The organism is Streptomyces sp. NPDC096136 (genome assembly GCF_044763325.1).
Taxonomy (GTDB): domain Bacteria; phylum Actinomycetota; class Actinomycetes; order Streptomycetales; family Streptomycetaceae; genus Streptomyces.
This window is the reverse complement of the sequence record NZ_JBIWFZ010000033.1, coordinates 1-55934: the sequence shown is the minus strand read 5'-3', so window position 1 is coordinate 55934 and position 55934 is coordinate 1. Positions and strand designations below refer to the sequence as shown.

Below are 55934 nucleotides of genomic sequence, written 5' to 3'. Positions count from 1 at the left end.
TCGGCTGGATCTCCTTGAGGGCCTCGATGTCCTTCTTGGCCATCTCGGTGATGGTCTCGTACGGCGTCTCGCCCTCGTTGATGCCGTACGACTGGACGCCGTAGAACGAGCGGCCGAGGCCGATCTCGCCGGCCAGGGAGCGCAGGTTCATCGGGTAGCCGCCCAGACCCGGCCAGCAGATCACGGGCCGGGCCTTGCCGGTCTCCGCGTGCAGGCGGACGAAGCGCGAGGACTCCTGGGCGACCTCGCGCTCCAGGCGGCGGGCCAGCTTCTCGATGGTCGGGGACTCCAGGACGCTCTGCAGCGGCAGGGAGACGCCCAGGCGCGCGTTGAGCTCGCGGACCAGGCCGACGGCGATCAGCGAGTTGCCGCCGGACTCGAAGAAGTCGTCCTGGACGGAGGCGTTCTCGCGGCGCAGGGCCTTCTCCCAGACGCCCGCGATCTCCTTCTCGGTCTCCGTGCGCGGGGCGACGAAGGGGCGCTCCACGAGCTCGGCGTTGACCTGGTCGGAGGCGTCGAGCGCCTTGACGTCGATCTTGCCGTTGGCGGACAGCGGCAGCCGCTCGAAGACCACGACCCGGTTGGGGATCATGTAGTCCGGCAGGAAGCTGACGAGGTCGTCGCGGATGAGCTCGGCCGGACCGCGCATGTGGACGCTGTCCTCGCGCATGCCCTCGTGCTCGACCTGCTCGTCGCTGATGCGGCCGCCGACGAAGAAGTACATCGGACCGCCGTCGACGCCGTTGGCGCCGAGGACGGCGTCCATGCGGCGGGACGCGGGCAGCGGGTTGCCGGTCTTGGAGCTGTAGCCGGAGGACATGAAGCCCAGGTTCAGCCCGTTCATCATCAGGTGCTGGAGCTTCTTGCCGAGGGTGATGTACTTCAGCCACTCCTCCTCGGCCCGGCTGTAGACGCTGATGCCGAAGCTGGCGGCCTGGTACACCGACTGGTTGATCGCGATGACGTGCTTCTTGAGGACGATGTCGTCCGAGAAGCGGGTCAGCCCGCCGTTCTCGTAGCGGTACTGGCCCTCGGGCAGACCGGCGATCTTGTTGCCGTGCGTCTGGACGTAGACCTCGGCGTGGTCCTCGCGCCGGCCCGCGTGCGGGACCAGCTCGAAGGTGCCCAGGTAGTAGTCCTCGTCGGCGACGTCGAGCAGGTCCTTGACCGCCGGCTCGTAGGCGCGGTCGTGGATGTCGAGGCCGTAGGCCGGCAGGATCTGCTCGAAGAGGCCGACCATGTGGCCGGTCTCGATCTCCAGGACCTCGACGATGTTGTTCTTGTAGACCGGCTCGATGCCGCTCTTCTTGCCGATGAAGTGGATCTGCGCCGTGGCCTTGCCGGTGGCCTCGCGCTCACTGATCAGCACGAGCTGGTGGCGGACCGGCTGGTAGTAGTAGTAGCCCGGCTTCAGACCGCCGACGCCCTCCAGCTCGAAGTACATCTGCGTCGCGTACAGCGCGCCCGGGGAGGCGTAGCCGTACTTCGGCAGGAGGCGCTCCTCGCTGATGTACTGGCCGAACCAGCGCAGGATCTGGCCGAGTTCGGCGGGGGCCAGGTCGGCCGCCTTGCGCGAGTAGCCCGCGGTGACCTCGGCGCCGAGCAGGCCCAGCAGGTCGGCCTGGGTGACGGGGCCGCCCTCGTAGAAGCGGTACGTCTTGCGGGCGAAGACCCGGGCGCGCTGCTCGGGGGTCGGCTCGGAGCCCTCGAGGTCGAAGGCCGGGCGGGCGGCCAGCTCGGCGTCGTCGCGCAGGCCCGGGTTGGACAGCTGCGCCTTGACCTGGAGCTTGCTCTTCTTCGACGCGTGGTGGGAGCCGTGGTTGCCCTGGTCCATCAGGGCGGCTTCCTTCTCGCTCAGCTCGATGCAGGCGATCAGGTTCTGGAAGCCGGTGCGGCCGTCGTTCTTGACGATGACGGCGGCGTTGCGGACCCAGTCGTGGTTCTCGATGGCCAGGGATATCTCGTCCAGCTCGACGCGGTAGCCGCGCAGCTTGACCTGGTTGTCGGCGCGTCCGGCGAACTGCACGGTGCCGTCGGTGTTCCACTGGCCGAGGTCGCCCGTCTTGTACAGGCGGACGGGCTCGGCGCCCTCCTCCAGCTCGATCTCCAGGAAGCGCTCGGCCGTCAGGTCGTCGCGGTGCAGGTAGCCGCGCGCCAGCTGGACGCCCCCGATGTACAGCTCGCCGATCTCCCCGACGCCGACCGGCTTCAGGGTCTCCTTGTCCAGGATGTGGTACGTGGTGCCGTGCACCGGGGAGCCGATGGAGATGGACTGCGGGCCCTCGTCCAGTTCGGCGGGGTCGACGGGGAACGACGACGAGTTGATGGTGGTCTCGGTCGGCCCGTAGACGTTGATCAGCGCCCGGCCGGGCATCTCCTGCGTGGTCTGGATGGCCAGCAGGCGGGAGAGGGCCTCGCCGCCGCTGAAGATCTGCTGGAGGGAGACGCACTCCGGGAACTTCTCGGTGTCGAGCAGGCCCTGGAGCAGGGTCGGGACGCACTGGAGGGTGGTCACGCCGTGCTTGACGATGGTCTCGATGAGGCCCTCGGGGTCGGCGTAGACGCCGGGGGCGCCCATGACGACGGTCGTGCCGTTGGCCGGGGAGAGGATCTCCCACTGCGCGGCGTCGAAGCTCATCGGGGTCTTCTGCAGGATGACCTTGCTGCGGTCGATCGCGTAGGTCTCGCGCAGCCAGCCGAGCTGGTTGACGATGCTGCGGTGCTCGATCATCACACCCTTCGGCTTGCCCGTGCTGCCGGAGGTGTAGATGACGTACGCGAGGGTGTCCGGGCGGGCGCCGCCGGCGGCGGGGGCCTCCTGGCCCTCGGGGCGGACGAAGGCCTCGGACTCGCGCAGGGTCACGATGGCGACGTCCTGCGGGGCGAGTTCGCGCAGGCGGGACACCAGGCGCTGCTGCGCCAGGATGATCTTCGCCTCGCTGTTCTCGATCATGTAGCGGAGCCGGTCCTCGGGGTACTCCGGGGAGAGCGGCAGGTAGGCGGCGCCGGCCTTGAGGATGCCCCAGGCGCCGACCATCAGGTCGATGGACGGCTCGACGAACAGGCCGACGCAGTCGTCCGCGGAGACGCCGAGGTGCCCCAGGTAGTCGGCCAGCGCCGAGCTTCTGGACCCCAGCTCGCGGAAGGTGAGCTTCTCATCCCGGTAGGCGACGGCGATCGCCTCGGGGTGTTCGGCCACCCGCTCCGCGAGCAGGCCGGGCAACGTGGTGGTCCCCTGCAGGGTGGGCTCGAGCACGCTGGTCTCCTGAAGAGTCATTTCCCGCTTCCTTACGTTCCGTTGTGGAGCACGGGCGCGGTCGGGCGCCCCCGCAACCGGGCTCCGGCGTGGTGGCGAGCCCGAGGTACGACGCTCGCCGCGAGCGTGGGGGGTGGTGTCCGCGCGGGGCGGGCACCGCTGGAAGCGGCGGGCGTCGGTGGCCGAGCTGCAGCTCGGCCGGGAAGTGCGTAGAACTGAGGGGCGCAAGGGCAATGCCTCACCACCCGGAAGGTCCGGAACGGCGCGGTGCGTGCGGCCGCCTCCCCCTACGGACGGACGGGCCCCCGTCAGGCCCGCCCGTCCGGGCGATCACCGGTTCTGCAGGAGCCGGGTTACTGATCCGTTCTCGAACACCGCGCGCGAGGCGCCCGCGATGAGCGGGGCGATGGACAGGACGGTGACCTTGTCCAGTCCGAGCGCCCCGGGCACCGGGAGGGTGTCCGTGAACACGAACTCGCTCACCTGCGAGTTCTTCAGGCGGTCCGCCGCGGGGCCGGAGAGGACCCCGTGCGTGGCCGCCACGATGACGTCCCGCGCCCCCTGGGCGAAGAGGGCGTCGGCGGCGGCACAGATCGTGCCGCCGGTGTCGATCATGTCGTCGACCAGGACGCAGACGCGGTCGCGGACCTCGCCTACCACCTCGTGGGCGGTGACCTGGTGGGCCACGTCCTTGTCGCGCCGCTTGTGGACGATGGCCAGCGGAGCGCCGAGGCGGTCGCACCAGCCGTCGGCCACGCGCACGCGGCCGGCGTCGGGCGAGACCACGGTCAGCGCTTCGCGGTCCACCTTGGAGCCGATGTAGTCCGCGAGGACCGGCATGGCGAACAGGTGGTCCACCGGCCCGTCGAAGAATCCCTGGATCTGGTCGGCGTGCAGGTCGATCGTCAGGATCCGGTCCGCACCGGCGGTCTTGAGCAGGTCCGCCACCAGGCGGGCCGAGATGGGTTCCCGGCCGCTGTGCTTGCGGTCCTGTCGCGCGTATCCGTAGAAGGGCAGGATCACCGTGACGCTGCGCGCCGAGGCCCGCTTCAGCGCGTCGATCATGATGAGCTGTTCCATGATCGACTTGTTGATGGGGGCGGTGTGGCTCTGGACGACGAAGCAGTCCGCGCCGCGCACGGAGGCGTGGTAGCGGATGTAGATCTCGCCGTTGGCGAAGTCGATCGCCTTCGTCTCGACCAGCTCCGTGCCCAGCTCCGCCGCGATGGCCTCGGCCAGCTCGGGGTGCGCGCGCCCCGAGAAGAGCAGCATCTTCCCGGAGTCGCTCACGCGGCGCTCTCGGCGAGCGTCGGGTAGTCCGTGTAGCCGGTGTGGTCGCCGCCGTAGAACTTGCTCTGGTCGGCGTCGGCCAGCGCGGCGCCGGTGCGGATGCGCTCCGGCAGGTCCGGGTTGGCGATGAAGGACGAGCCGAAGGCGACGGCGCAGGCGACGCCGGCTTCCAGCGCCTCGCCGGCGATCTCGCCGCTGACCGCGACGCCGTTCTCCGGGTGCGGGCACAGGACGATGGTGCCGGTCCACTGGGCGCGCAGCGCCTCGATGTGGTCGCGGTTGCCGCCCTCGAGGATGTGCAGGAAGGCGACGGGCGGCAGGGCCGCCACGAGCGCCTCGTAGAGGGCGCGCGTGTCGCCCTCGACGATGTCGTTGTACGGGTTGGACGGCGAGATGCGCACGCCGACGCGGTCGGCGCCGATGCGCTCGGAGACCGCCTCGATCACCTCGATCGCGAAGCGGATGCGGTTCTCGACCGAGCCGCCGTACTGGTCGGTGCGCTGGTTGGTGTTCTCCGCCAGGAACTGGTGGAGCAGGAAGCCGTTGCCCGCGTGGATCTCCACGCCGTCGAAGCCGGCCTCGATGGCGAGCTCGGCGGAGTCCGCGTGCTCCTTGACGACCTCGGCGATCTCCTCGACCGTCAGGGCGCGCGGCTGCGGGTAGTCGAGCGGGCCCTGGGGGCCGTAGGCCTGGCCGGCCGCGGCGATGGCGGACGGGGCGACCGACTGGTGGCCGCTCGGGTAGAGCGAGGGGTGGCCGATGCGGCCGCAGTGCATGAGCTGCGCGACGATCAGACCGCCCCGGGCGTGCACGGCCTCGGTGACCGGCTTCCAGGAAGCGGCCTGCTCCGCGGTGTGCAGACCCGGGCTGTTGCCGAAGCCCTGACCCGTCACGGAGGGCTGGGCGCCCTCGGTGATGATCAGGCCGGCGCCCGCGCGCTGACCGTAGTAGGTGGCCATCAGGTCGGTGGCGAGGCCGTCGGCGGTGGCCCGGTTGCGGGACATGGGCGCCATGACCACTCGGTTGCCCAGGGCCAGCTTCCCCAGAGTGACCGGCTCGAACAGCTTCTCGGACATGTGTGTCTCTCTCCAGACTGAGGTCAACGCGTGGTGCGGTGGTGGTTCGAAGGGGCGGGTCAGCGCCCGGCGCGCTCGGCGAGGTGCGCGGAGTGCGCGACGGCCAGCCGGCCGGCCGCCTCGGCGCAGGAGGCGAGGACGGCCATGTTGGCCTTGGCGCTGCGGCCGTCGGTGGCGGCGTCGACGGCGCGCATCAGGTACTTGGTGATGGCCTGGCCGGAGACCCCGTCGCGGGTGGCCTCGGCGACCGCGGCCCGGATGGCCGTGTCCACCTCGACGGAGTCGATGGCGTCCTCCTCCCGCACCGGGGTGGTGATCAGGAAGGAGCTGTTGTTGCCGAGCGCCCAGTGGGCCTCGATGGCGCGGGCGATGACCTGCTCGTCGTCCAGGCGGTGGGGCGCCTTGTGGCCGCTCGTACGGCAGTAGAACGCGGGGAAGTCGTCCGAGCGGTAGGCGACGACGGGGACGCACTGCGTCTCCAGGTACTCCAGGGTCAGCCCGAGGTCGAGGATCATCTTGGCGCCCGCACAGACCACCGCGACCTTGGAACGGGTGAACTGGATCAGGTCCGAGGAGACGTCCCAGGTCTCCTGGGCGCCGCGGTGCACGCCGCCGATGCCGGCGGAGGAGAAGAAGGGGATCCCCGCGAGCTCGGCGGCGACCACGGAGGAGGCCACCGTGGTGGCGCCCAGGCCGCCCTGCGCCAGGATGACGGGCAGGTCCCGGCTGGACACCTTGGGGATGTTCGGCAGGGAGGCGAAGCGCTCGATGTCGGCGTCCGACATGCCGACGCGGATCTCCCCGGCCTCGATGCAGATCGTCGCCGGGACGGCGCCGCCGGCCCGCACCGCGTCCTCCACCTTGCGGGCGGTGGCCGCGTTGTCCGGGTACGGCAGGCCGTGGGTGATGACGTTGCTCTCCAGGGCGACGACGGCCTTGCCCTCGTGGAGGGCCTCCCGGACTTCCTCGGTGTAGACGACGGGGATGCCGCTGCTTGCGCTCATCGGGTCTCTCTCAACTCTCGTTCCAGTAGCCGGGTCGCTTGACCAGCAGATCCGGGCGGGCCGCTATCTCTGAGAGGACCTGGTCGTCCCAGTCCTCCGGACTGACCGGCTCGACGGAGATCGAGACGGTGTCCTCGCCGGTGGCGAAGGTCTTCGTCACGGCGGCGGTGACCGCCTCGTCGATCGCCTGGAGCTGCTCGGCCGTGAAGTCCCTGGGGTAGTGCCTGATGTGGATGTGGGGCACGGCTTCGGTCCTCTCGCGAGTCGTTCGTGCAGGGGGGTTGGTGGCACACCGCGGACGGGGGAGGCCGCGGTGTGCCACCACCACTCCCCACCCGCCTCGGGGGTGGTGACGGGCGGGGAGTCTGTGGCGGGTGTCCTCGGCCTAGGCCTTGACGGACTCCCGCGAGGTCTCGAGGGCCGGCTCGGGTTCGGGCTTGGGCTTGCCCCTGCGCGGCTGGGCCAGGATCACGGACGCGACCACGGTCAGGGCTCCGACGATCTGGATCGGCGAGAGCGACTGGTCGAGGACGAAGTAGCCGAGCAGGGTGGCCGCCAGGGGCGAGGCGAAGCTCAGGAACGACACGGCCAGCGCGGGCAGCCGGGCCACGCCGCGGAACCAGATCGCGTAGGCGAACAGGGCCCCGATGATGCCGAGGTAGGCGAAGCCCCAGAGGTTCTCGGCCGTGATCTCGCTCGGCAGCCCCTCGCCGATCAGCGTGACCGGGAGCAGCACCAGCCCGCCGACGGTGAGCTGCCAGCCGGTGAAGGGCAGCAGGCCCACGCCTTCGGGGCGTCCCCAGCGCTTGGTCAGCACGATGCCGGAGGCCATGCTGAGCGCGCCCAGCAGACCGGCGATGACACCGGTGGCGTTGAGCCCGGCGTTCGGCTGGAGGACCAGCAGGGCCACACCGCCCGCGCCGAGGGCGCAGGAGATCAGGTGGATCGGCTTGATCTTGTCCTTCAGCAGGGCCGCGCCCAGCAGGAGCACGATCATCGGCTGGATCGACATCACCAGCGCCGCGACGCCGCCCGGCAGGTGGTAGGCGGCCACGAAGAGCAGGTAGAAGAAGGCGCCGATGTTCAGCACGCCGAGCACCAGCGCGCGCCACCACCAGATGCCCTTGGGCAGCGTCCGGCCGATGAGCACCAGGATCAGCCCGGCGGGCAGGGCACGGAGCAGGGAGGCCAGCAGCGGCCGGCCCTCCGGGAGCAGCTCCGTGGTGACCAGGTACGTGGACCCCCAGATCGCCGGCGCGAGTGCCGTCAGCGCGGAGTCGGCAACGGTACGGCTGCTCTTCATCAGGCGACTGCCGAGTCGGTCGTGCCGAAGTAGCGGTCGCCGAAGTCGCCGATGCCCGGGATCATGAACGCGTTCTCGTTGAGGCGCTGCTCGATCGAGGAGGTGACGATCTTGACGAGCGGGTACGCGGCGTGGACGGCCTCGATGCCCTCGGGCGAGGCGAGGAAGTTGACGAAGACGATGTTCTCCTCCTTCACGCCGGAGTCGAGGAGGACCTCGATGGCCGCCTTGGCGCTGCCGCCGGTGGCGAGCATCGGCTCCAGGAGGAGGACGTGCCGGTGGGCGATGTCCTCGGGGAAGTTCTTGTAGTACAGGTGCGGGAGCTTGGTGGTCTTGTCCCGCTGGATGAGCAGCTTGCCGACGGTGATGTCGGGGATGACCTGGCGCAGTTCGTCGAGCATCGAGTCACCGGCCCGGACCACGGGCACGGCGCACAGCTGGGGACCGAGTCTCAGTCCCTCGTACGTCTCTCCGACCGGCGTGATGGCCTCGTGCTGGTCGAACGGCAGCTGGTTGAGCGCCGATTCGAGCAGGAGGCGGATGATGCGCCGGGAGTAGAACACGAAGTCCGCGCGGGAGGCCCTGCGGTCACGGATGATCGTGTGCATGGCGCGGAGCTGGTTGGTCTGCGGCAGCGGGTGGACATTGTGGTGGCCGGTCGCCATGAGAAACCTGCTTCTCGTCGGTCGTGGAGACGTGCTGCGGCCGGGCCCGGGGCCCTGCGGGGCCCGGGAACCGCAACCGTGTGGTCGGGTGCCGGGATCAGCCGTTCGCGATCTCGGCGAAGGCCTTCCGCGACTCGGCCACGAACTTCGCGACCTTGGCGCGGTCCTTGCGGCCGTCGGGGCCCTCGAGGAGGCTGTGGGCGTCGACTGCGGCGGGCTTGACGAAGCGGATGGCGTCGGCGACGTTCTCCGGGCTCAGGCCGCCGGCCATCATCAGGGGCTTGGGGGAACGGCGCACGAGCTCGGCGCTGACGTTCCAGTCGTGGGTGAGGCCGGTGGCGCCCTTGGCACCGGTGGCCGGGTTGAAGGTGTCGGTGATGAACATGTCCACCACGTCGGCGACCTCGTCGACGAGCTGGAGGAGCTCCTCGGCGTTGTCCTCCTTGACGACCAGGCTCTTGAGCACGTAGAGGTCGGGGCGGTTGGCCTTGAGCTTGCGCAGCTGCTCCGGCTCGACGTCGCCGTGGAGCTGGACGGCCTTGACACCGAGCTGCGTGGTGAACGCGCTGATCTCGTCGGCGTCCGTCATGTAGCTGATGAGGACGCCCTCCTGGGGAGCCGTCAGCCCGGCGATGATCTCCGTGGCGGCCGCCTCGGAGATGTCGTCCTTGCCCGACGGGAGGCGGAGCGGGAAGCCGAACCAGTCGCAGCCTTCCTCGGCCAGCATCTTGGCCTCTTCGGCGTCGATGATCCCGGCGACCTGCACCAGGTCCTTCACGTCACTCATGTGTGTTCCTTTGCGGAATGATCTGATGAATCAAACAGGCTGATGAATCAAACAGACTTACGAGATGCCGAGTGGACGTGTCCCGGTATGACGGACTTCGTTACACGTCACGGGATGCTCACGAAAAGCGTCGTTGGTACCGATCTGTAGGTCAACGGGATCTATGTCAGATCCCGGTCAACCTTCTTCATTTCTCGGTCAGTTGTGGCCGAGACCCGCTCGACGCCCGGCTCCCGGGCGAGTAGGCACTCCTCCAGGAAGGCCATGACCCGCAGGTGGTAGCCCCGGGAGGCCCAGCCCAGACTGACGTTGTGTCCAGCATGCGGCTGGATGACCACCTCTGTGGAGGCCCCGCTCAGCGGACTCAGCAGTTCCTCCACGGCCGCGCGGTCACGCCTCCACCAGAGCTCCTGTTCGGCGAACGTGAAGCGAACGGGAGCCCTCACACCGGCCGCCACGGCGGGGTACGCCACCGGCCACGAGGGGGTCTCCCGGGCCTCCTCGGCGGGTACGGGCCGCACCAGGCCGGTGCAGGCCCGGAAGGCCTCCGGCGGGTAGAAGCGCAGCGCGCCCCAGTGCCGGCGCCACTGCCCGGGGAAGTCCGCCCCGGGCAGCTGCCCGGGCTCCACCGCGAAGTGGCGGCCGACTCCGCACAGGTCCACGCCGAGCGGCGCGAGCCGGCCGCGGGCGCCGGCGGCCGCGGACAGTGCGAGGCGGCCGCCGTTGGAGTGCGCCACGAGGAAGACGCCCGCGCCGAGCCCGTGGCCGTCGGCGTACCCGTCGAGGGCGCGGAGCAGGGCGGCCGTCTGCCCGGCGAGGTCCAGCCCCCGCGGCAGCGCGGCAGCCGAGGCCCCGTACCCGGGCCGGTCCAGGGCGAGCACGGCGAAGCCCAGGGAGGCGCCGAGCTCCAGCAGGGAGAACCCGGGCCGCACCCGGCTGTCGAAGTAGCCCGCGCTCATCCCCGCCCCGTGCAGGGCCACCACCAGGGCCCGGGGCACGGGGTCCGCGGGCAGGGCGAGCAGCCCCGACAGCGGGATCCCGTCCGCGTCGAGGACGACGGACCGCACCGGGGGCGCGGCGGGGGACGGGGTGGGGGCCATGGGGGTCCTCCGGGAACGGGTCGGCACCCCGCCGGGGTCCCCCGGCGGGGTCAGGCGGGCCGGGCCGGCCGGCCCGGCGGGTTCGGGGCGGGGCGCGCGGCCCGCCCCCGGGTGACGGCCAGCCCCCAGGCGGCCCTGCGGCGCAGGAGCGTCACCAGGGGCGGCGCCGGGTGCGGCCCGGCCCCGTGCGGGGGCTCCCGTACGGGGTCGCGTACGGGCTCCCGCAGGGTCTCGCGGGCGGGGACCCAGTAGCCGGCGATCTGCACGGCGTTCATCCGGCGCTCACAGCCGGACCCCGGCGAGCTCGGGCAGGCGGACGCCGGAGTCCCACACGACGCGGAACGAGACGTGGCTCAGCCGCCAGCCGTCCGGGGTGCGCACGGCGTGGGCCTCGGTGTGGCCGCCGACGTCGAAGTGGGCCGCGGGGCCCGCTCCGGCGTGGTGGACGTGGGTGGTCAGCTGCTGGGCCCGGACGACGGCCCGGTCCCCGTCGAGGGCGATGGAGTGGTTGGCGCTGACGTGGTGCGTGCGCGCCCACCGCTCCCGTGCCTCCCGCTGGAAGGCGGCGAAGGCCTCGACGCCCGTGCACACGCCGATCGGGAAGGCGAAGGTGGCGTCCTCGGTGAACAGCGTGGCGAACCGGGCCTCGCCCGGGCCGGTTCCGTCGAAGGTGTCCAGGGCGACGACGTAGCGGTCGAAGAGCTCGCGCAGATCGGCGCGGTCGTGCAGCACCCGTATCTGGTCGCGCAGGTCCGCGATGTCGTCGTAGGTCGATGGCATGGCCTCTCCTGTGGGCGGACTCACGGGGTTCGGCGGTCAGGAGTGTCCGCCCACGAACTCCTTGACCGAGGCGATGACGTAGTCGAGCATCTCGTCGGTCAGCGCCGGGTAGACGCCGACCCAGAAGGTCTGGTCGGTGACGATGTCGCTGTTGGCGAGGTCGCCGACGATCCGCTGGGGCTGCCCGATGTAGGCCGGGTGGCGGGTGAGGTTGCCCGCGAACAGCCGGCGCGTGCCGATCTTGCGGCCCTCCAGGAAGTCCACCAGGGCGGCCCGGCTGTACGGGGCGCCGGGGTCCACGGTGATCGCGAACCCGAACCAGCTCGGGTCGCTGCGCGGGGTGGCCTCGGGCAGGATCAGGTGCGGCACGCCGTCGAGCCCCTCGCGCAGCCGCCGCCAGTTGCGGCGGCGGGCTTCGCAGAACTCGTCGAGCTTGTCCAGCTGGGTCAGGCCGAGGGCCGCCTGGATGTCGGTGGCCTTCAGGTTGTACCCCACGTGGGAGAAGATGTACTTGTGGTCGTAGCCCTCGGGGAGGGTGCCCATCTGGTAGTCGAAGCGCTTGAGGCACTTGTTGGTCTCGCCCGGCTCGCACCAGCAGTCCCGGCCCCAGTCGCGCAGCGACTCCACGATCCGGGCGAGCGCCAGGTTCGAGGTGAGGACGCAGCCGCCCTCGCCCATGGTCAGGTGGTGGGCGGGGTAGAAGCTGACCGTCGTGATGTCGCCGAAGGTCCCCGTGAGCTGCCCGTCGTAGGTGGAGCCGACCGCGTCGCAGTTGTCCTCGATCAGGAACAGGCCGTGGTCCTCAGCCAGTCGGGCGATCTCGGCGACCTCGAAGGGGTTGCCCAGAGCATGCGCGATCATGATCGCCCGGGTCTTGGGCCCGATGGCCTGTGCCACCCGGTCGGCGGTGGTGTTGTAGGTGCCCAGCTCGACGTCGACGAAGACGGGCACCAGCCCGTTCTGGATGATCGGGTTGACGGTGGTCGGGAAGCCGGCGGCCACCGTGACGACCTCGTCGCCGGGCCGCAGCCGCCGGTCCTCCAGCAGGTGCGAGGTGAAGGCCGTCAGGGCCAGCAGGTTCGCCGAGGAGCCCGAGTTGACCAGGTGGGCCTTGCGCCTCTTGAGCGTGCGGGCGAAGCGGGACTCGAAGCGGCGCGAGCTGGGCCCGGCGGCGATCCGCATCTCCAGCGCGGCCTCGACCAGCGCGGTGCGGTCGCGCTCGTCGAGGACCGCGCCGGCGGGCCAGATCTCGGTGGTGCCGGGGACGAAAGGCCGATCGTCCTGCACGTCCTGATGGAACTTGGCGGTCTCGTCGAGGATGAGTCCTTTGTGGACGTTCATGACGGAGTGGGGTCCCTTCCCGGCCCTGACGGCCGATGGTGCGGTGGTACGAGGGGCGGCGCGGGGCGGTACTGCCCCGCGCCGGTCAGGCGGAGCGCGGCCCGGCGGGGTTGTCGCGCCAGGTGCGTGCGCCGTGGAAGGCCCGGGGCTGCCGCGGACAGCGCCAGCCCGCCAGGGTGGGCCCGCCGCCGGCCGTGCCGCCGTGCTGGCCCTCGTAGGCCGCGGCCCGGGCCAGTACGACGGCGGTGAGCGCCGCGAGTTCCTCGGCGTCGGGACGCCCCCGGACCACGTGGATGAGGCCGGCCTCCGGTTGCCTGTCCATGGACTGCTCCTCGTCTCGTGACGTCCCGCCGGCGGTCGCGGCGGCGGGTGTGACTGCCTGCCGGTCAGACCGCGGTGGCGCTCAGCTCGTCCACGGCCTCGGCCAGCCGCTCGGGCGTGTGCGTGCTGTGGACGCGGGCCCCCGGCAGGATGCGGCGGACCAGCCCGCCGAGCACCCGTCCGGGGCCCACCTCCACGAAGCGGTCGGTGCCCGAGGCGGCGAGCGTCTGCACCGCGCCGGTCCAGCGCACCGGGGTGGTGAGCTGGCCGCGCAGGGCGACGACGGCCTCGGCGGCCGTCGTCACCCAACCGCCGGTGACCCCGGAGACGATCGGCACGGCCGGGTCGCGGAACTCGGTCGCGATCAGCGTCTCGGTGAACTCCGCCTCGGCCTCGCCGAGCAGGCTGGAGTGGAACGGCCCCCCGGTGCGCAGCCACGCCACCCGCGCCCCGGCCGCCCGGGCCTCCTCGGTGACCCGGGCCACCGCCTCGGCCTGCCCGGACACCACGGTCTGCCGGGGCTCGTTGTCCCCGGCCACCTCCACGACCTGGCCCGTGGCCGCCCGGGTCTCGGCGCACAGGCGCGTCAGGTCCGGGCGGCTCAGGCCGATGACCGCGGCCGTGGCGCTGCCGACCCGGTCGCCGACGGTGGCCACCAGTTCGCTGCGCAGCCGGACGAGCCAGAGCGCCTCGGTCCACTCCAGGGCTCCCGCGGCCACCAGCGCCGCGTACTCGCCCAGGCTGTGCCCGGCCACCGCGTCCGGCTCCAGGCCCCGTCCGCGCAGCACCTCCAGCACGGCCATGCTGGTGAGGAAGGCGGCCGGCTGCGCCACCGTCGGGTCCTCCAGGTCCCGGGGGGACCCGTCGACGCACAGCCGCGACAGCGGGAACCCGAGGAGGTCGTCGGCGGTGCGGTAGTGGGTGTCGGCGAGGTCGGGCCGCAGGGCGAGCAGCTCCTTGCCCATGCCGGCGCATTCGGAGCCCTGGCCCGGGAAGAGGAAGGCGGTGCGGGTCATCCGGTCACGTCCTTACTTGCGGTTCAACTGGCGAGGACCGTGTCGTGCGGTCCGGGGGCGGCAGCGCCGCACACGGTGTTGCCTGCGGCCAGCCAGGTGTCGGGCACCCACCTGACGTTGACGACCTTGGGGGCCTGGCCCTTGACCGCGACGGCGGCGGCGTGGGTCGTGTCGGCCGGGACGCCGACCATGGTCCAGCCGTCGGGGTGGCGGTCCAGTTCGGTGCCCAGGTAGTCCTCGGCGGGCGAGCGGCTCAACCCTGTCCCAAGCCCCTTGAGAAACGCTTCCTTGCGCGTCCAGATCTGGCCGAAGAGGTGCCTGCGGGCGTCGCCGGAGCCGGCCCGGGCGATTTCGAGCTGCTCGTCGGGGTGCAGCGCCTTCGAGCAGATGTCGACCGTCTCGGCACCGGGAAGTTTCTCCACGTCAACGCCGAGCGGGACCGTTCCGACGCCGACCATGGCCACTCCCCCGCTGTGCGAGAGGGAGTAGTGCAGGGGCGGCGGCGGGGGCGACAGCGCCGGGCGGCCGTGCGCCTCGCCGCAGCCGGGGCAGGGCTCGCGCATGAAGCGGACGTCCTGGGGCAGGGTCGCGGTGTAACGTCCGAGCAGCCGGCGCACGGCGACGTGCGCGGCGGCGTAGAGCATGCCGTCCGAACGGCGGATGAAGGCGTCGGCGCGCTTGCGCTCGTCCGCGTCGAGTTCGCCGATCGCGAGGGCGTCGGCGTCGGCCCCGGTGGGGCGGCGGATCAGCCAGAGGTCGACCCGGTCGGCGGAGAGGGTGAAGTCGGGCCGGTCGAGACCCTGGTGGTTCACCACCGGACGGGCGGCCGGCAGCAGAGTGGTAGTCGTCATGCCGGCACCGCTGTCCCGTGCAGGTGGGCCTCGGGACCGAGCTGGCCGGCGAGGCAGTCGATGAGCTCCTGGGCGCTGTTGGCGAGCAGCAGGCGCTGGAGGTTCACGTCGACGCCGAGCGTGGCCTCCATCCGGTACTGGAGTTCGATGCCGGAGATGGAGCCGATGCCGAGGCAGCCCATGGGGCGGCCCGTGGTGTCGACGAGGTGCGGCTCGATGCCGAGGATCCGGCCGAGCTCCTCGCGCACGTACTGCTCCAGGATCCGGGTGCGCTCGCGCAGCCCGGCGGTGGCCAGTACGGCCATGTCGGGCCTGGTCATGTGGACCAGGCCTGTGTCTGTTTCGTATGTCTGTGACATGTGAAGTGTGGTCATGATGCTTTCCGGTTCGTAGGGGGCACCGCCGGAGGGGAGAGGGGTCGGCGGTTCTCAGGAAGGGTCGGTCGAAGGGTGTGCGAGGCCGGCGAGGGCGACGCCCGCGCCGGCCAGTCCGACGGCGGTGACCAGCCCGAGCGCCGCGCTCGGGCCGGAGGTCGTGTACAGCGCGGACGTCAGCGCGGGGGTGAGCGCCGCGCCGAGCTGCACGCAGGTCTGGTAGAGGCCCCCGGCCTCCGTCCGCGGGCCGGGGGGAAGGGATCCGGTCGCCTGGAGGTGCAGTGCGGTGAAGGCGAGCACGAAGGCGAGGCCGACGAGGGACATCGAGGGCAACAGTTCGACATACCGCACCCCGCCCGTACCGGAGTACGGGTAGAGCGCGTATCCGGCCGGTGCGGCGAGCGCCCCGGCGGCGACGGCCCGCGCGGGCCCCAACCGGGCGGCGATCCGCCCGGAGTGCAGGGCGGTCAGGGCGAGCGGCGCGGCGGCGGGCAGGAATCCGAGGGCGGTCTCCCAGGCGCTCCACCCGTCCCGCCGCAGGTCCATCGCCGCGACCAGCAGGAAGCTCACGTAGGAGCCGTTGAGCGCGGCCGCCCCGAGCGCGGAGCGCACCAGCGGCGCGTGCCGCAGCAGCGCGGTGTCCACGAGCGGCCGCGGGGAGGCCCGCTCGGCCCGCACGCAGACGAGGACCAGCACCGCCGCCGCGGCGGCGCCGCCCCACCGGCCGCTGGACGACGCGTCCACGAGCAACAGGGCCGCCCCGGTCGACGCGCCCCCCACCAGCACCGCGTACCGGCGCGGCCCCCAGTCGGGGACGGCGGGCTCCCGCGGGACCACCCGCAGCGCGACGGCGAACAGCCCCAGCGCGACGGGTGCCGGGAACGCCAGGGTCCACCGCCACCCGAGCCCGGTGAGCAGCCCGGACAGCAGCAGCCCCGAGCAGAACCCGGCGGCCCCGAACAGGGAGTACACGGACACGGCCCGCCGCCGCGCGTCCCCCTCGGGGACGGCGGCCACGATGATGGCGAGCCCGGTGGGGGCGGTCAGCGCGACACAGAAACCTTTCACCACACGGGTGGCGACCAGCAGTTCCACATCGTCGGCCAGTGCACCGCCCAGCGACGCGGCGGCGAAGACGAGCAGCGCGGCGAGGAAGACCCGCCGCCGCCCGAACCACTCCACCAGCCGGCCGCCGAGCAGCAGCGCCCCGCCGAACCCGGCGGCGAACCCGGTGACGAGCCACTGGACCCGGGTGACGGGAGCCCCCAGCCCGCCGCCGACGGCCGGCAGCGCCACCAGGGTCGCGGACACCTCCAGGGCGTCCACCAACATGTTCGCGGCCAGCACGGACACCAGAGCCCAACGGGCCCCGACCCGGGCGCCGGAGGCAATGCTCATTGAGGAGTACACGCTCGCATTCGGAAGAAGGGGCGGGCCGCCCGGGGAGGGATCCCCGGGCGGCCCGCCCGCCGTCGGCGTGGCGCGTGGGATACACACGCCGACGGAGTCAGGAGGGGCCCGGGGGCGTCAGCCGAGCAGGGTGCCGCCCGTGGCGTCCACGAACGACCCGGTGATCCACCGGGCCTCGTCGGTGGCGAGGAACGCCACCACGTCGGCGACGTCCTCCGGCTCCCCGACCCGGTTGAAGGCCGACAGCCCCGCCATCTGCTCCACCGCCTCGGGGATGTCGAACACCGGGTTCCCGTTGCGCGTGATCCCCGGCGCGACCGAGTTGATGGTGATCCGGCGCGGCCCGAGCGCCTTCGCGAAGTGCAGCGCGAGCTGTTCCAGCGCGCCCTTGCTCATGGCGTACGCGATCTCGTCCGGGTTGGCGAACCGGGTCAGCCCGGACGAGATGTTGATGATCCGCCCGCCGTCCGGCATGTTCCGCAGCGCCCGCTGGATCAGGAAGAACGGCGCCTTCGCGTTCACCGCGAAGATCCGGTCGAACTGCTCCGGCGTGACCTCGTCCGCGGCGACCCCGCCCATCACCCCGGCGTTGTTCACCAGGATGTGCAGGTCGGTGGAGCCGGTCCGCTCGCGCAGGTCCTCCTCCAGTGCGGTGAACAGGGTGTCCACGTCTCCGTCGACCCCCAGCTCGCTCCGCACCGCGAACGCCCGCCCGCCGTCCTTCTCTACGGCGGTGACGACGTCCCGCGCGGCCGCCTCGTCCCGGTGGTAGTGGACGGCGACGAGCGCGCCCTCCTGCGCGAGCCGGATCGCGGCCGCCCGCCCCATGCCGCGGCTCGAACCGGTGACCAGCGCGGTCCGGCCGGTGAGCCGCTCCGCGCCGACGCCCCGCCGGACGCCGGCGAGCGCCGCCGGCTCGGCGGTGACGCGGGCCGGCTCCGCCCCGGCCGGGAGGCTCCCGGTGCCGGCGGAGTCCCGCACGGCCGGGGCGGGCGCCGGCCGTTCGGCCCCGAACCACCGCGTGAGCGCCTCGTCGAGCGCCTCCGCCCGCGGTCCGTCGGCCCAGACCACGTACCCGTCGGGCCGTACGAGGACGGCGCCCTCGGGAACACCGGCCCCCGCGGCCCCGCCGGCCACCGACACCGCGGTCACGATCCGGACCCGGTCGCCCCAGGCCCCCGCCGCCTCGGCGAGCTCCGCCCGCCGCGCCTCCTCGCCCGGCGGCAGGAGCAGCAGCCCCCGCCCCGGCCGCAGCAGGCCCAGCGTCGTGGTGGTCCCCTCCGCGGTGGTGACCTCCCAGGCCGGCACGCGCGAGCCGGGCAGCCCGGGTGCGTCCCCGGGGGCGCCGACGTCGTGGCGTACGGACAGCCCGGAGATCAGGCCGGCCAGGTGCGTCCGTACGTTCTCACTGGCGCCGAGCTCCGCGAACACCTCCCGTACCGCGTCCACCTCGGGCCCTCCGAGCAGCAGCAGGGCCTGGGTGCGGACGTTGCTCTGTACGCCCTGCCCGACCGCGTGCCGTTCCTCGTGGTACGTGTCCAGGAGCGCGTCGGTACCGTGGCCGGCGATCCGGGCGCCCAGTTTCCAGCCGAGGTTGAAGGCGTCCTGGAGCCCGAGGTTGAGGGCCTGGCCGCCGATCGGCATCTGCTGGTGCGCCGCGTCCCCAGCGAGCAGCAGCGGGCCCCGCCGGTACCGGTCGGCCTGCCGCGAGGCGTCGCCGAACGAGTTCACCCACAGCGGGGTGCCGCCGCCGATGTCCTCGCCGGTGATGCGCTTCCAGGAGTCGGCGACCTCCTCGTAGGAGAGCCGTCCGGACCGGGGCCGCGCCCCGAACTCGTGCACCATCACCCGGGTGACGCCGTCGGGCCGCCGGGCGGCGATGACGAGTCCGCCGTCCTTGCGCTCGAAGCGGCGGTCGGGGATGTCGATGCCGGCGACGTCCGCGCGCAGCAGTTCGCGTTCGGCGTCGGTGCCGGGGAAGTCGAAGCCGCCGAGCCGGCGGACGGCGCTGTCCTCGCCGTCGCAGCCGACCACGTAGCGGGCCCGCAGGGACAGCCGGCCGCCCTCGGTGCGTACGTCGGCCACCACCCCGTCCGCGGTCACGGTCAGCCCGGTCAGCTCGTGGCCGCGCCGGATGTCCGCGCCCAGGTCGGCGGCCCGTTCCCCGAGGACTTCCTCCAGCCGGGTCTGGGCGACCTTCCACTGCCCCGGGTAGGGGCCGGGCAGGCCGAGGTCGAGGGGGATGCCCCCGAAGTGTCCGGCGTTGTCGTGCGGCACCTCGCCGATCGCGTCGAGGAGGCCGCGGCTGTCGAGGATCTCCATGGTGCGGGCGTGCAGGGTGGACGCCCGCGATTCGGAGGTCGGGGCGGTGAGGGTGTCGAGCACCACCACGTCCGTGCCCGCCAGCCGGAGTTCTCCGGCGAGCAGCAGTCCGACGGGGCCCGCGCCGACCACGATCACCTGGGTCTCGGTGAGGTCCTGATCGATGGCCATGGGCGTACTCCCTTTCGGTGGGCGGGGGTGGGGGCGGCGGGGTGGTGGCGGGGTCGGAGCCGCGGCCCCGACGTGGGGGCCGGGCTCCGACGGCTCGGCCGACCCGCGCGGCTCAGGCGTTGACGGTGACCTTGAGGCTCGCGTTGATGGCCTCGACGAGGGAGCGCGGGGTGCTGTGGTCGGCGAAGATGTCGTCGTCGAGCGTGATGTCGAACTCGCGCTCGATCCGGCTGGCGGTCTCCAGCAGCGCCAGCGACTCGTAGCCGAGCGACTCGAAGTCGGTGTCGAGGATGTCGCCGTCGAGGTCGACCTCCTCGTCGGCGCCGGCGCCCTCCAGGAGGATGCGCTTGAGGTCGTCGAAGGTGAATTCCTGCTTGGACACGTGGGGTCCCTTCATCGGTGTTCCGCACCGGTGTTTCCGGCTGCGGGAGTTCGGCGCGGGGCGGGCTGCGCCCGCCTCCGCCGGGGGAAGAGGGCGGGGGCGGGCGCGGACCGGGTCAGCGGGGCCGCTCAGTCGAGCGCGCGCAGCACCACCGCGGAGTTGAAGCCGCCGCGGCCGCGCGCGAGGACGAGCGCGGTGCGCACCGACGCCGTCCGCGGCCGCACGGCGACCAGGTCGATGTCGTACGCGGGGGAGGGCTCCACGTTGGTGGTCGGCGGGATCAGTCCCTCGCGCATGGCGAGGACCGCCGAGACCACGTCGACGGGCGCCGCTCCCGCGCCGATCCGCCCGGTCGTGGTCTTGGGCGCGGTGACCGGTACGCCGAGCGGGCCGAAGACCGCGGTGATGGCCTCGGCCTCCTCCCGGTCGAGCCGCGGCACGCCCGCCCCGTCGGCGAAGACCACGTCGACCTCGGCCGGGTGGCATCCGGCGTCGGCGAGGGCCGTCTCGACGGCCCGGCGCAGGCCGGGTTCGCGGCCGCTGCCGGGTCGCGGGTCGAGCGTGGCGCCGTAGCCGGCGAACTCGGCGTAGACGTTGCGCGCCCCGCGGGCGGCGGCGCTCTCCTCGTCCTCCAGGATGATCAGCGCGCCGCCCTCGCCCGGTACGTAGCCGGAGGCGGCCTCGTCGAAGGGCAGGTAGGCGCGTTCGGGCTCGTGGCTGGTGGACATGTGGCCGCCGGCGAGGTGCGCTGCCCAGCCGAGCGAGCAGACCGAGGCGTCGAAGCCCCCGGTGGCGATGAGCCGGCTGCCCTTGCGGAGCCGGCGCCGTGCCTGGGCGAGGGCGTCGAGTCCGCCGGCCTGGTCGCCGACGAGGACCCCGGTGGGCCCGCGCAGGTCGTTGCGGACCGCGATCTGGCCCGTGTTGACGGCGTAGAACCAGGCGAAGGACTGGTACGCGCTGACGTGCTTGGGACCCTGCCGCCAGAGCTTGCGCAGCTCGTTCTCGCCGAACTCGAAGCCCCCGGAGCCGGCCGCGGTGACCACGCCCATGTCGCAGGGGTGCAGGTCTCCGGGCGCCAGTCCCGCGTCCTCGAAGGCGCAGTCGGTGGCGACGAGGGCGAGCTGGGTGACCCGGTCGGTCTGCGGCACGAGCCGGCCCGGCAGGTGCTCCCCGGGCTCGAAGCCGTGGATCTCCCCGGCCAGGCGCGAGGGGTAGGAGGAGGCGTCGAAGCGGGTGACGGGCCCGATGGCGTTCTTGCCGATGCGGGTCGCCGCCCAGAAGTCCTCCACCCCGAGCCCGCTGGGGGCGGCCACCCCGATGCCGGTGACCAGGGTCCTGGCGCTCATGCGGTGCTCCTGTCGGGACGGGCCAGCACCATCGCGCTCTGGAACCCGCCGAATCCGCTGCCGACGGTGAGGACGGCGTCGGTGCGGTGCTCCCGCGCGACGAGCGGGACGTAGTCGAGGTCGCACTGGGGGTCGCGGGTGCGCAGGTTCGCGGTGGGCGGCACGACGTGGTGGCGCATCGCGAGGACCGACGCGGCGATCTCGATGGACCCGACGGAGCCCAGCGAGTGCCCGATCATCGACTTGACCGAGCTCACCGGGGTGCGGTGGGCGTAGGGTCCGAGCGCCAGCTTGTAGGCGGCCGTCTCGTGGGCGTCGTTCTGCCGGGTGCCGGATCCGTGCGCGTTGACGTAGTCGAGGTCGGACGGGTTCAGGTGCGCCTCGTCGAGCGCCACCGTGATGGCCTCGGCCAGTTCGCGGCCGTCGGGGCGCAGTCCCGTCATGTGGAAGGCGCTGGAGCGGGAGGCGTAGCCGGCGACCTCGGCGTAGACGGTCGCGCCGCGGCGGCGGGCGCTCTCCAGCTCCTCCAGGACGAAGACCGCCGCGCCCTCGCCGAGGACGAAGCCGCGGCGGGTGGCGTCGAAGGGCCGGGAGGCCCGCTGCGGGTCGTCGTTGAGGCTGGTCGTCGCCTTGATCGCGTCGAAGCACGCCAGGGTGAGGGGCGTGATCGGGGCGTCGGTGGCGCCGGTGACCATCACGTCGGCGCTGCCCTCGCGGATGAGGTCGACCGCGTGCGCGACCGAGTCGATCCCGGAGGTGCAGCCGGTGGAGACCACCGTGGCGGGACCCTCCGCGCCGACGGCCCAGGCCACTTCGGTCGCGAAGGAGCCGGGCACGAAGTGGTCGTACAGGTCGCCGGGGGCGCGCGTGTGGTCGACCGCCGCGAGCCGGCCGTGGTCGCTGGCCGCGCGGTAGGCCTTGTCGAGGCTGGATACGGCTCCCACGCCCGTGCCGATGCTGACCCCGGTGCGGTACGGGTCGAGCCCGGCCAGGTCGAGGCCGCTGTCGGCGACCGCCTCGCGCGCCGCGACCACGCCGAACTGGGCGGCCCGGTCCATGCGCCGGATCTCCTGCCCGGTCAGCCCGTGCAGCTCCGGCAGGAAGTCGGCCTCGGCCGCCACCCGGGAGCGGAAGGGGGAGGCGTCGAAGTGGGTGATCTCCCGCGTCGCCGTGCGCCCCGAGCTCAGCAGCTCCCAGAACTCCCGGACGCCGATGCCCCCCGGCGCCAGCACCCCGATCCCCGTGATGACTACCCGGCGGGCCACGATCGGTGCCCTCCCGTCGTCCGTGATTCCTCGGACATCACTCGGTCGCCGTCCAGTCGTAGAAGCGGGTGGCCATCGCGTCGGCCGGGGAGCGCCAGGTCTCCGGGTCGTACGGCTGGATGAAGGGCTGGAGGTCGTAGCTGATGCGCATGAACCGCGGGTCGTTGCGGGACTGCTCGATGCGCTCGCCGCCGTCGTCCTCGGCGAAGTCCTGGAGGTGGAAGTAGAGCCCGTTGTACGAGAACAGCCGCCGCCGGAGCGTGCCCATGCGCTCCGGCATGTCCGTGCGGTCGAACTCGGCGAAGATCTTGGCCACCTCGGCGCTCGAACGGACGTCCATCCGCGCCACGATCAGGTTGCTGTGCATTGTTTCTACTCTCTCCGGGGATCGGCGGGGTCAGCGGGTCAGCGGGAGGCCGGACCGTACAGGCGGATGAAGTCATCGACTCCGTCGGCGATGAGCGCGTCCTCCTCCAGGCGTCCGAGCGGCAGCGCGCCGTGGAAGGAGCGCTGGACGACGGACGAGGGGACCAGCAGGATGAAGCGCTCGGCCGCCTGGTCGGCGTCGGCGATGTCGAGCAGGCCCTGGGCGGCGACCTGGCGCAGGCGCCGGGCCAGTTCGCGGCGGGCCTGGCGGGGGCCGGTGGCCTGCCACTTGTCGACGGCCTCGGCGGGCAGGTGGGTGACCTCGGCGCTGATGTGCCGGACGATCGCGAAGTGCTCGCGGAAGGCCTCCAGCGGCGCCAGCCAGGCCCGGCCCAGTGCGATCAGGTCCTCGCGGAGGTCGCTGATCTCCGCGAGGTAGCTCTCGGCGACGGCCGCGAGGGAGGCGGCCACGGAGGCGGAGCTGTCCAGCAGCACGCCCAGCAGCAGCTGCTCGTGGTCGGGGAAGTGGCGGCCCACGGCAGCCGGCTCGACCCCGGCCTCGGCAGCGGTGGCGTCGGCGGTGCAGTGCCTCCAGCCCTCGCGGGCCAGGACGGTCCGGGCCGCCCGGACGATGTCGCGGCGCTCCCCGTCCGGGGCGGCGCCGAGGCCTCCGGGGACGCGCTCGATCGTTGCTTGCGGCGTTGCCATGTCGTGGTTCCTCCGGTTGACGTGCTCGTCGGGCCGTGGGATGCGTCGGCCTCAGGGGGTGCCGGTCGCGCGGGCCCCGGTCGTCACGGGGTCCCGAACCAGCGGTCGAGCGCCATCGGCAGGTCGTGGTGGCTGCCGGGCGCGGCCCATGCCACGTATCCGTCGGGCCGGATCAGCAGGGCGGTCGTGTCGTGCGCTCCGTCGGCCGCGCCGGCCCCGCGCGGCCGGGCGGTGACGGTGTCCACCCGTTCCGCCCAGGCGGCGGCGCGCCGGCGCAGCCGCGGGTTGTCCGCCAGGTCGAGGAGCACCCCGCGGGCGGGGCGCAGCAGTTCGGTGCTGGAGGTGGGGCCGTCGGGGCCGGTCAGCTCCAGGTGGGGCATGCGCCGGCCGAGCAGCGGGTGGGAGCCCTTGCCGACCTCGTAGGAGATCTCCAGGCCGGTGACCATGGCGGCGAGGTGGCGGGCCACGTCCTCGTACGCCATGAGCTCCCTGAGCGAGTCGCGCAGCGGCTGCACCTCGGCGCCGCTCAGGAACAGCAGCCCCTGGGCGCGGGTGTTCATCAGCAGCCGCCGGCCGACCGCGTGCCGCTCGGTGTGGTACGTGTCGAGCAGGCTCAGGGGGGCCCGCTCCTGCACCACGGCGGCGAGTTTCCAGCCGAGGTTGAAGGCGTCCTGGATGCCGGTGTTCATGCCCTGTCCGCCGGCGGGCAGGTGGATGTGGGCGGCGTCGCCGGCCAGCAGGACGCGGCCGCGCCGGTACTCGGTGACCTGCCGGGCGGCGTCGCCGAAGGCGCTGACCCAGACCGGTTCGGCGGCCGAGATGTCGTCCCCGGTGAGCCGCTGCCAGGCGGCGGCGACCTCGTCGAAGGAGGGGGCGCTCTCGCGCCGGCGCGGGGGCGTGCCGCGCTCGCAGACCACGATGCGGGTGGTTCCGCCGGGCAGCGGGCCGACCATGACCATGCCGCCGGGGAGGGTTTCGCCGATCATGCGGGGCTTCAGGTCGATGCCCCGGATGTCGGCGAGGAACATCTCCATGGTGGCCGGGGTGCCGGGGAAGTCGAAGCCGGCGGCCTTGCGCACGGTGCTGCGCCCGCCGTCGCAGCCCACCAGCCAAGAGGTGCGCAGGGTGCGGGTGCCGTCCGGGCCGCGGACCTCGACGTCGACGCCCTCGCCGTCGTCGTGGACGGAGAGGACCTCCCGGCCGCGCCGGATGTCGGCGCCCAGGCCGGCGGCCCACTCCTCCAGATGGGTCTCGGTGACCGACTGGGGCACGGTCTTCGCCGCCTGGCAGGCGTCGTCGAGCACGCCGAAGTCGAGGGGCAGCCCGCCGAAGTGGCCGAGCGTGCTGCGCTCGATGTCGCCGAAGCGGGCGAGGATGCCGCGCTGGTCGAAGGTCTCCAGCGTGCGCGTGGTGAAGCCGAGGCCGCGCGATTCGCCCGTACGCCGCTCCAGACGTTCCAGGACGACGACGGGGACTCCCGCCAGCCTCAGTTCGCCGGCGAGCATCAAGCCCGCGGGACCCGCACCGACGACGATCACAGGGGCGTCCATCACGTCTCCTTGAATTCGCCTCCGGAGACAGTGCACCGGATCTTGACTACAAGGTTCTTCGGACGCGAGCGGCCGTTCAATGGCGTTGGATTCAGGACTCGGTCAGGTTCCACAAGGGCCGGTCCGCTGCCTCGCGAACCGGCCAAGGGAATGTCAAAGCGCGGTCAGACGCCCGGATCCGGCTCTACCGGGTCGAGTGCGGACCGCTGCGGAAGATCGTGCGGGAGGAGACCGTTTCAGGTGCGTGCGGCCGCCCGGCGGTCGAAGCAGGTCCGTACGTCGGTCTCGTTGTAGTAGGTGCGGCCCGCGCGGTTGCGCCGGCGCCACTTCTGCTCGCTGGCCAGCCGGTAGACGGTGCCGGTCGGCGTGTTCCACAGGCGGGCGATGTCCGCGGCGGTGAGCCAGCGCTCGGTGGCCGCGGCCCGGGGTGCCGCGGACCGTCCGCCGGCCTCCAGGGAGAGGCTGAGCCGGCTCCACTGGTCGCTGGTCCAGCGGTGCGCCGGGTCGGCGTCGCACACGACCGCCCGGTCCGTGTCCCGGTCGCCGTCCCGGTCCGCGTCGCGGACGGAGTCCCGGTCGGTGTCGCGGACAGCGACGGTGAGGGAGCCGGCGCAGCCGGACTCGGGACAGGCGCCGAGGCGGATGCTGCGGGTCGGTTCGGGGAAGGCGGCGCGGCGTCCGGCCCGCACCAGGCGGGCGATCTCCTCGGTGGCCTCGGCGGCCGCGGGGTGGGCGGCGAGCCAGTCGCCGTTGCGCCGCAGGAAGGCGGTCAGCGCGGCGACGGTGCGCGGCGGGGAGGCGAAGCCCCGCTCCTGCGCGACGAGTCCGCTCCAGGATCCCAGCACGGAGACCATCCGGGCCCGCACGTCGGCCGCGGCCCCGTTGAACGGCAGGCCGGGCAGGTCGCCTCCGGTCGTCCGCTCGCGCAGGCTGCCGGGGGCCGCACCGGCGAGCATCCTGCCGCACTCCTCGTAGAGGTGCGTGAGTTCCGCCAGTCCGGCGTCGAGGCGCTCCCGGCAGGGCCTGCACAGCCGTCCGCCGTCGGCCGTGCGCCGGCGGGAGCGTCCGTCGGCGTCCGGGCGGCGGCAGCCCTCCCCCTGGCACAGCGCCGTCAATGCCATGGTCTGCCCCCTCGGCTCGGATCGGTGTGGACGGGTCCGGCCCTGGCCGGACCGGTGGTCGGCCGGCTCAGCCCTGGCCGAACCGGAAGCCGACGCCGCGGATCGTGATGATCCAGTTGGCGCCGATCTTGTTGCGCAGCGTGCTCACGTGCGTGTCGACGGTCCGGCGGGACCAGGAGTCGCCCCAGACCTGCTGCATCAGCATCTTGCGCGGGATGACCGTGTCGGGGTGCGAGGCAAGGAGGTAGAGCATGTCGAACTCCTTGCGGGTGGTCTCGACGGGCTCCCCGTGCAGGGTCACCTCCCGCGTGCCCGCGTCGATGCGCAGCGGTCCGCAGGTGATGGTGGCGGCGGCGGGCCGCGACGGTCTCGCCCGGCGCATGACGGCCTCCATCCGCGCCATCAGCTCGCGGAACCCGTAGGGCTTGACCAGGTAGTCGTCCGCGCCGGCCTGGAGGCCCAGGACCCGGTCCAGCTCGCTGCCCCGGGCGGTGACCGCGATGACGGGGATCTCGTGGGCCGCGCGGATGCCCCGGCAGACCTCCAGCCCGTCCAGGTCGGGGAGTTCCAGGTCGAGGAGGACGAGGTCGGCGTCGGCGTAGCCGCGCAGCGCCTCGCTCCCGGTGCCGACGATGTCGACCTCGTGCCCGTGCCGGCGCAGGCCGCGTGCCAGGGTCTCGGCCTCGGCCGTGCTGCTCTCCACGATGAGGATCCGCCACAGGGCCGACTGGGCCGGCGCGTGCGGTGGCACCCTCAGTCCCTCGGCCGGCAGGAACGCACCGTTCGCCCCCGCGGCGGTGGTGTGAGGTTCCAGTACAGCGAAGGTCCGCTGGTTCATCTGCCCCCCTCCCTCAAGCTCAGTTGAGCCAACGTCAACGAAGATACAAACCGCTTCGTCGGTTTGTCAAAGCCTGCAAATCGCGGCAAGGTTCGCGATAAGTGGATCAAATCAGGCCACAGCTGGGCGCGAATCGCCGTTGATCAGGCCATCAGGCGGGGTCGGCGCACGCTTCCAATACCAACGGGGCGGTTTAATAATAGAAGGAAACTGATACAGGAGCTATGCGTGATGAAACAAGAACGCGCCGTCCGAACCCGTCAAGCACTGCTCGAGTCAGCAGCCACGGTGTTCGGGCGGCGCGGATACGCAGAGGCGACGCTGAGCATGATCAGCGTGGGTGCCGGAGTGAGCCCGGGCGCGCTCCACTTCCACTTCGAGAACAAGGCGGCCGTCGCGGAGGCCGTGGAGACCGCCGGGGCCCGCGCCCTGCGCGCCGCCACCCGCGAGGTGTACACGCGGCGGACATCGGCCCTCCAGGCCCTGGCCGACAGCTCCCAGGCGCTCGCCGGGCTGCTCCTGTCCGACGTCGTGGCCCGGGCCGCCTTCCAGCTCAACCGGGAGCCGGCCTACCCGTCGTCCTTCGCCCTGCCCGGCGAATGGCACGAGTACGTGCACCGGCTGCTCCTCGAAGCGGCGGAGGAGGGCGCCCTGCTGCCCGGGCTCAACCACCGCAACGTGGCGACCACGGTGGTGGCGGCCACCCTCGGCTTCGAGGCCCTCGGCCGTGACGACCCCCAGTGGCTCGCCCCGCGCACGCTGGCCGGGTTCTGGCGGGTCGTCATGCCCTGTCTGGCCGCGCCCGCCACCCTGCGACGGCTGAACACGGCAGGACGGCGGAGCTGAGACGCCCGTGGCCCGTCGCCGCCCCTCCGGGGGCGACGGGCCACGGACCCGTACGGCGGCGCCCGGGCCGGAGCCGGGGCCACGCACGATCACACCGACCGCAGGGCCCTGACCGGCTCCCCCGCGTACTCCTGCGCCGCGTCCAGCACGGCCCGGCACTCCCTCCCCAGCAGCTCGCGCATGTACCGGCGCGCCCGCGCGGGATCGGCGTCCGCCCCCGGCACCCGCTCCGCCTTCCTCCCGTCCAGCAGCGCGTCGTGCCGGCACACCAGGGTCACCCCGGCCGGGTCCGGTTCGACGGACCACTCCCCGGAGTGCGCCGCGAGCAGCGGGTGCGGCCGGAGCCGCTTGAACACGATCCGCCCGGCCGCCGGGAAGCACACCCGCACCTCGTCCGTCGGGTACGGGGAGCCGTCCCCGTCCCGGTTCGCCAGCCGGGCGCGCCGCACCCCGGGCCGCAGCTCCACCGCCTCGGCCCCCGTGACGTGGGCCACCCGGCCGGGCCAGGACCCCGCCTCGTACAGGAACGTCTGGACGGGCTCGGCCGGCCCCTGGATCCGGACGGACTCCTCGAAGGACACCAGGCGCCCGTCGAGCCCCCGCCATCCCTCGGCGACGGCCCGCAGCCCGTCGGCCGCCGCCCGCCCCCGCGCCACCGCGGCGTCGAGGAACCGCTGCGCCCCGGGGACCTCCGCGACGGTGAGGTCCTGTTCGAGGACCAGCCGCGACCAGCCCGGGGCCAGCTGCTCCACGCGCCAGCTGCCGCTCGAAGCCGTCACGGGCCCTTCGGGCCGCTCCTCGCGGAAGTCGACGCGCCGCCGCCCGGCGTCCAGGGTCCGCCGCCACAGCGACGCCCGCGGCTCCCTGTCCGCCCCCGTCCAGTGCAGGTACCGCTCGGTGAGTCCGTCGAAGTCCAGCCGCTCCGTGTGGACGGTGTCCGCCAGGAACAGCGGCCACGGCGTGGTGTCGGCCACCAGGGTGTACAGGGTTCCCGCCGGCGCGGCCGCGTCGACCGCGTACGACAGCCGGTGCACTCGCTCCACTGACATCGGACACCTCTCTCAGCGCTTGGCACAGATCCTGTCGCGATCCGCCGGAGTCCGAGTGGACCGCCGCTGGTGCCTCAGACCGCGGCCCTGCTGCCCAGGACCCGGTTGACCAGTTCGAGGAAGCGCCGGGGAGTGTCGCCCCGTTCGAGGAGCTCCCCGTCGAGGAGGACGTCGAACTTGCGCTCGATGGAGCCGGTGGTCTGCAGGACGGAGAGCGAGTCGTACCCGAGCTCGTCCCAGTAGAGGTCCTGGACGTCCTCGGTCAGCTCGACGCACTCCTCCTCGCCTCCCCAGATCCGCAGGATGCGGGTCAGGTCGGTGAGTTCGAGCCGGTGCATGGTGTGCCTCTCTCCTGGTCGGCCGGCGTGGCGACGCATACCGCGTCGCCACGAGCCTGGCCGAGCGCTCTGGAGGGCCGCTCACGCCGGGCCCCAGCCGCGCTGGAGCCCCGCCACCACACCGTCGGGCCGTCCGGCCGCCCCCTGATATACCTAGGCGGCGTACAGATCGAAGGTCGAGCTGCGGCGCGGTCCCGCGACCACGTCCAGCGCGGGGTCCACCCGCAGCATCGCCTGGTGCAGGCGCTGGAGCTGCTGCGAGGGCTCCACCCCCAGTTCGCCGATCAGCCGGGCGCGCAGCCGGCGGTAGACGTCCAGGGCGGTCGCCTGCCGGCCCGAGCGGTAGAGGGCCACCATGGCCTGCGAGTGCAGGCCCTCGTGCTGCGGGTTGCGGGCCATCAGCTCGGTGAGCTCCGCGAGGAGTTCGGTGTGCCGGCCCAGCCGGAGGTCGACGTCGATGCGCCGCTCGGTGGTCACGAGCCGGCTCTCGGCGAGCCGCAGCACCTCGATCTCCAGGATCGGCCCGACCCGTACGTCGACCAGGGCGGGGCCCTGCCACAGGTCGAGCGCCTTGCGCAGCAGGTCCGCGGCGCGCTCGTCGTCGCCCTCGTCGAAGGCGTTCTGGCCTGCGGCCGCGAGGGCCTCGTAAGTGTGGACGTCCACGGACTCCTGCGGGATCTGGAGCAGGTAGCCCCCGTGCCGCGTCGCGAGCACGTCCTTGGCCGTACCCGGCGCGCCCGGCCCCATGGCCGTGCCGAGCCTGCGGCGCAGCTGGAGGATGTACGTCTGCAGGGTGGTGAGCGCGCTCTCGGGCAGCTTGGTGCCCCAGATCTCCTCCATGAGGGTCGGTACGGGCATCACCCGGCCCGGGTAGAGCGCGAGAAGCGCCAGGATCTGACGCGGCTTGCCCGCCGTAGGAACGATCGATGCCCCGTTGACCTCGGCACTCAACGGACCCAGAACCTGAATCTCCACGGTCTCCCCGTCTCCCCTCCACATTTCGTCGAGATACCCTCGGTTATCAGTATTCGACCCGATGACGGTAAGCCAGCCCAGGGCAACATCACCGGGCGCTCAAGCCGACGTCGAGCGGACCTCCGAAACGGGGGAACAGACGGCGGATTCCCAGCACAAGATTCCGACAGAAGGTCAAACCTCGTGCTCAGCCCGTGGATCTGGCTCTTCGTATCTGTTCCGATTCCCGGCTGTGCAAATTACTTCTCAGGTTTTCCGGCAGCTTCTGCAAAAGACCTGACAAAGATTTCTCATATCGGCCGCCGTTCTCCGCGCGCCCCCGCGGGTCAGCCGACCCGCGCCAGCCGCTTCCGCGCGCCCTCCGGGGATTCCGCCGGGCTCTCGGGGCTGCTCATCAGGATCGAACGCTGGAGGCTGCGCAGGGCGGCCGACGGCTCGATGCCGAGTTCGCGCACGAGGGTGGAGCGCAGCCGCTGGTAGACGCTGAGAGCCTCGCCGCGCCGGCCGGAGCGGTGCAGGGCGAGCATGAACTGCCCGTGCAGGTTCTCGTGGATGCGGTAGCGGCTGGCCAGCACGGTCAGCTCCGCGAGCAGCTCGCGGTGCCGGCCGAGGCGCAGGTCGGCCTCGATGCGCTGGTCGAGCGCGCACAGCCGGGTCTCCTCCAGCCGCCGCGTCTCCATGTCCAGCTGCACCCCGCCGTCGACGTCGGCGAAGGCCGGCCCCGACCAGAGGGCCAGCGCCTCGCGCAGCAGCCGCGCGGCCGTGGGGAAGTCCCCGGCGTCCATGGCCCGGTAGCCCATCCCGGCCAGCCGGTCGAATTCGCGGACGTCACTGGTGCCGCCGCCGCTGTTGAGCATGTAGCCGCCGGGCAGCGTGACGAGCACGTCCTTGGCGGTGCGCGACCCGTCGGTGCCCTCGAGCGCGTTGCCGATGAGCCCGCGCAGCTGGAGCACGTACGTCTGGAGCGTGGTCCGGGCACTGCGCGGCGGCTCGGTCCCCCACAGCTCCTCGATCAGCGCGGCCACGGGGACCACCTGGTCCGCGTGGAGCGCGAGCAGCGCCAGGACCTGGCGGGGCTTGGCGGCGGTGGGAGTGATCGAGACCCCGTTCTCCCGCACGGTCAGAGCGCCCAGTACATCGATGTCCACGCCGTACTCCCCTGCTTCGTCCTTGGATGAACCCTCGAAGTTCGCTGGAACGAGGAAAAAACAGCTACGCCGGTTTGTCAATACCAAACCGGCTGTACCGTTTTTTGCTTGTCGCAGTCCGTCCGGCCTCTCAGAAACGGCCTCTGACCTGCGGATCTAATGGTCTGGCGAGAGCAGACGGCCTGCCGGACCCGCCCCCAGGGGCAGAAGAACCCCGCCAGATCGCCCCTCAAATCGACGAGAATCGGCCGAGAATCGACCGAACAGTTGGCTGATTCTGGCTCCTCTGGCGGTTCACATCCCGCCAGAAGGCGCGCTTCGAGACCTCCCGGTCCCGGCAGTACGGAATTACGACCGCTCCACAAACCGCTTTCCCGGTTTGCTGAACTGCACCTTCGGTCGGCGGACGGCGGAACGGGAGCGGAGCACCGCTGGAGCACCGCTCGAAACGGAGGGGAGGAGACCGCCGCCGGGAGGGGGGCTCCCCCCGGCGTTCGGGGCTCGGACCAGCGGCCTCCGGACCCCCTTCCCGGCGCCGCCGGCCCTTCCCCCCGAGGTGGTCCGCCGGGCGCCCGTTGGCCGATTCCCCGGTGTCCACATGTCGGACCGCCCCGCGCGGGGAAACCGCCGCGCCGCGGCCACTTCACGTTGGCGAACCATCCGGAGGCCGTCCGCAGACCACCGGAGCCGAACCCGTCCACCCGACCCCGCTCCGGCTCCCGCCACCACCCCAGGCACTACCGAACGAGCTGAACTGCGCGAATCAGCACATGTCGCCGGTGTCCGGCGGCCCGGGGCCTCCCCTGCGACCCGTCCGCCGCACTGCGCGGGCCCTGGGGCCCCGGCCGGATCTCCCGGGTACGCAAAGGAAACCCGTCACCGCGCAACCACCCCCCACCCCCCTCACCCTGACCCCCCGCACCCGCCCCCCGGCTAAAGGATCGCTCTTGACGCGCTTGAGATCATTCTCGACGTGTGGCGAAGATTCACTGCCGGTCGACCGGCGGAGACCTGGGCAAATATGCGCCGACCAGTTGGCCGGAATCCGCTCTTCCATATATTTCCCGGACCTGCTCCCGGCTACCTCTGGAGAAAAAACCGGTTGGTATATATTTTTCTGAGCAGTCACACCTGTTACTGGTCAGCGCTGTCTAGGGGGAACAATGAGCGCGAGCACGTTTCACGTTGGGCGCACAGCGGTCTACGACCCGGCGGAGTCGGTCACGGCTCCGGAACAACGGAACGATTCCCACTTCCCGTCCTTCACCGGGGTTCCGAAGGAACTGGTGCACCGCACCTCCGCCGCACAGGTCCTGCTCACCGACTGGCAGCGGCTGGATGACGCCCGCTTCTCCGTGACCGCCCGGTGGCCCCTCTCGCACGCGTTCTTCACCCCCGTCGCCGACGGCTACTACGACCCGCTCATTTGCGCCGAAACGATCCGCCAGATCGCCTACCTCCTGGGGCACGCGGAGTTCGCCGTCCCGCTCGGCCACCAGTTCGTCCTGTGGGACCTCGGCGTCGACATCGTGAGACCCGAGCACCTGCGGGTCGGCCCGGCGCCGGCCGTCGTCGACCTCGAGATCACGTGCGTCGAGATCAAGCGCCGCGCGGGCCGGCTCTCCGGGCTCGGCTACGAGGCGGTCGTACGCCGCGACGGACACGTCGTCGCGACGGGCCGGGCCTCCGTCACCTGCACCAGCCCGGCCGTGTACCAGCGGATCCGGCCCGACCACGTCCTGAAGCCCGACCACCGCCCGCTGCCGCTGACGGCCCCGGCCGCTCCGCAGAGCGTGGCCCGGCTCTCCCCGACCGACGTGGTCCTCTCCCCCCTCGGCCAGGAGAACCTCTGGCAGCTCCGGGTCGACACCAACCACCCCGTCCTCTTCGACCACTGGGTCGACCACGTACCGGGCATGGTCCTCATGGAGGCCGCCCGGCAGGCCGCCGCGTCCGCCCTGGGGCGCCCCTCCTTCCTGCCGCTCGGCGTCTCCGGCGAGTTCAAGCGGTACGTCGAACTGGACGCACCCTGCGTCATCGAGTCCGAGCGCCTGTACCAGGACGTGCCCGGCGCGGAGGAGGTCGTCCGCGTGACCGGCCACCAGAACGGGGAGCTCACCTTCGTGGGGATCGTCACAGCGCCCTCCTACGGCTGCTGACCCGTACACCCCTCCCTTTCCCCTCACCGGCCGCACCACGGTCCCGCCCGCCCTCGGTCATTTTTCGCGCCGCGGTGCCCTCGCTCATTGGCGTCGGCGTCACCCGCTGTAAGATACGAACGGGACGGACGGTTTGCAGCAGGGCTTCCGACGCTCCGGGTATCTGCGAGGGAAGGAGCCAACCGTGGCTGAACAGGTCCGAGCCATCCGCACGCGCCAGGCGATCCTGAGCGCGGCGGCCAAGGTGTTCGACGAGCGGGGCTACCAGGCGGCCACCATCTCGGAGATCCTCACCGTCGCCGGGGTGACCAAGGGCGCCCTGTACTTCCACTTCCAGTCCAAGGAAGACCTGGCCCAGGGCGTCCTCACCGCGCAGAACGAGGATCTCCAGCTCCCGGAGCGCCCCGCCAAACTCCAGGAGGTGGTGGACGCGGTCATGCTGCACACCCACCGCCTGCGGACCAACCCCATGGTCCGCGCGGGTGTCCGGCTGAGCCTCGACGTGAACGCCGGTCCACTCGACCGAAGCCGTCCGTTCCGGAACTGGGTCGACAAGTTCACGGACCTCCTGGAGCAGGCCCAGGCCCAGGGAGAGCTGCTCCCGCACGTGGTACCGGCCGAAACCGCCGACGTCATCACCGGCGCCTACGGCGGTGTCCAGTCCATGTCCCAGGCACTCACCGACCACCAGGACCTCGGGCAGCGGGTCAACGCGCTGCTGCGCCACCTCATGCCGAGCGTCGCGCAGCCCTCGGTCCTCGCCTCGCTGCACCTCGGCGAAGGCCGCGCGGAAGAGGTCTACAACGAAGCGCGGCAGCTGGCCCGGGAGCTGGCGAACGAGGAAGGCTGAACGGCCCCCGCGCCCGGCCGCTCCGCACACCCTGCGGGGCGGCTCCGTTTTCCCTCCCGCACCGCCGGCCGGCGGACGCCCGCGCGGTGCGCCCCGCGCCGCCCCCGCATCCCTTGAGGGCGGCCGGGTTCCGGCTCGCCGGGAAGGACCGGAACGGCGCTCCGCGCGGCCGCGGGGGTTCCACCCCGCCCACCCTCGCTCTTTGTGCCTGCAACACATGCCCCCCTGCCATCTGCTGCAGAAAATATACCGCACGTCCCGTTCTTTTCAAGAGCTCTCTGCGGACTAGGGTTGCGTCCATGAGTGACTCTTCCCTGCGCCTGGTCCCCGTCACCCCGGACAACTTCGCCGCGGTGTGCGCCGTACGGGTCCACCCCGCTCAGGAGCACCTCGTCTCCCCCGTCATGAAGTCCCTCGCCGAGGCCTACGTCCACGGGGACGTCGCCTGGCCCCGCGCCATCGTGGACGGGGACGAGGTGGTCGGGTTCGTCATGGCCTTCATGGACTTCGTCTGGGACCCGGCGAAGGACCCCGAGCACCGCCGCTCGGGCCTGTGGCGCCTGAACATCGCCGCCGACCGGCAGGGCAGGGGCTACGGCCGCTTCGCCGTCGAGGCGGTCACGGAGGAGGTACGCCGCCGCGGCGGGGAGCGGGTGTACGTCACCTGGAAGCCGGTCGAGGACAGCCCCGAGCCCTTCTACCTGGGCCTCGGCTTCCGCCGCACCGGCGAACTCAGCGGCGACGAGCCCGTGGGCGTCCGCGACCTCGTCTAGACGGTCCGGCCCAGCACCACGGTGCCCGGCACCCCCGGCACCTCCGCCCCGGCCGCCCCCGCCCGGTACTGCTGCGGGCTCACCCCGCGGACCCGCTTGAAGGCCGCCGACAGCGCGAACGCGCTCCCGTACCCCACCCGGCGGGCCACCGACGCCACCGTGGCGTCCGGCTCGCGCAGCAGGTCGGCGGCCAGGGTCAGCCGCCAGCCCGTCAGATAGGCGACGGGCGGCTCCCCGACGAGCTCCGTGAAGCGCCGGGCCAGCGCGGCCCGCGACACCCCGGCCTTCCGCGCCAGCTCGGCCACGGTCCACCCGTGCGCGGGGTCCTCGTGCAGCAGCCGCAGCGCCACCCCGACGACCGGATCGCCCTGCGCCCGGTACCAGCCCGGCGCCCCCGCCCCGGGTGCGGAGAGCCAGGCCCGCAGCACCCCGATCAGCAGCAGGTCGAGCAGCCGGTCCAGCACGATCTCCTGCCCCGGCTCGTCCCGCGCCACCTCCGAGGCCAGCAGCGCGATCAGGGCGGTGTCGGCGGCCCCCGCCGGGCGGACCAGCACCGCGGGCAGCGCGCCCAGCAGCCGCTGCCCGATCTCGCCCGGTGCCTGGTACGTCCCGCTCAGCATCACCGCAGCGCCCGCACCCGGACCCGGCCGCCCCCACGTGCGCACCCCGAGCGCCAGCCGCTCACCGAGGTCCTCGCCCTCCTGCGTACTGCACCGCTGGTCGGGGCCGACGGTGATCTCCACCGGGGTGTCCGGGCCGTCCGCGAGGGTGTACGCCCCGGGCCCCCGTACGACCGCCACGTCGCCAGGCCCGATCAGCGCGGGCTCCCCGTCGTCGGGCAGCAGCCACGCCGTGCCCCGCACCATCGTGATCACCGACAGCGCGGCCCGGTCCTCGATCCGCAACGCCCACGGCGGGTCGAAGACGGACTTCAGCAGGACGGCGCCCCGGGCCTTGGGCCCGTCGAGCAGGCCGGTCAACGTGTCCATGCCCCCATCCTCGCCCTTCTCAGACGTCCCAGACCCCGCCGGCCGCCACCTCGCGCGCGTAGTCGGCGAAGTCCCGCGGCGGGCGCCCCAGTACCTCCTCCACCCCGTGGACCAGGTGCGCGTTGCGCCCGTCCAGGATCAGGGTGAACAGCTCGGCGAACTCCTCCGGCAGCCCCTCCTCGCGCAGCGCCGCCCGGAACTCCCCGTCGGAGACCGGCACGTACGCGATCTCGCGCCCGGTCGCCTTCGACAGTTCGGCGGCCACCTCCCCGAAGCCCAGCAGCCGCGGCCCGGACAGCTCGTACGTCCGGCCGACGTGGCGGTCGTCGGTGAGCGCCGCCACCACCACGTCGGCGATGTCACCGGCGTCGACGAAGGGTTCGACCGCGTCCGCCACCGGCAGGGCGATCACCCCGGACCGTACGGGGTCCAGGAAGAAGCCCTCGTCGAAGTTCTGGTTGAACCAGCTGGCGCGCACGACGGTCCAGTCGGCGCCGGAGGCCTTCAGCCGCTCCTCCGCGAGCCGCGCCGCCTCCTCACCCCGCCCGGACAGCAGCACCAGCCGCCGCACCCCGGCGGCGACGGCCGCCTCCGCGAAGGCGCCGACCTGGTCGGCGGCTCCGGGGAAGGCGAGGTCGGGGTGGTAGGTGACGTACACCCGGTCCACGTCCCGCAGGGCCGGCCCCCAGGTGGCGGGCTCGTGCCAGTCGAAAGCCGGCGCGCCGGTCCGCGAGCCGATCCGCACCGGCCGCCCCGCGGCAGCCAGCCGCTCCGCCACGCGCCGCCCGGTCTTGCCGTTGCCGCCGATGACCAGGGTCTTCTTCGTCTCGTTCGTGTTCGTCGTCATGAGAACCAGTCAATCCCCGCACGGCGGGACGCGACATGGCCCAGACGCTCGCCCGCATACGCGTGCGTCCACGCCCCGCTACTTCTCCGCGAGGGTGTGCGCGACGAGTGCGTTGGCGTGCCCGTGCCCGAGCCCGTGCTCGCTCTTGAGCCAGGCGACCAGCTCCATGTGCCTGGCCAGCGGAGACGACCGGATCATCTCCTTCCACTCCTCGACCGGGCGACCGTACTTCTTCTCGATCGAAGGGAAGTAGCTGGCGGGGCCCTTGACCGGCTCGCTCATCTCGTCACGCTCCTCGTGGCTGTTTCCATGGGGACGGCTCCCGTCCCACAGGGGTGGACCGGCGTCCGTGCGGAAACTCATCGCGGACCCCGGAGGTTTTTCCGCCCGGAGCCGCCCGGGTCTTCCGGATCTGTCGGACCCTCAGGACGCTCCGGCCCCCGGCATGTGATCCCATGATCCACATGACGAGGACTCTCTACCTGTTCTGCTCCGCCGCCCCGCCCGTCTTCGACGTGGCCCACGTGATCGAGGACGCCCAGTCGCGCGGCTGGAACGTCTGCGTGGGCCTGACCCCGACGGCGGCACGATGGGTGTCCGAGAGCCTCGACGGGCTCGCGGCCCTGACCGGCAACCCGGTGCGCTGGCAGTACAAGCTCCCCGGGGAGCCAGACGTGTGGCCGGCCGCGGACGCCGTGCTGTTCGCCCCCGCCACCTTCAACACGGTCAACGCCTGGGCGCTGGGCCTCACCGACCGGTTCACCGTCGGGGTCGCCGCGGAGGCCCTCGGCAAGGGCGTCCCGGTGGTCGCCATGCCCTGCACCAACACGGCGCTCGCCGCGCACCCCCAGTTCGAGCAGTCCCTCGCCGTCCTGCGCGGCGCGGGCGCCGAGCTGCTCTACGGCGAGGGCGGCTTCGTCCCCGGCCCGGCCGGCACCGACGCCCCGCCGCACTTCCCGTGGCAGACCGCCCTGGACGCGGTGGACCGCGCCACCGCCGAGCGGGCCGCCTGAGCGGGCCTACTCCCCCGTGACCCCGTCGATCGCCTCGCGCAGCAGGTCCGCGTGCCCGTTGTGCCGGGCGTACTCCTCGACCATGTGGGCCAGGATGTAGTGCAGCGAGTACGGCTGGTCGCCGAAGTGCCCCCGCACGTCGAGGGATTCGGCGGCCGCCACGATCTTCCGCGACCGCTCGCAGGTCTCCTCCCAGATCCGGAACGCCTCGGCGGGGTCCGCGTCCTCGACGTGGAACTCCGTCCACTCCCCGGCCTCGTTCTTCGGGAAGTACCCGCGGACGTCCTCCCCGGCCAGCACGTTGCGGAACCAGCCGCGCTCCACCTCCGCGAGGTGGCGCACGAGCCCCAGCAGGCTCAGCCCGGACGGGGGGACGGCCTTGCGCCGCAACTGCTCGTCCGTCAGGCCCGCGCACTTCATCCGCAGGGTGTCCCGCTGCCACTGCAGGACGCTGGTCAGGGTGGCCCGTTCGTCGCCCACCAGCTCGGGCGGGGTGCGCCGTTCATCGCTCATCGGCCGATGATCACACCGGCGGCCGCACCCCACCGGGCCTTTCCGCATGCTGGACGGCCACCCGGCCCGGCGTCCGGTCTCAGGCCGCCACCCGCCCCCGCGGGCCCGCCAGCGCCCGCACTCCGTCCAGGCTGCTCCCGTACCCGGGCCGCCACCCCAGTTCCCGCCGGGCCTTGGCGTTCGACATCCGCAGGTCGGTGCCCATGATGGCGTGCGCGAGCGGCGCCGGCCGCAGCACCCACAGCGGTACGGTCATCGGCGCCGGCGCCCCGAAGGCCTCCGCCACCGCCCCCATGTGCCCGCCCCAGCCGACCGGGGTGTCGTCGGCGACGTTGTACGCCTCGCCCGCGCGCCCGGCGTCCACCGCCAGGGCCACCGCCCGCGCCGCGTCCGCCACGTCGACCCAGCTCAGTGCCCGCCCCTTGTCCGCGACCACGGGCAGCTTGCGCGCCCGCAGCAGCGGCACGAGGTGGCCGTCGGTGACGCCCTCGCCGTAGAACAGCCCGAACCGCAGGCTCACGCCCTCGATCCCGTCGGCGGTGAACGCCAGCTCCTCCTTGGTCCGCATCGCGCCGACGTGCCGCTCCAGCCAGACGTTCGCGCCGCGCGGCCCGAAGCCGTCGTCCTCGCCGATCAGCGCCCCGCCGTGGTCCCCGTACCCGTAGCCGAACATCATCGACTCGACGACGAACCGGCGCGCCCCCGTCTCACGGGCGGCGGCCAGCAGGTTCACGGTGCCCTCGGTGCGCAGCCGGTTGGTGCCCGCCATGTCCTGGTGGCGGGCCATGGCCTTGCCCGAGAGCGCGGTGGCCGCGTGCACGACCGCGTCGAAGCCCCGCCCGTCGACGGCCCGCAGCAGCCCTTCCCGGTCGAGCAGGTCGGCCCGTACGTCCATCCCCCGCGCCCCGGCCCAGCCCCGCGACCTCGTGGCCCGCCGCGCGCAGGGCCGCCGCCGCCCGCCGTCCCAGTACCCCGCTCGCACCCGCCAGCAGCACCTTCATGGCCGTCCTCCTCCGTCGTGGTCTCACAGAGGGGACAGGCGGGCACCACCGGATGTGACACCTTCCCGGAAGGATTCCGAAAAGGATCTCCGCGCCCTACGCGGCGTAGAGGTCGAAGGTCGAACCCCGCTTGGGGCCCGCCGCCACGTCCAGCGCCGGGTCCGTCCTCAGCATGGCCTGGTGCAGCCGCTGGAGCTGCGGCGACGGTTCGACGCCCAGCTCCCCGATCAGCCGTCCGCGCAGCCGCCGGTAGACGTCCAGCGCGCCGGCCTGCCGACCGGACCGGTACAGCGCCACCATCAGCTGCGAGTGCAGCCCCTCGTGGCGGGCGTGGCGGGCGGCCAGCTCGGTGAGCTCGGCGAGGAGTTCGGTGTGTCGTCCGAGCCGCAGGTCGGCGTCGATCCGGCGTTCGACGGTGACGAGCCGGCTCTCCTCCAGCCGCATCACCTCGATCTCCAGGACCGGCCCCACCCGTACGTCGACCAGCGCGGGCCCCTGCCACAGCCCGAGCGCCTCGCGCAGCAGGGCGGCGGCGCCCTCGTCGTCGCCGCCGTCGAAGGCGGCCTGTCCCCGGGCGACGAGCCCCTCGTACACGTGGGCGTCGACGGCCCCGGGCGGCACCTGGAGCAGGTATCCGCCGTGCCGCGTCGTCAGGACCTCCTTCGCCGCCCCCGGCCGTCCGGCGCCCATGGCCGTGCCGAGCCGCCGGCGCAGCTGGAGGACGTACGTCTGCAGCGTGGTCAGCGCGCTGAGGGGCGGCTCGTCCGCCCAGATCTCCTCCATGAGGGTGGGCACCGGCATCACCTGCCCGGGGTGCAGCGCGAGGAGGGCCAGGATCTGCCGCGGCTTGGACGCCGTCGGCACGATCGAGTCCCCGTCCACCTCGGCACTCAGCGGACCCAGAACCTGAATTCTCACGGTCTCCCCCTCCGTACGTCGCTTCGCCCCGCTCTTCCGCGCCCGACCGGGCCCGTACCTCTCCGGCACACCCCCTAGACCCGGCTGCCGAGGTGTCGGCGGCTGCGTTCCCCGTCCGCCGGCAGCCGCGTGTCACGGGCCCGCGTCCGGTATTCCCGCGCCCGTTCGGCGCCCACGAGGCTCGGCAGCAGCAGCCCCCACAGGGCGGCCACCTTCCGCTGGAGCTCCGCGTAGGACAGCCCCGTCCCGGCCAGGACCTCGATGCCGCAGACGGCGGCGGCCACCAGCGCCTCGGCGCTCTCCCAGCGGTCGGCGGCGCTGCCCCCTTCGCCGGCGGCGTCCCCGCCGTCGAGCCCGTCGAGCGACGGGTCCAGAGGCAGTTCACCCGCGTCCCGCGCCATCCGCAGCAGTTCGCAGACCGCCTCGAGCCACGCCCCGTGGAAGTCCACGGCGGGCGGCTGCTGTCCGGCGCACTCCTTGGTGATGCGGAAGCTCGCCGGGATCGCGGGATCCTCGTGCAGCGTCCGCGCCAGCCAGTGCGTGGTGTCGATCAGCGCCTGCAGGGGCGATGCCCCGCTCTCCCGCAGTCCCCGGACCGCCTCGTGCAGCAGACCGCACCCGCGCTGCTGGACGGCATCCGCGAGCTCGTCCTTCGAGGCGAAGTGGAAGTACAGCGCCCCCTTCGTCACCCCGGCCGCACCCGCGATCTCACCGAGCGTCGCGTTGGCGTATCCGTTGCGGTGGAACAACTCGGCCCCGGCGAAGACCAACCTCCTGCGGGTCCGCTCCGACCTTTCCTGCACCGCTCCGTCTCCTTCCGCCCCCGCTGCCGTTCCCCCCGGCCGTTCTCCGGCCGGCCCGCCCGCTTCCGGCCGGCACCAGCCGCGCGGGTCAGGCCCGTACGAGCCGGTCCGCCCTCACTCCCACTGCGGCGGCCGTCGCGGCCGCGGGCGCCTGCTTGCCTCCGACGCCGCCTTCCGGACCGGCCATCAGGATCGACCGCTGCAGGCGGCGCAGGGTGGTCGACGGCTCCAGCCCCAGGTCCCGGACGAGCGTGGCGCGCAGCCGCTGGTACACGTCCAGCGCCTCGCCGCGGCGGCCCGAGCGGTGCAGGGCGAGCATGAACTGCCCGTGCAGGTTCTCGTGGGTGCGGTACCGGCTCACCAGGACCGTCAGTTCCGCCAGCAGCTCCCGGTGGCGGCCGAGCTTCAGGTCGGCTTCGATGCGCTGGTCGAGCGCGCAGAGCCGGATCTCCTCCAGGCGGCGCGTCTCCATGTCCAGCTGTACGCCGCCCTGGACGTCGGCGAAGGCGGGCCCGGACCACAGGGCGAGCGCCTCGCGCAGCCGCTGGGCGGCGACCGGGTGGTCACCCGCGTCGATGGCCCGGTAGCCCATGCCGGCCAGCCGGTCGAACTCGCGGACGTCGCTGGTGCCGCCGCCGCTGTTCAGCATGTATCCGCCGGGCAGCGTGACGAGCACGTCCTTCGCGGTGCGCTCCCCGTCGTTCCCCTCCAGGGCGGTGGCGATCAGCGCGCGCAGCTGGAGGACGTAGGTCTGCAGCGTGGTGCGGGCACTGCGCGGGGGCATCGTCCCCCACAGCTCCTCGATCAGTGCCGAGACCGGGACGACCTGGTCGGCGTGGAGGGCCAGGAGTGCCAGGACCTGCCGGGGCTTGGGGGCGGTGGGCGTGATGGAGATCCCGTTCTCCCGCACGGCGAGTGCGCCCAGTACATCGATGTCCACGTCGTACTCCCCTGTCCTTTGGATGAGTCGCAAGAGTCAGTAGAAAACAGGCCGGACGGTTTGTCAATACGAAACCGGGCGGCCAGTTTTGGCCCTGGCGAGATCTCGATGTCGCTCAACAAACCCGCTTGACCTGGGCTTTTATGAGTTATGCACCCACCCATGGCAACGCGGTGCTCTTCAGCCGCCTCGCAACAGTAGCCATATAACACCCTTAGAGGCTCAAAAATCAAACCAGTCAGTCTGTTTCATTGTCCTCGGATACCTCCGAGAGGACCGCAGCCGCCGCCTCGTGGCGAGCGATCCCCGGCAGGATCACCGTCCAGATCCGGGTCAGCAGCTGACGGGCACTGCGTCCGGGCTCGACCCCTGCGAGACCGTCCAGCCCGACCGTCAGCGCGACCACCAGCCGCGCCGCCTCCTGCGGGGACACCCCCTCGGCCAGCAGCCCCGCCCGCTCGGCGGCGACCAGCAACTCCGCGGCCCACAGCCGCCACTGCCGGCGCAGGTCCGTCCGGCTGCCGTGCCCGGTGTCCGCGGACAGCGCGAACGCGGCCCTCACGACGACGTCCTCGGCCAGCAACGCCAGCAGCGTGTCCGTGGACCCGACCAGCACCCGCAACGGCCCGTCGGCGTCCACCCGTTCCCCCTGGGCGGCGGCGGCCTCCCGCAGCGTCCGCGCGGCCCGCTCCTCCACGGCCAGGGCGAGGGAGGTCTTCCCGTCGAAGTGGAAGTGCAGGGCACCGGAGGTCACTCCGGCCCGCCGACTGATCGCGGCGATCGACGCGGCGGTGAAGCCCTCCCGGGCGAACACCTCCGCGGCGGCGCGGATCAGCGATTCCCTCGTGCGTGCCGCACGTTCCTGCTTGACCATGGGGGCTCTCCACACCGCATCCGCCGCATCAGCGGTCCGCCCCGCAAGGGGTAAGTGGCGTGGCGTCCTGCGCCACAGTCGGGTCCCCCGCCGGAGCCGGACCGGACTCCCACCGGAGCACCACCCCCCGTTAACGCCGTTAACACCGGCGCTTGCCCCCAACTCCCCCAGACCCCTGCATTCAGCCCACCCAGGCCGCCACCCCACCGCGACCCGCACCGCCACCACCCTTCGCGCTCCCCCACCCCGGACACCCATCACCCCGACCCGTTAACGCCGTTAACGCCGTTAACGCCCCCGCGCCCCCACCACCCCCCGCTCACACCGTCACGGGTGCCCACGAAGTCCCGCCTCAGCGGCGCCCGGCCCACACTCTCGCCACACCGGGCGCCGCAGGCCCCGGCCCGCGACGAACGACCACGGGCACACAAAAGGCGGTGGCGCCCTCCGCCACCGCCACCGCCACGATTCCCGGGACAGGCGTCCCGCCTCAGCCCCCCGCCCGCCGCCGCTCCACCAGCAGCCCGACCCCGTCGAAGATCCGCTCCAGCCCGAAGTCCAGCCCCTGGTCCTGCCCCCCGTGTTCCGCGACGGACCCCAACGCCACCGCCAGCGCCGGATACTCCTCCCCCCGCTCGGCCACCACCGCCGCGAGCACGGCCCCCAGCTCGGCGTCCACCCCCGCCGTCCCGTCCGATGCCCGCTCCTGTCCGGCGATCCCCCGCACGTGCCCGGTCACCAGCACCACCACGTCCATGGCCTCGGCACCGCTCAGCCCGCACCCCTGCATCGCGGCCAGCGCCCGCTCCAGCCACCCGACCTCCCGCGGCCCCAACGCCCGCGCCCCCACGGTCGCGTCCAGCAGCCACGGATGCGCCCGGTACCCCGCCAGCAGCTCCCGCGCCCACACCCCGAGCCGCTCGCGCCAGCCGTCCCCGGCCGCCGCCAACGCCGGGTCCAGCCCCGCGCCCGGGTCGGGCAGGGCCGCTTCCACCATCAGGGCGACGAGCTCGGCCTTGCCCGGCACGTACCGGTAGAGGGCCATCTTGGTGACCCCCAGCTCCCCGGCCACTCCCTGCATCGACACCCCGCCGAGCCCCGCCGCATCGGCGATCCCCACGCCCGCCACCGCGATCTGCTCCAGGGTCAGCCCCCTACGGGGCCCCCTCGCCGGCGTCACGGGCGGCCCCCACAACAGCCGCACCACCGCATTCCACGCCCCGTCCGCCACCCCGTGCTCCCCTCACCCACACGCCAAAACAGCGTCCACCGTACACAACACGTCCCGGCGTCCAACGCCTCAGCCCCACACCCGGGCCGGGCGCACCACGCGGCGCGGGCTCACACGCGGGCCAGGAACTCCCGGTACCAGGGGGCGGCCTCGTCCAGGCACGTCAGCGGGCCGGGCCCGGGCGGGCAGTCGGCGGCGTCCCACACCGGTGCGCTGTCGTACCAGTGGTCCTGGGCGACGAGCCTGAACTGGTTCGGGCCCACCCGACAGCCCGAGGCCGCCATGCGCTCCAGGCATTCGGCTTCGGAGAGGTGGGCGTCCACGGGCGGGAGCACACCCCGTGCGACGAGGGCCCCCACCAGGTCGGCGGCCCTGACCGGCACCGGATGGCTGGCGTGCCAGACGGTTCCTCCGGCCGGGCCGGCCCCGAGCGCGAGACGGGCGATGAGCCGGGCGAGATCGCGTACCGCCACCACCGACAGCAGGGCCCGTCCCCCCTCCCACAACGCCCCGGTGGCCCCCAGGAGCTGGTCCAGGGCCGGCACGAGCCAGCGGTCCCCGGCCCCGATCACCAGACCGGGCCGGAGCACCACCGCCCCGGCGGCCAGCGCGGGCCCCTCCCCGGCGAGCCGGGTCCGGCTCGCCGGGGACTGGGGGGCGGGGACGACGGCGTTCACGGTCATCCCCCGGTGGGGTCCGCGGCCGTAGACGGCGGAGGTGGACAGGTGGACGATCCGCCGTACCCCGGCCGCCCGCGCCTCGGCCATCAGCGCCGCGGTTCCGCCGATGTTGACGGCGGCGCACTCCCCTTCGTCGGATCCGACCTGCGAGGCCAGGTGGAGGAGGACGTCCGCCCCCTCGCAACTCCCGCGCAACGATTCCGGGTCGGAGAGGTCCCCCCGACGCCATTCATCGGCCGGCCGGCCGGCCTCCGGGGCCGCACGGCCCACGGTGCGCAGGACCAGGTGCGGCCCCTCGGGTCCCGCTCCGTCCCGGATGCACGCGAGTTCGGCGAGGACCGCCGAGCCTATGAATCCCGTCGCGCCGGTGATCACCAGCCGCTGCGGCTCGGCCATCAGGTAACTGCCCCTCCCCCGGAAAAAACCGAACAGCCGAAATGTTATGTCTGGTCGTCCGGACCCGTCCCACAGAACGGCGCTCATCTTGACCTCGTCACCCGTACCGCAGCCCGCCTCGCCGCAGCAGCCGCAGCCGCAGCCGGCGGACGGAGTACCCTCGGGCCAGCCCCGCGACAGGACCGCCGGAGGACCCCTGTCCGGGAAGACGGCCCTGGTGACCGGAGCCTCCCGCGGCATCGGCCGCGGGATAGCCGCGCGGCTCGCGGCCGACGGCGCCCTCGTGGCGGTCCACTACGCGCGCAACGCCGAAGCCGCCGCCGCGGTCGTGTCCTCGATCCACGCCGCGGGCGGCGAGGCCTTCCCCCTGCGCGCCGAACTCGGCGTCACCGGCGACGTCGAATCCCTCTACACCGTGTTCGACGCCGCACTCGTCCGGCGGGGCATCGAACCCCGGCTCGACGTCCTCGTCAACAATGCCGCGGTCAGCGGCTCGGCGCGGATCCACGAGGTCACGGCGGAGCTGATCGACAGGATCTTCTCGGTCAACGTGAAGGCGCTCCTCCTCCTCACCCGGGAGGGCCTGACCCGCATGCCGGAGGGCGGCCGCGTCATCAACATCTCCTCGGCCATCACCCGCATGTCCTACCCCGAGTCCGTCGTGTACTCCATGAGCAAGGGCGCGCTCAACACCCTCACCCTCGCCCTCGCCAAGGAGCTCGGCCCCCGGGGCATCACCGTGAACGCGGTGGCCCCCGGCTTCACCGCGACCGATATGAACGCGAAGCTCCGCACCACGCCCGAGGGGCTGGCGCGGCTGGCCGGACTGTCCGTCTTCGACCGCATCGGCCGACCGTCCGACATCGCCGGCGCCGTCGCCTTCCTCGCCTCACCCGATGCCCTGTGGGTCACCGGCCAACTCCTCGACGCCTCGGGCGGCATGCACCTGTGACCGGGCACCGTTAACGGCGTTAATGCCCCACCTCGCCCACCTGACGAAAAACAACACCCCAAACCCCCCAACCATCCCCAAAAGGAGACCTACTAAGCGTATTAAAAGTACTGGTCGACTGGTTTTTTTCCGTTCCCTCCCACAAGATTGATCTTCAACACCAACGGACGAAACCGACATCGGGAGACACACGTGGCGAGGGTCAGGCAGGAACGGGCCGAGGTCACCCGGCAGGCGATCCTCGACGGTGCGGCCATCGCCTTCGACCACGCGGGCTTCGGCGGCACCAGCCTCAGCGACGTGGTCAGGCACGCCGGAGTCACCAAGGGCGCCCTCTACTTCCACTTCCCGTCCAAGCAGGCCCTCGCCCGCACCCTGGTGGACGAACAGTTCCAGGTCTCCGAGCACGTGCCCGCCATCGAGGACCCCGGTCTCCAGACCGTCATCGACCTCACCCACCGCATGGCGTCCGGGTTGCGCACCAACGTCCGCATCCGCGCAGGCATCCGTCTGGTCATCGAGTTCGGCTCGTTCACCGACCCGGACCCGTCCCCGTACAACGCCTGGATCGAGACCTGCCGCAGCTGTCTGACGCCGGCCCAGGAACGCGGCGACGTGCTCCCCTCCGTCGACGTGCCCGGCCTCGCGACCTTCCTGGTCGGTTCCTTCACCGGCATCCAGGTCACTTCCCACGTCCGCACCGGCCGCGAGGACCTGCACGCCCGGGTCGTCGACCTCTGGAAGTTCCTCCTCCCGGGGATCGTGCCCGCCGGCCGCCTCGACCGCTTCGACCCGACGGGCTCCCCCGAGTGCCGCGCGGCACTGGACCTGCCCACCGTCCCAGCCCTCCCCCGCCCCTGACGACCCCTCCAGGGCGGTCCCGCACACCCGCGGGGCCGCCCTTTCGCATGCCTGGAGCCCTTCCCCACCCATTTCGTTAGCAAAACCCAAGCGTGGCGCCCACACGGACCCAAGAACGTTAGTAAAGTCCCTCTCATGACTTCGCCCTCGTCCCCGAACGACCGAGAGAAGGTCGTCTCCAAGCTCCCCCCGTGGCTCCGCCAGGAGTTGAAGATCCGCACCGCCCAGCTGCGGGTCGACATCCAGGACGCCGTCCACCAGGGCATCGCCCACTGGAGCGCCCTCGCCTCCGCCCCCTCCCCCGTCGACACCTCCGGCGCCGAGTCGTTCTCGACGTGGCTGCCCGCCGGCCAGTGGGAGTCCTTCCGCACCGACTCCAAGGACCGCGGCGTCTCCCTCATCCAGGGTCTCGCCCAAGCGGTGCACCTCTGGCTGGAGATGAACCCGGCCCCCACCGTCCAGCGCCCCTCGGTCGTCCGGCGCATCGTCGTGTGCAACCAGAAGGGCGGCGTCGGCAAGACCGCCATCACCGCCGGCACCGCCGAGGCCCTCGCCGAGGACCCCTCGACCCTGCACCCGGTCCGCGTCGCCCGCCAACTGGCGAGGCTCGCCGCCCCCGGGGAAACCGAAGGCGCCCACCCCACCACCCCGCTGGACCTCGAAGACCTCCCGGGCCTGGGCATGCGCGTCCTGCTCGTCGACTTCGACCCCCAGGGCCACCTCACCAAACAGCTCGGCCAGCAGCCGCTCCCCATCGGCGGCGACAGCCTCACCTGCCACATGGCCGGCGAGGCCAAGGGCCCCCTCCAGGACCTGATCGCCCCGATCGAGCACGACCGCTTCGGCGACCGCCTGCACCTCCTGCCCGCCTGCACGGACGCCTTCCTCCTCGACGTCCGCCTCTCCACGGTCCGCGCCCGCGAGGCGGCCCTCGAACGCGCCCTCGCCCCCGTCGAGTCCGACTACGACGTCATCCTCATCGACTGCCCGCCCAGCCTCGGCCTGAGCATGGACGCGGCGATCTACTACGGCCGGCGCCGCGACACCGAACAGCCGGGCGCCTCCGGCGCGCTGATCGTCGTCCAGGCGGAGGACTCCTCGGCGGACGCGTACGACCTCCTCACCTCCCAGATCAACGACCTGCGCGACGACCTCAGCCTGGACATCGACTACCTCGGCCTCGTCGTGAACCTCTACGACGGCCGCCGCGGCTACATCGCGACCAGCTCGCTCCAGGCGTGGATGGACATAAAGGATCCCCGGGTCGTGGCGATCGTCCCCGACCTCAAGGAACAGCGCGAGTCCGTCCGGCTGAAGCAGCCCCTCTTCGTCTACGCCCCCAACGGCGACCAGGCCGTCGCCCTGCGTGCCCTCGCCCGGGAGATCTCATGAGCAGCAAGGCCGACAAGCTCGGCGTCTCGGCGTCCTTCGCACGGGCCCAGCCCGTCGGCGTCAGCTCCCGCCGCGCCGCCATCGCCGAAGCCACGGGCGCCCCCACCTCCGGGGTCGTCCCGCCCTCCGAGGTCCCCATCGAGGCCCTGGCCCACAACCCCTTCAACCTCCGCGAGGACCTCACCGACCTCGACGAGCTGGCGCAGTCCCTCAGCGTGCGGGGCCAGCTCCAGCCCCTGGCCGTCGCGACCCGCATGGCCTTCATGGAGGCCCACCCGGGCGCCACCGACGGCCTCGGCCGCGCCCCGTACGTGGTCATCGACGGCAACCGCCGCCTCGCCGCCGCCCAGCTGGCCGGGCTCAAGACGATGCACATCCACGTCAACGACGCCCTGTCCGCCTCGGCCGCCGACATCCTGGAATCGGCGCTCATCGCCAACGTCCACCGGGTCGACGTGGCCCCCATGGACCAGGCCCGCGCCCTCCAGGAGCTCGTCGACGTCCACGGCTCCCAGGCCCAGGTGGCCAAGCGGATCGGCAAGACCCCCGCCTGGGTCTCCCAGCGCCTGACCCTCCTCAACCTGACGCCCGAGCTCCAGGACAAGGTGGAGACGGGCGAGCTGAAGGTGGAGCCGGCCCGCCGCATCGGCCGCCTCCCCCAGGAGGAACAGGCGGCGGCCGCCACGGAGAGCCTCAACACCGTCAACCCCCCGCGCCAACGCACCCGCCCGACCCCCCCGACCGTTAACGCCGTTAACGCCGTTAACGCCCCGGCCCCCGCGACCGCACCCACCCCGCCCGCCCCCACCCCCCGCATCACGATCTCCGCCCAGTCCCCGGAGACCATCGCGGACGCCCTGACCGCCCACCTCACCCCGGACGACCTCAAGGCCGTCACGGAACTCCTGATGCAGCGCATCTGAGCCGGACCCACGCACGCCGGGGGCGCTGACGGCATTAACGCCGTTAACGCCCCCGAGTGCGTTTCAGGTGCGTTCAACCGTGCGCTTCACATAGGCTGGCCTTGGAGGTAGCAATGAGCGAGACGAACGAACAGACCACCCTCTTCGCAGCGGTCGACGCCCTGCTGGAGGAAGCCGCGGCCAAGGACGGCCTCCCCGCCCCCGACGAGCGCAAGCGCCTGCGCGAGGCGGCCGGCCTGAGCCAGGACCAGATCGCCAAGGCCCTCTCCGTCCGCCGCGAGACCGTCACCTCCTGGGAGACCGGCCGCACGGCCCCCCGTCCCCCCAAGCGCGCGGCCTACGCCCGCCTCCTCGAAGGCCTCGCCGCCCTCCACCCGACCCCGGGCACCCCCACCCCACCCACCACCACCATTAACGCCGTTAACGCCGAGCCCCCCACCGCAGCCCCGACCCCACCGCCCACCGTTAACGCCGAACCCCCCACCCCACCCACCACCCTTAACGCCGTTAACACCCCCACCCCCCACGAAACAGCCCCCCACCCCACGGCAACGCCGGCCCACCCCGGCCTCTCCCCCCGGCCGCGCCCCACCCACTCCACCGGCCTCCCCCTCCCCCTCCAGGGCAACGGCCCCCTCGCCGTCCTGGACGGCACCGGCCACGCCCACGCCGCCGGCGGGGTCCTCCTCAGCCACCCCACCTCCGACCTCCCCGCCCTCATCTCCTGGGCCCTCGGCCCCGACGCCGACCTCCGCGCCCCCCGCCTCCACCGCAACGGCAAGGACGGCGACCCCCTCCTCGTCCTCACCGCCCCCGCCGCCGAGCGCCTGGGCCTCCCCCTCGCCCTCGAAGACCGCCGCGCCCTCCGCCTCCCGGACAACCACCCCGTCGTCAAGCAGCTCACCAAGGCCAAGTGGCAGCTCACCCGACGCGGCTTCGGCCCCTGGGCCCGCATCTACCGCCCGGCCTCCCCGTCCACGGGCCGCCAGTGCGTCCAGCTCGCGGTGCTCCCTTGGGGCGCCCTCGACCCCCGCGCCTGGGGCGAGGACACCGCCGACCTCCCGGCCCCCGAACTCGCCGAGCTGCTCTCCACCTACGCCGCCCGCGTCCTCACCCCCCGCGGCTCCACCGCCGTCACCGGCCTGGAACTGATGACGGCCCTGCGCCCGCCCACCCGCGCGGTCCGCAACCCCGCGACCAACGCCTGGGAGTCCGCCCCCGTGCCCGGCTCCCTCACCCGCCCCGTCGACCCGGCCCCGCCGGAGGCCCCCGACGAGCACCCCGTGGTCGCCTCCCTCCACCCCCGCTCCCACCAGCGCACCCCGGACCAGGTCCTCGACGAGGAGGCGTACGACTGGATCCGCGACCCGGAGCTCCTCACCGACGCCGAGTGCGCCCGCACCCACGCCGTCGGCATCGACGTGAACATGGCCTTCGCCGCCGCCGCGAACCGCCTCACCGTCGGCACCGGCCCCGCGACCCACACCTCCAGCCCCCGCTTCGACCCGAAGCTCCCCGGCTGCTGGCTGGCGGACCTCTCCTCCCTCTCCCTGGACCCCCGCCTCCCCAGCCCCTTCACCCCGCACGGCAGGCCCCCCACCGGCCCGGCCTGGTACGCGACCCCGACCCTGGCCTACGCCCGCGAGCTCGGCCACGACGTCCGCCCCACCGAAGCGTGGGTCCGCCCGGAGCACGGCCCCTACCTCGACGCCTGGTACACCCGCCTCCGCGACGCCTACCTGGCCACGATGGCGGACATGGGCGTCACGACCACCCTCACGGAACCCGAGTTCCTCACCGCCATGGAGACCCACAAGCAGCACGACCCCCTCCCCTCCTCCGTCCTCTCGGCGATCAAATCCACGGTCAAGGGCGGCATCGGCAAACTCCGCGAACGCCCCCAGGGCGCCGGCTACCGCCCGGGCGAGCCCTGGCCCGCCCTCGAACGCCCCACCTGGCGCCCCGACATCCGCGCCGCCGTCATCTCCACGGCCCGCGTCAACATGCACCGCAAGATGCAGAAGCTCGCCACGGCCGCCGGCCTCTACCCCATCGCGGTCCTCTCCGACTGCGCGGTCTACCTCTCCGACGGCCCCAGCCCCCTGGACTTCCTCCCCCGCACCCCCGACGGCAAGCCGCTCCCCGGCGGCTTCCGCCTGGGCGTCAGCCCCGGCATGGTCAAGCACGAGGGCACCCAGCCCCTCCTGTGGGCCGTGCAGCTCCTCGACGAACACCTCAACCCCGCCCGCCACATCAAGGGCCACGACGCAGCAGCAGACGGCGAGTAACCGATGCCCGACATCTCCGACAGCCTCACCAAGGCCGACGAACCGCACTTCACCCGCCCCGTCCCCAAGTCCGCGGGCGCCCAGATGCGCTACCTCGTCAAGCAGCTCAAATCAACGAAGAACGCAGCCACCCTCCTCGGCATCTCCCAGCGCACCGTCGAGCGCTACGTGAAGAACGAGATCAAGCAGCCCAAGCCGGCCCTCGCGGCCCGCCTGGAATCGGAGGTACGCCGCCGCTGGCAGCCCCTGGTCCGCAAGCGCGCCCGCGAGCAGGCGGCCCGCACCACCGGCCTGGTCATCGAGACCCGCGCCCGCTTCGGCTTCACCGCGGCCCCCGGCACCACCGACGACGGCCGCATGCGCCGCATCACCCAGCACCTCCCCCCGGAGTACGCCCGCCGCCTCTTCGCGGCCCAGGACACCGGCGCCACCGAGGCCCAGCTGCGCCACATCACGGCGGAGGCCCTCCAGGAGATCTACTTCAAGGACAACGGAGCCCGCGCCTCCAGCCTCCTGGTCGAGTTCACCGACATCGACTACGTGGACTTCGCCTTCTAGCCCCACCCACCACAACCCACCCACGGCCAGCACCACCCACGCACCCACCCACCCCAAACACTAGCCATGTACATACTAGCCATGTACGCTATCCTCCATGGACGGAGAAATCGCCACGCCCGGCTTCCTGGTCTGGCGCCTGTCGACGAAGTGGCGGGTGGCAGTCGACCGGGCGGTCGCCCCCCTGGGCATGACCCACGCCCAGTACGCCCTGCTGGCCTCGCTGTACGGCATGTCCCGCGCCGGGCTGCGCCCCAGCCAGCGCCGCCTGGCCGACCACACCGGCCTGGAACCGCTGTACGTCTCCAAGCTCGCCCGCGCCCTGGAGTCCTCCGGCCTCGTCGCCCGCACCCGCGACCCGGACGACCCGCGCGCCATGCAGCTGTCGCTCACCGAACAGGGCCACGAACTCACGGGCCGCGCGATCACCACGGTCCAGAACCTCCTGGACCAGCTCCTGCGGCCGCTCGGCGGCCAGGACGCCCCCCGCGCACGACAGTTCGCCCGCGACCTCGCAACCCTGCTCGACGCACCTCTTGATCCGCTTGATCCGCTCACCGAGAACGAGAAGGCGCAGCCGTGACCGTCACCGCCCCCACCCTCGACGCCCGCGTCATAGCCCTGGCACACCACGCCGCCCGCACCCTCGCCGAGGGCGCCCTGACCCGCCACGGCGTGACGTTCCACCAGAGCGTCACCCTCCGGACCGTCGCCGCCACGGGCGGCACCCTCGCCCACCAGGACCTGGTCGCCGAGGTCACCGACGCCCTCAAAGCCACCGCACCCCTGATCGAAGAGGTCATCGGCGAACTGACGGCCGCGAAACTGCTGCACCGCCAGGCTTCCGCCCTGAGCCTCACGGGCGCCGGCCGGGACCTGTACGAGACCACCGCCGCCGAGACGGCCGCCATCGCCACCCGCCTGTACGCCGGCATCCCGGCCGAGGACCTCGCGGTCGCGGGCCGCGTCCTCACCCTCATCACAGCCCGCGCGAACGCCGAACTGGCCGCCGTCTGAGCCCCCACACCCCCGAAGCCGCAAACGCCCCCACCAGCCCCTGAAACCCTTTGAGGGCCCCGGGATATCCCGGGGCCCTCAAAAGCCCTTGAGAAGCCGTCAGAAGCCCTTCAAGGCCCCTTCCTCAAGCCGCCTACCCCACAGCGTGCAAGGTCCGCCGACGCTTCGACTCCGCGGCCTTCTTCGCAGCCGCCTGCGCGGCACGCTTCTTCCGCTGCTCGGCGAGCTGGTCCTGGTACTCCGCCACCGCCTGGTGGTAGCTGGCGACGTACCCGCGCGCGTCCAGCCTCTCGTCCGGCGCCATCTCGTTCACGGCGGCGACGGCGTCCTCGAAGGAGTTGTACCCGGCCAGCATCGGGTTGATCTGGTACACCCCGTTCCTGACCTTGCGCACGAGCTTCGCCAGCTCCAGGCTGCGCAGAGCGGCGTTGACGCTCGGCCGGCTCAGCTCCAGCAGCCCCCCGATGGTGGCCTGGTCGATCAGGATCCGCCCACCGGGCTCGCTCAGCGAACGCAGCTTCAGCAGCACACGGTACGCGGCAGGCGGAAGGTCGAGGTCGGAGAGAAGCCCGTCGGCGTTGACCGCAGCGAATCGCAAGGTGCTCACTGAGCTGTCCCTTCTTCCTTGCGCTGTGCCCGGCTCAGCCGGCGCGCAGCGCGCTCTTTGGACCGTTCGGCCCGCAGTTCCTCGATTGCCTGCCGCATGTGGTCCAGCGACGGGAACCGCACCAGGTCGGGCAAGCTCGTGTCGCTGCGAATCTGCGAGATGGCGCTGTGCTGCTCCACCTTCACGAACTCACCCGCCGTCTCCGTCCCCGGGATGAACTCGGCCACCCGGTAACTGTAGGGCGGGTTGAACTGGTACACACCCCGCCGCACCTTGAAGACGATCCCATGAGACATGACGGTGTGCAGAGCCTCCGACGTCTTTGTCCGACTGACGTCCAGGATCGTAGCCATCTCCTCCTGAGTAAGTGGAATCCGCCCTCCCGCCCGCTGGCACGCGATCAGCAGCAGGATCAGCCTCAGGGGCAATGCTTCCCTGAAGTACTGGGCGATCACCAGGAAGAACTCCAGGCTGTCCATCGAGAACGCGTTTGGCTGACTCTGCGTCCCGTAGAACTCCAGCGGCTTGCGCTCACCGTCCAGCGTGAGCTTCCGGCTGGGGTACCGCTTCGCGAGGCTGTCCAGGTCCTTGACCGGAGCCAGCGGCTGACTCCACGCCGAGATCGCGTCATCAACGGGGAGATCAGGACGCGGCGCGCGCGACGGACTCTGCCGGCGGCGCTGTGCTTCTGATGACACGAGGATGCTCTCCACTTCGTTGATCTGCAGAGAGAGTATGTCAACAAGGGTGACACTAATGTCACGCTCGTTGACGTTCGGCGTGTCTTATGTCCCCCCAGGGGGGACACATCTCGGCCACAGCCCCCCGCCAGGCCCTCTCGAACCCCCCTCCCCCAACCCCACCCCGCTCTGGCGCAGTTCGCCGACACATCTCGCGAAAAACGTCAGCCTCCCCGACGTTTTGGCCCAAAAAGCGTCAGCCTCACTGACATTTTGCAGCCGATGTGTCCCCCTACCAGCGACACATCGCCCGAGTTATGTCCCTTCTGAGGGGACATAACTTTCCCCCTGCACCCCCACTGACCTGCGGCAACGCATATCCGTACCCTCTATAGGCCGTCTCCTGCCGCGCTGCGCGCACGAAACGCCGTCCTGAACCCTCGGCGCCAACACATCTCCTGACGCCGAACCACTCCAGCCACCCCACCGACACGGACCGGACAGCCTGTCCGTAACCGCGCAGAATCTGACTGATTCCTATCTCTATCCCCACATCACTTTGAATCACCCACCCAACCGACCATTAACGCCGTTAACACCCCACAGCCCATCTCCACCAACCCCCCACCACCCCTCAAGCCCTTCACCTCAACCTCTCCACCCAGCAACCCAAACCCATCCCCCCTGACCACCCCCGGCACACAACCCCCACCCCAACCCCTCCCCCGATCTTGTCTGACTCCTCGTCACAAAAACTGACCCCCTCCTTCCAGCACGCCCACCACCACTCGTAAACCACTCAAGGGGCCGACAACCACCACATCTCACTCAAGAACAACCACAAAACGACCAAAATCCCCCTCCAAAACAACCCCCCTTTCCAGCCGCAAGACCGCCCCTGCGACTCCTCACCTCAAACGAAGCACAAGACCCCACCACCACAAACTCAAGGTCAGCCCGCAAAACAGCAGCAACTACCTCCAAGAACCAGGCTTCGACCCTCAATGGCGGTCGCCAGAGCACAGCCAGGCAAGGTCTTTTCCTCAGTCCGGAGCGAAGCAAAGGACTAACCCACAGCCAAAGCAAAGACAGAAGGCAACCGACCGAGAACGCCCACTTTGTCCCCCGGAGCGGGCTACCGCCCAGCACAACGAGGCGGTCTCTGCCCTCCAGGCCGGAGCGAAGCGGAGGCCTGACCAGCGCGAAGGGTCGACTTTGGGCTCGCGAAGCGAGCTTCCGCCGAGCGCAGCAAGGCAACCTTTCTTCAGGCCAGAGCGAAGCGGAGGCACCACAAAGCCCGGAGCCCTGGCTCTGGTTCTCAATGCGAGCTGCCGCCGAGCACAGCGAGGCGGCCTTCCTTTCTTTTGGCGGGAGCGAAGCGGAGGCACCATAGGCCCGAAGGGCCGGCTCTAGGCCGCGAAGCGGCCTGCTGCCGAGCGCAGCGAGGCAGACCCGCTACAGGCCGGAGCGAAGCGCAGGCCCTAACGGGCCGAAGGCCCGGCCCTGGCTCGCGAAGCGAGCCTCCGCCGAGCGCAGCGAGGCAGACCCCCTCCAGGCCGGAGCGAAGCGCAGGCCTTACCGGGCCGAAGGCCCGGCCCTGGCTCGCGAAGCGAGCCTCCGCCGAGCGCAGCGAGGCGGGTCTCTTCCCCAGCGCGCAGCGCTGGGGGTCC

Annotated in this window: 56 protein-coding genes (1 of these 56 running past the window's edge); 13 read left to right on the top strand and 43 right to left on the bottom strand. The window is 72.2% G+C overall.

Features of this window, described 5'->3' with window-relative positions; translation table 11 throughout:
* The 26 genes from ACIRBY_RS37005 to ACIRBY_RS36880 all read right to left on the bottom strand — a co-directional run.
* On the bottom strand, positions 1-3277 hold the 5' portion of the coding sequence (locus tag ACIRBY_RS37005) for an amino acid adenylation domain-containing protein (protein ID WP_403909250.1). It extends 572 nt beyond the left edge of the window; 3277 of the gene's 3849 nt are visible here — the first part of the coding sequence; the start codon lies at positions 3275-3277; its stop codon lies off the left edge, out of view.
* Between the two features lie 309 nt (positions 3278-3586).
* Positions 3587-4528, bottom strand: coding sequence for a ribose-phosphate diphosphokinase (locus ACIRBY_RS37000; RefSeq protein WP_366455889.1), 942 nt, complete (start codon positions 4526-4528; stop codon positions 3587-3589).
* A 14-nt stretch (positions 4529-4542) separates the two neighbouring features.
* Positions 4543-5622, bottom strand: coding sequence for an alkene reductase (locus tag ACIRBY_RS36995; protein ID WP_403909248.1), 1080 nt, complete (start codon positions 5620-5622; stop codon positions 4543-4545).
* A 59-nt stretch (positions 5623-5681) separates the two neighbouring features.
* Entirely contained in the window at positions 5682-6626 is a 945-nt protein-coding gene (locus ACIRBY_RS36990; RefSeq protein WP_403909245.1) for a pseudouridine-5'-phosphate glycosidase, read from the bottom strand.
* A gap of 10 nt (positions 6627-6636) precedes the next feature.
* Positions 6637-6870: a tautomerase family protein gene (locus ACIRBY_RS36985; RefSeq protein ID WP_042820002.1), complete on the bottom strand. Its 234-nt coding sequence runs from the start codon at positions 6868-6870 to the stop codon at positions 6637-6639.
* 141 nt (positions 6871-7011) lie between these two features.
* A complete protein-coding gene (locus ACIRBY_RS36980; protein WP_403909242.1) occupies positions 7012-7929 on the bottom strand; it encodes an EamA family transporter in 918 nt (305 codons plus the stop codon).
* Positions 7929-8594 (bottom strand): uracil phosphoribosyltransferase, encoded by a 666-nt coding sequence (upp, locus tag ACIRBY_RS36975; protein ID WP_403909240.1) that lies wholly within the window; start codon positions 8592-8594, stop codon positions 7929-7931. The genes ACIRBY_RS36980 and upp overlap by 1 nt, the downstream gene beginning before the upstream one ends.
* Positions 8595-8691: 97 nt before the next feature.
* Positions 8692-9381, bottom strand: coding sequence for a phosphoribosylanthranilate isomerase (locus ACIRBY_RS36970; RefSeq protein ID WP_403909237.1), 690 nt, complete (start codon positions 9379-9381; stop codon positions 8692-8694).
* Positions 9382-9542: 161 nt separating this feature from the next.
* Entirely contained in the window at positions 9543-10481 is a 939-nt protein-coding gene (locus ACIRBY_RS36965; RefSeq protein ID WP_403909234.1) for an alpha/beta hydrolase, read from the bottom strand.
* 50 nt (positions 10482-10531) lie between these two features.
* Positions 10532-10756 (bottom strand): hypothetical protein, encoded by a 225-nt coding sequence (locus ACIRBY_RS36960; RefSeq protein ID WP_403909231.1) that lies wholly within the window; start codon positions 10754-10756, stop codon positions 10532-10534.
* Between the two features lie 7 nt (positions 10757-10763).
* Complete coding sequence (locus ACIRBY_RS36955) at positions 10764-11261, bottom strand: nuclear transport factor 2 family protein (RefSeq protein WP_403909228.1); 498 nt, start codon at positions 11259-11261, stop codon at positions 10764-10766.
* A 36-nt stretch (positions 11262-11297) separates the two neighbouring features.
* Positions 11298-12602 carry a lipopolysaccharide biosynthesis protein RfbH gene (rfbH, locus tag ACIRBY_RS36950; protein WP_403909225.1) on the bottom strand — a complete coding sequence of 435 codons (1305 nt, stop codon included), beginning with the start codon at positions 12600-12602 and terminating at the stop codon, positions 11298-11300.
* 85 nt (positions 12603-12687) lie between these two features.
* Positions 12688-12924 carry an acyl-CoA carboxylase subunit epsilon gene (locus ACIRBY_RS36945; protein ID WP_403909222.1) on the bottom strand — a complete coding sequence of 79 codons (237 nt, stop codon included), beginning with the start codon at positions 12922-12924 and terminating at the stop codon, positions 12688-12690.
* A gap of 64 nt (positions 12925-12988) precedes the next feature.
* A complete protein-coding gene (locus ACIRBY_RS36940; RefSeq protein WP_403909220.1) occupies positions 12989-13939 on the bottom strand; it encodes an ACP S-malonyltransferase in 951 nt (316 codons plus the stop codon).
* Between the two features lie 23 nt (positions 13940-13962).
* Positions 13963-14790: a 4'-phosphopantetheinyl transferase superfamily protein gene (locus tag ACIRBY_RS36935; protein ID WP_366455851.1), complete on the bottom strand. Its 828-nt coding sequence runs from the start codon at positions 14788-14790 to the stop codon at positions 13963-13965.
* Entirely contained in the window at positions 14787-15110 is a 324-nt protein-coding gene (locus tag ACIRBY_RS36930; protein WP_403909216.1) for an acyl carrier protein, read from the bottom strand. Before ACIRBY_RS36930 ends, ACIRBY_RS36935 begins: the two co-directional genes overlap by 4 nt.
* A 108-nt stretch (positions 15111-15218) precedes the next feature.
* On the bottom strand, positions 15219-16562 hold the full coding sequence (locus ACIRBY_RS36925) for an MFS transporter (RefSeq protein WP_403909213.1): 1344 nt from the start codon (positions 16560-16562) through the stop codon (positions 15219-15221).
* Positions 16563-16691: 129 nt separating this feature from the next.
* On the bottom strand, positions 16692-19067 hold the full coding sequence (locus ACIRBY_RS36920; RefSeq protein ID WP_403909210.1) for an SDR family oxidoreductase: 2376 nt from the start codon (positions 19065-19067) through the stop codon (positions 16692-16694).
* Positions 19068-19179: 112 nt separating this feature from the next.
* Positions 19180-19449: an acyl carrier protein gene (locus ACIRBY_RS36915; protein WP_042812062.1), complete on the bottom strand. Its 270-nt coding sequence runs from the start codon at positions 19447-19449 to the stop codon at positions 19180-19182.
* Positions 19450-19577: 128 nt separating this feature from the next.
* Complete coding sequence (locus ACIRBY_RS36910; protein ID WP_403909206.1) at positions 19578-20795, bottom strand: ketosynthase chain-length factor; 1218 nt, start codon at positions 20793-20795, stop codon at positions 19578-19580.
* Positions 20792-22063 carry a beta-ketoacyl-[acyl-carrier-protein] synthase family protein gene (locus tag ACIRBY_RS36905; RefSeq protein ID WP_403909259.1) on the bottom strand — a complete coding sequence of 424 codons (1272 nt, stop codon included), beginning with the start codon at positions 22061-22063 and terminating at the stop codon, positions 20792-20794. Before ACIRBY_RS36905 ends, ACIRBY_RS36910 begins: the two co-directional genes overlap by 4 nt.
* 34 nt (positions 22064-22097) lie before the next feature.
* On the bottom strand, positions 22098-22427 hold the full coding sequence (locus tag ACIRBY_RS36900; RefSeq protein ID WP_100865011.1) for a TcmI family type II polyketide cyclase: 330 nt from the start codon (positions 22425-22427) through the stop codon (positions 22098-22100).
* A 38-nt stretch (positions 22428-22465) separates the two neighbouring features.
* Positions 22466-23134, bottom strand: coding sequence for a TetR/AcrR family transcriptional regulator (locus tag ACIRBY_RS36895; protein ID WP_403909203.1), 669 nt, complete (start codon positions 23132-23134; stop codon positions 22466-22468).
* Positions 23135-23217: 83 nt separating this feature from the next.
* Positions 23218-24684, bottom strand: coding sequence for an FAD-dependent monooxygenase (locus ACIRBY_RS36890; RefSeq protein WP_403909200.1), 1467 nt, complete (start codon positions 24682-24684; stop codon positions 23218-23220).
* A 236-nt stretch (positions 24685-24920) separates the two neighbouring features.
* Positions 24921-25805, bottom strand: a complete 885-nt coding sequence (locus ACIRBY_RS36885; RefSeq protein ID WP_403909197.1) for a hypothetical protein — start codon at positions 25803-25805, stop codon at positions 24921-24923.
* Between the two features lie 67 nt (positions 25806-25872).
* Complete coding sequence (locus ACIRBY_RS36880; protein WP_403909194.1) at positions 25873-26643, bottom strand: response regulator transcription factor; 771 nt, start codon at positions 26641-26643, stop codon at positions 25873-25875.
* Positions 26644-26874: 231 nt separating this feature from the next.
* On the opposite strand from ACIRBY_RS36880, the gene ACIRBY_RS36875 reads away from it, so the two are divergent.
* Positions 26875-27489, top strand: a complete 615-nt coding sequence (locus tag ACIRBY_RS36875) for a ScbR family autoregulator-binding transcription factor (protein ID WP_403909191.1) — start codon at positions 26875-26877, stop codon at positions 27487-27489.
* An 89-nt stretch (positions 27490-27578) separates the two neighbouring features.
* Here the strand turns inward: ACIRBY_RS36875 and ACIRBY_RS36870 are convergent, their stop codons facing one another.
* The 4 genes from ACIRBY_RS36870 to ACIRBY_RS36855 all read right to left on the bottom strand — a co-directional run bounded on the left by ACIRBY_RS36870 (position 27579) and on the right by ACIRBY_RS36855 (position 30999).
* Positions 27579-28538 (bottom strand): SRPBCC family protein, encoded by a 960-nt coding sequence (locus ACIRBY_RS36870; RefSeq protein ID WP_403909188.1) that lies wholly within the window; start codon positions 28536-28538, stop codon positions 27579-27581.
* Between the two features lie 74 nt (positions 28539-28612).
* A complete protein-coding gene (locus tag ACIRBY_RS36865; RefSeq protein WP_366455863.1) occupies positions 28613-28876 on the bottom strand; it encodes a phosphopantetheine-binding protein in 264 nt (87 codons plus the stop codon).
* 153 nt (positions 28877-29029) lie between these two features.
* On the bottom strand, positions 29030-29851 hold the full coding sequence (locus tag ACIRBY_RS36860; protein WP_042811903.1) for an AfsR/SARP family transcriptional regulator: 822 nt from the start codon (positions 29849-29851) through the stop codon (positions 29030-29032).
* Positions 29852-30177: 326 nt separating this feature from the next.
* Positions 30178-30999 carry a BTAD domain-containing putative transcriptional regulator gene (locus ACIRBY_RS36855; protein ID WP_403909185.1) on the bottom strand — a complete coding sequence of 274 codons (822 nt, stop codon included), beginning with the start codon at positions 30997-30999 and terminating at the stop codon, positions 30178-30180.
* 1163 nt (positions 31000-32162) lie between these two features.
* On the opposite strand from ACIRBY_RS36855, the gene ACIRBY_RS36850 reads away from it, so the two are divergent.
* The 3 genes from ACIRBY_RS36850 (at position 32163) to ACIRBY_RS36840 (ending at position 34781) form a co-directional block, all read left to right on the top strand.
* A complete protein-coding gene (locus ACIRBY_RS36850) occupies positions 32163-33158 on the top strand; it encodes a ScbA/BarX family gamma-butyrolactone biosynthesis protein (protein ID WP_403909182.1) in 996 nt (331 codons plus the stop codon).
* Between the two features lie 184 nt (positions 33159-33342).
* A complete protein-coding gene (locus tag ACIRBY_RS36845; RefSeq protein ID WP_403909179.1) occupies positions 33343-34008 on the top strand; it encodes a ScbR family autoregulator-binding transcription factor in 666 nt (221 codons plus the stop codon).
* Between the two features lie 299 nt (positions 34009-34307).
* Positions 34308-34781 (top strand): GNAT family N-acetyltransferase, encoded by a 474-nt coding sequence (locus ACIRBY_RS36840; RefSeq protein ID WP_403909176.1) that lies wholly within the window; start codon positions 34308-34310, stop codon positions 34779-34781.
* On the opposite strand, the gene ACIRBY_RS36835 is transcribed toward ACIRBY_RS36840, so the two are convergent.
* From ACIRBY_RS36835 to ACIRBY_RS36825, 3 genes are all read right to left on the bottom strand, one after another.
* On the bottom strand, positions 34778-35770 hold the full coding sequence (locus ACIRBY_RS36835) for an AraC family transcriptional regulator (protein ID WP_403909173.1): 993 nt from the start codon (positions 35768-35770) through the stop codon (positions 34778-34780). The two genes, ACIRBY_RS36840 and ACIRBY_RS36835, sit on opposite strands and share 4 nt — an antisense overlap.
* 19 nt (positions 35771-35789) lie before the next feature.
* A complete protein-coding gene (locus tag ACIRBY_RS36830; protein WP_403909170.1) occupies positions 35790-36617 on the bottom strand; it encodes an NAD(P)H-binding protein in 828 nt (275 codons plus the stop codon).
* Between the two features lie 78 nt (positions 36618-36695).
* Entirely contained in the window at positions 36696-36899 is a 204-nt protein-coding gene (locus ACIRBY_RS36825) for a DUF4287 domain-containing protein (protein ID WP_403909167.1), read from the bottom strand.
* 182 nt (positions 36900-37081) lie between these two features.
* Here ACIRBY_RS36825 and ACIRBY_RS36820 point away from each other — a divergent pair, with 182 nt between their 5' ends.
* A complete protein-coding gene (locus ACIRBY_RS36820) occupies positions 37082-37630 on the top strand; it encodes a flavoprotein (protein ID WP_403909164.1) in 549 nt (182 codons plus the stop codon).
* A gap of 6 nt (positions 37631-37636) precedes the next feature.
* Here ACIRBY_RS36820 and ACIRBY_RS36815 read toward each other — a convergent pair whose 3' ends face one another.
* The 8 genes from ACIRBY_RS36815 to ACIRBY_RS36780 all read right to left on the bottom strand — a co-directional run bounded on the left by ACIRBY_RS36815 (position 37637) and on the right by ACIRBY_RS36780 (position 44986).
* Positions 37637-38143, bottom strand: coding sequence for a DinB family protein (locus tag ACIRBY_RS36815; protein WP_403909161.1), 507 nt, complete (start codon positions 38141-38143; stop codon positions 37637-37639).
* A gap of 79 nt (positions 38144-38222) precedes the next feature.
* Entirely contained in the window at positions 38223-39038 is an 816-nt protein-coding gene (locus ACIRBY_RS36810) for an NAD-dependent epimerase/dehydratase family protein (RefSeq protein WP_403909158.1), read from the bottom strand.
* 202 nt (positions 39039-39240) lie between these two features.
* Positions 39241-40062: a BTAD domain-containing putative transcriptional regulator gene (locus ACIRBY_RS36805; RefSeq protein ID WP_403909156.1), complete on the bottom strand. Its 822-nt coding sequence runs from the start codon at positions 40060-40062 to the stop codon at positions 39241-39243.
* A gap of 74 nt (positions 40063-40136) precedes the next feature.
* Complete coding sequence (locus ACIRBY_RS36800) at positions 40137-40865, bottom strand: ScbR family autoregulator-binding transcription factor (RefSeq protein ID WP_403909153.1); 729 nt, start codon at positions 40863-40865, stop codon at positions 40137-40139.
* An 88-nt stretch (positions 40866-40953) separates the two neighbouring features.
* On the bottom strand, positions 40954-41805 hold the full coding sequence (locus tag ACIRBY_RS36795) for a BTAD domain-containing putative transcriptional regulator (protein ID WP_403909150.1): 852 nt from the start codon (positions 41803-41805) through the stop codon (positions 40954-40956).
* A gap of 238 nt (positions 41806-42043) precedes the next feature.
* On the bottom strand, positions 42044-42679 hold the full coding sequence (locus ACIRBY_RS36790; protein WP_403909146.1) for a ScbR family autoregulator-binding transcription factor: 636 nt from the start codon (positions 42677-42679) through the stop codon (positions 42044-42046).
* A gap of 490 nt (positions 42680-43169) precedes the next feature.
* Positions 43170-43859 carry a TetR/AcrR family transcriptional regulator gene (locus tag ACIRBY_RS36785; protein WP_403909143.1) on the bottom strand — a complete coding sequence of 230 codons (690 nt, stop codon included), beginning with the start codon at positions 43857-43859 and terminating at the stop codon, positions 43170-43172.
* Between the two features lie 161 nt (positions 43860-44020).
* On the bottom strand, positions 44021-44986 hold the full coding sequence (locus tag ACIRBY_RS36780) for an NAD-dependent epimerase/dehydratase family protein (protein WP_403909140.1): 966 nt from the start codon (positions 44984-44986) through the stop codon (positions 44021-44023).
* 217 nt (positions 44987-45203) lie between these two features.
* Between ACIRBY_RS36780 and ACIRBY_RS36775 the strand changes: the two genes are divergently transcribed.
* From ACIRBY_RS36775 to ACIRBY_RS36740, 8 genes are all read left to right on the top strand, one after another.
* Positions 45204-45938: an SDR family oxidoreductase gene (locus tag ACIRBY_RS36775; protein WP_403909137.1), complete on the top strand. Its 735-nt coding sequence runs from the start codon at positions 45204-45206 to the stop codon at positions 45936-45938.
* A 192-nt stretch (positions 45939-46130) separates the two neighbouring features.
* Positions 46131-46799: a ScbR family autoregulator-binding transcription factor gene (locus ACIRBY_RS36770; protein ID WP_403909134.1), complete on the top strand. Its 669-nt coding sequence runs from the start codon at positions 46131-46133 to the stop codon at positions 46797-46799.
* Between the two features lie 135 nt (positions 46800-46934).
* A complete protein-coding gene (locus tag ACIRBY_RS36765) occupies positions 46935-48191 on the top strand; it encodes a ParA family protein (protein ID WP_403909131.1) in 1257 nt (418 codons plus the stop codon).
* Positions 48188-49114 carry a ParB/RepB/Spo0J family partition protein gene (locus ACIRBY_RS36760; protein WP_403909128.1) on the top strand — a complete coding sequence of 309 codons (927 nt, stop codon included), beginning with the start codon at positions 48188-48190 and terminating at the stop codon, positions 49112-49114. The genes ACIRBY_RS36765 and ACIRBY_RS36760 overlap by 4 nt, the downstream gene beginning before the upstream one ends.
* Before the next feature lie 113 nt (positions 49115-49227).
* Positions 49228-51402 (top strand): telomere-associated protein Tap, encoded by a 2175-nt coding sequence (gene tap, locus ACIRBY_RS36755; protein ID WP_403909125.1) that lies wholly within the window; start codon positions 49228-49230, stop codon positions 51400-51402.
* A 3-nt stretch (positions 51403-51405) separates the two neighbouring features.
* On the top strand, positions 51406-51960 hold the full coding sequence (gene tpg, locus ACIRBY_RS36750; protein ID WP_403909122.1) for a telomere-protecting terminal protein Tpg: 555 nt from the start codon (positions 51406-51408) through the stop codon (positions 51958-51960).
* Between the two features lie 97 nt (positions 51961-52057).
* Entirely contained in the window at positions 52058-52543 is a 486-nt protein-coding gene (locus tag ACIRBY_RS36745) for a MarR family winged helix-turn-helix transcriptional regulator (protein WP_403909119.1), read from the top strand.
* A complete protein-coding gene (locus tag ACIRBY_RS36740) occupies positions 52540-52977 on the top strand; it encodes a MarR family transcriptional regulator (RefSeq protein ID WP_403909116.1) in 438 nt (145 codons plus the stop codon). Before ACIRBY_RS36745 ends, ACIRBY_RS36740 begins: the two co-directional genes overlap by 4 nt.
* 133 nt (positions 52978-53110) lie before the next feature.
* Here the strand turns inward: ACIRBY_RS36740 and ACIRBY_RS36735 are convergent, their stop codons facing one another.
* Together ACIRBY_RS36735 and ACIRBY_RS36730 are read right to left on the bottom strand one after the other, a co-directional pair.
* Positions 53111-53584 (bottom strand): hypothetical protein, encoded by a 474-nt coding sequence (locus ACIRBY_RS36735; RefSeq protein WP_042811489.1) that lies wholly within the window; start codon positions 53582-53584, stop codon positions 53111-53113.
* A complete protein-coding gene (locus ACIRBY_RS36730; protein WP_366455888.1) occupies positions 53581-54297 on the bottom strand; it encodes a hypothetical protein in 717 nt (238 codons plus the stop codon). Before ACIRBY_RS36730 ends, ACIRBY_RS36735 begins: the two co-directional genes overlap by 4 nt.
* Between the last annotated feature and the right edge of the window lie 1637 nt (positions 54298-55934).

Coding starts and splice junctions, on each gene's coding strand:
- ACIRBY_RS37000 (WP_366455889.1), bottom strand. CDS start 4,528: ATGCTGCTCTTCTCGGGGCGCGCGCACCCCGAGCTGGCCGAGGCCATC.
- ACIRBY_RS36995 (WP_403909248.1), bottom strand. CDS start 5,622: ATGTCCGAGAAGCTGTTCGAGCCGGTCACTCTGGGGAAGCTGGCCCTG.
- ACIRBY_RS36990 (WP_403909245.1), bottom strand. CDS start 6,626: ATGAGCGCAAGCAGCGGCATCCCCGTCGTCTACACCGAGGAAGTCCGG.
- ACIRBY_RS36980 (WP_403909242.1), bottom strand. CDS start 7,929: ATGAAGAGCAGCCGTACCGTTGCCGACTCCGCGCTGACGGCACTCGCG.
- upp (WP_403909240.1), bottom strand. CDS start 8,594: ATGGCGACCGGCCACCACAATGTCCACCCGCTGCCGCAGACCAACCAG.
- ACIRBY_RS36970 (WP_403909237.1), bottom strand. CDS start 9,381: ATGAGTGACGTGAAGGACCTGGTGCAGGTCGCCGGGATCATCGACGCC.
- ACIRBY_RS36965 (WP_403909234.1), bottom strand. CDS start 10,481: ATGGCCCCCACCCCGTCCCCCGCCGCGCCCCCGGTGCGGTCCGTCGTC.
- ACIRBY_RS36960 (WP_403909231.1), bottom strand. CDS start 10,756: ATGAACGCCGTGCAGATCGCCGGCTACTGGGTCCCCGCCCGCGAGACC.
- ACIRBY_RS36955 (WP_403909228.1), bottom strand. CDS start 11,261: ATGCCATCGACCTACGACGACATCGCGGACCTGCGCGACCAGATACGG.
- rfbH (WP_403909225.1), bottom strand. CDS start 12,602: ATGAACGTCCACAAAGGACTCATCCTCGACGAGACCGCCAAGTTCCAT.
- ACIRBY_RS36945 (WP_403909222.1), bottom strand. CDS start 12,924: ATGGACAGGCAACCGGAGGCCGGCCTCATCCACGTGGTCCGGGGGCGT.
- ACIRBY_RS36940 (WP_403909220.1), bottom strand. CDS start 13,939: ATGACCCGCACCGCCTTCCTCTTCCCGGGCCAGGGCTCCGAATGCGCC.
- ACIRBY_RS36935 (WP_366455851.1), bottom strand. CDS start 14,790: ATGACGACTACCACTCTGCTGCCGGCCGCCCGTCCGGTGGTGAACCAC.
- ACIRBY_RS36930 (WP_403909216.1), bottom strand. CDS start 15,110: ATGACCAGGCCCGACATGGCCGTACTGGCCACCGCCGGGCTGCGCGAG.
- ACIRBY_RS36925 (WP_403909213.1), bottom strand. CDS start 16,562: ATGAGCATTGCCTCCGGCGCCCGGGTCGGGGCCCGTTGGGCTCTGGTG.
- ACIRBY_RS36920 (WP_403909210.1), bottom strand. CDS start 19,067: ATGGCCATCGATCAGGACCTCACCGAGACCCAGGTGATCGTGGTCGGC.
- ACIRBY_RS36910 (WP_403909206.1), bottom strand. CDS start 20,795: ATGAGCGCCAGGACCCTGGTCACCGGCATCGGGGTGGCCGCCCCCAGC.
- ACIRBY_RS36900 (WP_100865011.1), bottom strand. CDS start 22,427: ATGCACAGCAACCTGATCGTGGCGCGGATGGACGTCCGTTCGAGCGCC.
- ACIRBY_RS36895 (WP_403909203.1), bottom strand. CDS start 23,134: ATGGCAACGCCGCAAGCAACGATCGAGCGCGTCCCCGGAGGCCTCGGC.
- ACIRBY_RS36890 (WP_403909200.1), bottom strand. CDS start 24,684: ATGGACGCCCCTGTGATCGTCGTCGGTGCGGGTCCCGCGGGCTTGATG.
- ACIRBY_RS36885 (WP_403909197.1), bottom strand. CDS start 25,805: ATGGCATTGACGGCGCTGTGCCAGGGGGAGGGCTGCCGCCGCCCGGAC.
- ACIRBY_RS36880 (WP_403909194.1), bottom strand. CDS start 26,643: ATGAACCAGCGGACCTTCGCTGTACTGGAACCTCACACCACCGCCGCG.
- ACIRBY_RS36875 (WP_403909191.1), top strand. CDS start 26,875: ATGAAACAAGAACGCGCCGTCCGAACCCGTCAAGCACTGCTCGAGTCA.
- ACIRBY_RS36870 (WP_403909188.1), bottom strand. CDS start 28,538: ATGTCAGTGGAGCGAGTGCACCGGCTGTCGTACGCGGTCGACGCGGCC.
- ACIRBY_RS36865 (WP_366455863.1), bottom strand. CDS start 28,876: ATGCACCGGCTCGAACTCACCGACCTGACCCGCATCCTGCGGATCTGG.
- ACIRBY_RS36850 (WP_403909182.1), top strand. CDS start 32,163: ATGAGCGCGAGCACGTTTCACGTTGGGCGCACAGCGGTCTACGACCCG.
- ACIRBY_RS36840 (WP_403909176.1), top strand. CDS start 34,308: ATGAGTGACTCTTCCCTGCGCCTGGTCCCCGTCACCCCGGACAACTTC.
- ACIRBY_RS36835 (WP_403909173.1), bottom strand. CDS start 35,770: ATGGACACGTTGACCGGCCTGCTCGACGGGCCCAAGGCCCGGGGCGCC.
- ACIRBY_RS36830 (WP_403909170.1), bottom strand. CDS start 36,617: ATGACGACGAACACGAACGAGACGAAGAAGACCCTGGTCATCGGCGGC.
- ACIRBY_RS36825 (WP_403909167.1), bottom strand. CDS start 36,899: ATGAGCGAGCCGGTCAAGGGCCCCGCCAGCTACTTCCCTTCGATCGAG.
- ACIRBY_RS36820 (WP_403909164.1), top strand. CDS start 37,082: ATGACGAGGACTCTCTACCTGTTCTGCTCCGCCGCCCCGCCCGTCTTC.
- ACIRBY_RS36815 (WP_403909161.1), bottom strand. CDS start 38,143: ATGAGCGATGAACGGCGCACCCCGCCCGAGCTGGTGGGCGACGAACGG.
- ACIRBY_RS36810 (WP_403909158.1), bottom strand. CDS start 39,038: ATGGACGTACGGGCCGACCTGCTCGACCGGGAAGGGCTGCTGCGGGCC.
- ACIRBY_RS36790 (WP_403909146.1), bottom strand. CDS start 42,679: ATGGTCAAGCAGGAACGTGCGGCACGCACGAGGGAATCGCTGATCCGC.
- ACIRBY_RS36780 (WP_403909140.1), bottom strand. CDS start 44,986: ATGGCCGAGCCGCAGCGGCTGGTGATCACCGGCGCGACGGGATTCATA.
- ACIRBY_RS36765 (WP_403909131.1), top strand. CDS start 46,935: ATGACTTCGCCCTCGTCCCCGAACGACCGAGAGAAGGTCGTCTCCAAG.
- ACIRBY_RS36760 (WP_403909128.1), top strand. CDS start 48,188: ATGAGCAGCAAGGCCGACAAGCTCGGCGTCTCGGCGTCCTTCGCACGG.
- tap (WP_403909125.1), top strand. CDS start 49,228: ATGAGCGAGACGAACGAACAGACCACCCTCTTCGCAGCGGTCGACGCC.
- tpg (WP_403909122.1), top strand. CDS start 51,406: ATGCCCGACATCTCCGACAGCCTCACCAAGGCCGACGAACCGCACTTC.
- ACIRBY_RS36745 (WP_403909119.1), top strand. CDS start 52,058: ATGGACGGAGAAATCGCCACGCCCGGCTTCCTGGTCTGGCGCCTGTCG.